General features: G+C 38.2%; 41 protein-coding genes. 22 read left to right on the top strand and 19 right to left on the bottom strand.

All coding sequences use genetic code 11. The features are described 5' to 3' along the window. Positions 1-211: 211 nt before the first annotated feature. From BI291_RS00415 to BI291_RS00440, 6 genes are all read left to right on the top strand, one after another. The gene (locus BI291_RS00415) at positions 212-1,933 is read left to right on the top strand and encodes a lysophospholipid acyltransferase family protein (RefSeq protein ID WP_074495300.1); all 1,722 of its coding nucleotides are present in this window, start codon (positions 212-214) and stop codon (positions 1,931-1,933) included. 60 nt (positions 1,934-1,993) lie between these two features. Further along, positions 1,994-2,509 (top strand): phosphatase PAP2 family protein, encoded by a 516-nt coding sequence (locus BI291_RS00420; RefSeq protein WP_074495301.1) that lies wholly within the window; start codon positions 1,994-1,996, stop codon positions 2,507-2,509. After that, entirely contained in the window at positions 2,509-3,531 is a 1,023-nt protein-coding gene (locus BI291_RS00425; RefSeq protein ID WP_074495303.1) for an MJ1255/VC2487 family glycosyltransferase, read from the top strand. Before BI291_RS00420 ends, BI291_RS00425 begins: the two co-directional genes overlap by 1 nt. Positions 3,532-3,698: 167 nt before the next feature. Continuing rightward, entirely contained in the window at positions 3,699-4,058 is a 360-nt protein-coding gene (locus tag BI291_RS00430; protein ID WP_074495305.1) for a GntR family transcriptional regulator, read from the top strand. After that, positions 4,055-4,912 (top strand): ABC transporter ATP-binding protein, encoded by an 858-nt coding sequence (locus BI291_RS00435; protein ID WP_074495308.1) that lies wholly within the window; start codon positions 4,055-4,057, stop codon positions 4,910-4,912. The genes BI291_RS00430 and BI291_RS00435 overlap by 4 nt, the downstream gene beginning before the upstream one ends. Continuing rightward, positions 4,912-5,802 carry a hypothetical protein gene (locus BI291_RS00440; RefSeq protein WP_074495310.1) on the top strand — a complete coding sequence of 297 codons (891 nt, stop codon included), beginning with the start codon at positions 4,912-4,914 and terminating at the stop codon, positions 5,800-5,802. Before BI291_RS00435 ends, BI291_RS00440 begins: the two co-directional genes overlap by 1 nt. Before the next feature lie 82 nt (positions 5,803-5,884). Here BI291_RS00440 and BI291_RS00445 read toward each other — a convergent pair whose 3' ends face one another. The 6 genes from BI291_RS00445 to BI291_RS00470 all read right to left on the bottom strand — a co-directional run bounded on the left by BI291_RS00445 (position 5,885) and on the right by BI291_RS00470 (position 10,016). Then, positions 5,885-6,175, bottom strand: coding sequence for a hypothetical protein (locus tag BI291_RS00445; RefSeq protein ID WP_139302518.1), 291 nt, complete (start codon positions 6,173-6,175; stop codon positions 5,885-5,887). A gap of 342 nt (positions 6,176-6,517) precedes the next feature. Next, positions 6,518-7,249 (bottom strand): MauE/DoxX family redox-associated membrane protein, encoded by a 732-nt coding sequence (locus BI291_RS00450; RefSeq protein WP_074495315.1) that lies wholly within the window; start codon positions 7,247-7,249, stop codon positions 6,518-6,520. A 225-nt stretch (positions 7,250-7,474) separates the two neighbouring features. Next, the gene (locus BI291_RS00455) at positions 7,475-7,657 is read right to left on the bottom strand and encodes a hypothetical protein (protein ID WP_322111097.1); all 183 of its coding nucleotides are present in this window, start codon (positions 7,655-7,657) and stop codon (positions 7,475-7,477) included. A gap of 17 nt (positions 7,658-7,674) precedes the next feature. Next, positions 7,675-7,917 carry a hypothetical protein gene (locus tag BI291_RS00460; RefSeq protein ID WP_074495320.1) on the bottom strand — a complete coding sequence of 81 codons (243 nt, stop codon included), beginning with the start codon at positions 7,915-7,917 and terminating at the stop codon, positions 7,675-7,677. An 11-nt stretch (positions 7,918-7,928) separates the two neighbouring features. After that, the gene (locus BI291_RS00465) at positions 7,929-8,903 is read right to left on the bottom strand and encodes a methylenetetrahydrofolate reductase (protein WP_083601793.1); all 975 of its coding nucleotides are present in this window, start codon (positions 8,901-8,903) and stop codon (positions 7,929-7,931) included. Positions 8,904-9,041: 138 nt separating this feature from the next. Next, entirely contained in the window at positions 9,042-10,016 is a 975-nt protein-coding gene (locus BI291_RS00470; protein WP_074495326.1) for a tRNA-dihydrouridine synthase, read from the bottom strand. A 157-nt stretch (positions 10,017-10,173) separates the two neighbouring features. Between BI291_RS00470 and BI291_RS00475 the strand changes: the two genes are divergently transcribed. Next, positions 10,174-10,623 (top strand): hypothetical protein, encoded by a 450-nt coding sequence (locus BI291_RS00475; RefSeq protein ID WP_074495329.1) that lies wholly within the window; start codon positions 10,174-10,176, stop codon positions 10,621-10,623. Between the two features lie 232 nt (positions 10,624-10,855). On the opposite strand, the gene BI291_RS00480 is transcribed toward BI291_RS00475, so the two are convergent. Then, positions 10,856-11,422, bottom strand: a complete 567-nt coding sequence (locus BI291_RS00480; RefSeq protein ID WP_074495332.1) for a GNAT family N-acetyltransferase — start codon at positions 11,420-11,422, stop codon at positions 10,856-10,858. 77 nt (positions 11,423-11,499) lie between these two features. Between BI291_RS00480 and BI291_RS00485 the strand changes: the two genes are divergently transcribed. Both BI291_RS00485 and BI291_RS00490 read left to right on the top strand, forming a co-directional pair. After that, positions 11,500-12,165, top strand: a complete 666-nt coding sequence (locus tag BI291_RS00485) for an SDR family oxidoreductase (RefSeq protein ID WP_074495334.1) — start codon at positions 11,500-11,502, stop codon at positions 12,163-12,165. Continuing rightward, positions 12,165-12,521 (top strand): MGMT family protein, encoded by a 357-nt coding sequence (locus BI291_RS00490; protein ID WP_074495336.1) that lies wholly within the window; start codon positions 12,165-12,167, stop codon positions 12,519-12,521. The genes BI291_RS00485 and BI291_RS00490 overlap by 1 nt, the downstream gene beginning before the upstream one ends. Positions 12,522-12,524: 3 nt before the next feature. On the opposite strand, the gene BI291_RS00495 is transcribed toward BI291_RS00490, so the two are convergent. Next, positions 12,525-13,313 carry an SDR family oxidoreductase gene (locus BI291_RS00495; protein WP_074495339.1) on the bottom strand — a complete coding sequence of 263 codons (789 nt, stop codon included), beginning with the start codon at positions 13,311-13,313 and terminating at the stop codon, positions 12,525-12,527. 102 nt (positions 13,314-13,415) lie between these two features. On the opposite strand from BI291_RS00495, the gene BI291_RS00500 reads away from it, so the two are divergent. After that, positions 13,416-14,201 (top strand): alpha/beta fold hydrolase, encoded by a 786-nt coding sequence (locus BI291_RS00500; RefSeq protein WP_074495341.1) that lies wholly within the window; start codon positions 13,416-13,418, stop codon positions 14,199-14,201. A gap of 39 nt (positions 14,202-14,240) precedes the next feature. Here the strand turns inward: BI291_RS00500 and BI291_RS00505 are convergent, their stop codons facing one another. Both BI291_RS00505 and tpx read right to left on the bottom strand, forming a co-directional pair. Next, positions 14,241-14,696 carry an Hsp20 family protein gene (locus tag BI291_RS00505; protein ID WP_074495344.1) on the bottom strand — a complete coding sequence of 152 codons (456 nt, stop codon included), beginning with the start codon at positions 14,694-14,696 and terminating at the stop codon, positions 14,241-14,243. Between the two features lie 246 nt (positions 14,697-14,942). Next, positions 14,943-15,563, bottom strand: coding sequence for a thiol peroxidase (gene tpx, locus BI291_RS00510; protein ID WP_074495347.1), 621 nt, complete (start codon positions 15,561-15,563; stop codon positions 14,943-14,945). Between the two features lie 173 nt (positions 15,564-15,736). Between tpx and BI291_RS00515 the strand changes: the two genes are divergently transcribed. Continuing rightward, positions 15,737-16,831 (top strand): response regulator, encoded by a 1,095-nt coding sequence (locus tag BI291_RS00515; protein ID WP_074495349.1) that lies wholly within the window; start codon positions 15,737-15,739, stop codon positions 16,829-16,831. Positions 16,832-16,835: 4 nt separating this feature from the next. After that, positions 16,836-17,801, top strand: coding sequence for a diguanylate cyclase (locus tag BI291_RS00520; RefSeq protein ID WP_074495352.1), 966 nt, complete (start codon positions 16,836-16,838; stop codon positions 17,799-17,801). A gap of 451 nt (positions 17,802-18,252) precedes the next feature. Here the strand turns inward: BI291_RS00520 and BI291_RS00525 are convergent, their stop codons facing one another. Next, complete coding sequence (locus tag BI291_RS00525) at positions 18,253-20,067, bottom strand: M2 family metallopeptidase (protein WP_074495355.1); 1,815 nt, start codon at positions 20,065-20,067, stop codon at positions 18,253-18,255. A 655-nt stretch (positions 20,068-20,722) separates the two neighbouring features. Here BI291_RS00525 and BI291_RS00530 point away from each other — a divergent pair. The 4 genes from BI291_RS00530 (at position 20,723) to BI291_RS00545 (ending at position 24,884) form a co-directional block, all read left to right on the top strand. Beyond that, positions 20,723-21,352: a TetR/AcrR family transcriptional regulator gene (locus tag BI291_RS00530; protein ID WP_074495356.1), complete on the top strand. Its 630-nt coding sequence runs from the start codon at positions 20,723-20,725 to the stop codon at positions 21,350-21,352. Between the two features lie 93 nt (positions 21,353-21,445). Next, positions 21,446-22,456, top strand: coding sequence for a beta-N-acetylhexosaminidase (gene nagZ, locus BI291_RS00535; RefSeq protein WP_254849494.1), 1,011 nt, complete (start codon positions 21,446-21,448; stop codon positions 22,454-22,456). A gap of 198 nt (positions 22,457-22,654) precedes the next feature. Further along, the gene (locus BI291_RS00540) at positions 22,655-24,502 is read left to right on the top strand and encodes a protein kinase (RefSeq protein WP_074495360.1); all 1,848 of its coding nucleotides are present in this window, start codon (positions 22,655-22,657) and stop codon (positions 24,500-24,502) included. A 1-nt stretch (position 24,503) separates the two neighbouring features. Beyond that, positions 24,504-24,884, top strand: a complete 381-nt coding sequence (locus tag BI291_RS00545) for a VOC family protein (RefSeq protein ID WP_074495365.1) — start codon at positions 24,504-24,506, stop codon at positions 24,882-24,884. A 40-nt stretch (positions 24,885-24,924) separates the two neighbouring features. Here the strand turns inward: BI291_RS00545 and BI291_RS00550 are convergent, their stop codons facing one another. From BI291_RS00550 to BI291_RS00575, 6 genes are all read right to left on the bottom strand, one after another. Then, complete coding sequence (locus BI291_RS00550; protein WP_139302519.1) at positions 24,925-25,689, bottom strand: hypothetical protein; 765 nt, start codon at positions 25,687-25,689, stop codon at positions 24,925-24,927. 27 nt (positions 25,690-25,716) lie between these two features. After that, positions 25,717-27,288, bottom strand: a complete 1,572-nt coding sequence (locus tag BI291_RS00555) for a hypothetical protein (protein WP_074495368.1) — start codon at positions 27,286-27,288, stop codon at positions 25,717-25,719. A gap of 12 nt (positions 27,289-27,300) precedes the next feature. Continuing rightward, positions 27,301-29,964, bottom strand: a complete 2,664-nt coding sequence (locus tag BI291_RS00560; RefSeq protein WP_074495369.1) for a hypothetical protein — start codon at positions 29,962-29,964, stop codon at positions 27,301-27,303. 238 nt (positions 29,965-30,202) lie between these two features. Further along, positions 30,203-32,245: a lipopolysaccharide assembly protein LapB gene (locus tag BI291_RS00565; RefSeq protein ID WP_074495375.1), complete on the bottom strand. Its 2,043-nt coding sequence runs from the start codon at positions 32,243-32,245 to the stop codon at positions 30,203-30,205. A gap of 127 nt (positions 32,246-32,372) precedes the next feature. Next, positions 32,373-33,419, bottom strand: a complete 1,047-nt coding sequence (locus tag BI291_RS00570) for a hypothetical protein (RefSeq protein ID WP_074495378.1) — start codon at positions 33,417-33,419, stop codon at positions 32,373-32,375. 3 nt (positions 33,420-33,422) lie between these two features. Beyond that, entirely contained in the window at positions 33,423-34,772 is a 1,350-nt protein-coding gene (locus BI291_RS00575; protein WP_074495381.1) for an anti-phage deoxyguanosine triphosphatase, read from the bottom strand. A 394-nt stretch (positions 34,773-35,166) separates the two neighbouring features. On the opposite strand from BI291_RS00575, the gene BI291_RS00580 reads away from it, so the two are divergent. Then, the gene (locus BI291_RS00580) at positions 35,167-35,904 is read left to right on the top strand and encodes an ABC transporter substrate-binding protein (protein ID WP_074495383.1); all 738 of its coding nucleotides are present in this window, start codon (positions 35,167-35,169) and stop codon (positions 35,902-35,904) included. 63 nt (positions 35,905-35,967) lie between these two features. Here BI291_RS00580 and cmoB read toward each other — a convergent pair whose 3' ends face one another. Continuing rightward, positions 35,968-36,933, bottom strand: coding sequence for a tRNA 5-methoxyuridine(34)/uridine 5-oxyacetic acid(34) synthase CmoB (cmoB, locus tag BI291_RS00585; RefSeq protein ID WP_074495385.1), 966 nt, complete (start codon positions 36,931-36,933; stop codon positions 35,968-35,970). 9 nt (positions 36,934-36,942) lie between these two features. Then, positions 36,943-37,677: a carboxy-S-adenosyl-L-methionine synthase CmoA gene (cmoA, locus tag BI291_RS00590; protein ID WP_074495388.1), complete on the bottom strand. Its 735-nt coding sequence runs from the start codon at positions 37,675-37,677 to the stop codon at positions 36,943-36,945. 143 nt (positions 37,678-37,820) lie between these two features. On the opposite strand from cmoA, the gene BI291_RS00595 reads away from it, so the two are divergent. The 5 genes from BI291_RS00595 to ruvB all read left to right on the top strand — a co-directional run bounded on the left by BI291_RS00595 (position 37,821) and on the right by ruvB (position 44,916). Continuing rightward, entirely contained in the window at positions 37,821-40,667 is a 2,847-nt protein-coding gene (locus BI291_RS00595) for a transporter substrate-binding domain-containing protein (RefSeq protein WP_074495390.1), read from the top strand. 103 nt (positions 40,668-40,770) lie between these two features. Beyond that, complete coding sequence (gene aspS, locus BI291_RS00600) at positions 40,771-42,552, top strand: aspartate--tRNA ligase (RefSeq protein WP_074495393.1); 1,782 nt, start codon at positions 40,771-40,773, stop codon at positions 42,550-42,552. A 112-nt stretch (positions 42,553-42,664) separates the two neighbouring features. Then, the gene (gene ruvC, locus BI291_RS00605; protein ID WP_074495394.1) at positions 42,665-43,192 is read left to right on the top strand and encodes a crossover junction endodeoxyribonuclease RuvC; all 528 of its coding nucleotides are present in this window, start codon (positions 42,665-42,667) and stop codon (positions 43,190-43,192) included. A gap of 87 nt (positions 43,193-43,279) precedes the next feature. Continuing rightward, a complete protein-coding gene (gene ruvA, locus BI291_RS00610; RefSeq protein ID WP_074495395.1) occupies positions 43,280-43,897 on the top strand; it encodes a Holliday junction branch migration protein RuvA in 618 nt (205 codons plus the stop codon). An 11-nt stretch (positions 43,898-43,908) separates the two neighbouring features. Further along, positions 43,909-44,916, top strand: coding sequence for a Holliday junction branch migration DNA helicase RuvB (ruvB, locus tag BI291_RS00615; protein ID WP_074495407.1), 1,008 nt, complete (start codon positions 43,909-43,911; stop codon positions 44,914-44,916). Positions 44,917-45,143 lie beyond the last annotated feature (227 nt).

The raw sequence follows: 45,143 nt of genomic DNA on the forward strand, positions 1-45,143 counted from the left end.
TAACCATAGAATGACTATGCAATAATCCAAGTGCCGCGATCAGAAGGCGTTTAATTTGAACAAAACTTAAACAGCAAAGATCAACACGCTCTAACTAACGCGTAATGCCATAAAAGCGTCATAAACAAGTAACAAAGGTGTCATTTTTCTTAACTATGTTAAGAACATTCCAATAAAGGTTGGAATGTGACACTTTTTGGAGCTTTAAAAGATGATCCGTGTTGATGATGTTGTCGAACAAAACTTACCTAAAATACAACAAACCCCTTGGTTAGCAAAGCCAGTCAAAGCGATTTTAAAAAGCTTATTACACGAAAACAAATTTCAAGATTTTGAACAGAAGTACCCGCATATTTCAGGGTTTGATTTTGTCGAACAAGGATTATCACATTTAGGTGTCAGTTATTCAGTGCGAGATAACGAGCGTGAGAATATTCCAAGAGATGGTCGCGTGGTCATCATTGCCAATCATCCTATTGGTTCTATTGATGGATTAACCTTAATAAAACTCGTTGCTGATATTCGTCGTGATGTAAAAGTTGTGGTGAATAACATGTTAATGGCGCTTACACCATTACAGTCTTTGTTATTGCCCGTTAATAATATGGGAGGGCAAACGCCAAAACAAAACTTACAAGCCATTCAACAACACTTAGCCAATGACGGCGCGATTATCGTTTTTCCTGCGGGTGAGGTTTCACGTTTAAGCCCAAGTGGCGTGAAAGATGGTAAATGGCATAGTGGCTTCCTACGTTTTGCTCAGCAAGCTAAATCTCCCATCGTACCAGTATATATAGATGCGAAAAATTCAGCGAAGTTTTACGGTTTATCAATGATGTATAAACCAGCATCTACGTTGTTGCTCGTAAACGAAATGTTTAACAAGCAGCAAGGTAACGTTGCGATGCGTATTGGGCAACAAATTCCTTACGAAAGCTATCAATCAATAGCTGTAGACATAAAAACCAAAACCAAGCTGTTTAAACAGCACCTTTATCGCTTAAAGAAAAGTCGAGCAGGTATTTTTAAAACACAATCTGCTATCGCTCCACACGAAGATAGAAAAGCGCTCAAGCATGCAATAAAAGCTTGTGAATACCTCGGTCAAACGCAAGATGGAAAGTGCATTTATCTCCATCGCTACCAAGAGAATGATCCTATTATGCGGGAAATAGGTGTATTACGTGAACAGGCATTCCGTGCAGTGGGTGAAGGGTCTAATCTACGTCGTGATATTGATCATTTTGACAAGCACTATCTGCATTTAATTTTATGGGATGATGACGAATTGGAAATTGTTGGGGCATACCGGTTTGCAGATACAAACGACGTGATATCAACGCAAGGCTTAACGGGTTTATATAGCCACTCTTTGTTTGATTTTTGTGAAGAGATGACACCTTACCTTGCACAAGGTTTAGAGCTTGGGCGGAGTTTTGTGCAGCCTAAATACTGGGGAAAACGCAGTTTAGATTATCTTTGGTTTGGTATTGGCGCGTTTATAAATAAATATCCTAAATATCGCTATTTATTTGGCCCAGTCACAATCAGCAATAGTATGCCGCAAGCAGCTAAAGAGCTCATGGTATATTTTTACCGTCTATACTTTGGTAGCGAGCAAAATATCGCAACGTCGCGATCACCTTTTACCCTTCAACAATCCGCTATTGAACAATTAACACAGCAATTTACCGGACAAGATTATAAAGCGGATTTTACACGCTTAAAACATCTACTGGCGAATATGGGCACTGCGATCCCTACATTATACAAACAATATAGTGAACTTACTGAACGTGGTGGTGTGCAATTTCTTGATTTTGGTGTTGATGCTGAATTTGCCGACTGCATTGACGGTTTAGTGATGCTAGATTTAGCTAAGTTAAAAACTAAGAAACGAGAACGCTACCTTGGAAAAAAGCTAAAACAATAATTATATTAACGTGCAATTTTGTCATCTTTCGGTCATATATTCACGATAAGGTAGAGCATTATGACAGTACTTGAAGCGCTATATCAGGTAGATTTACGGGTACTTCTATGGTGCAGGAAATCGCGTTATTACCCGCAATTTATCGCCTTTGTTCGGAGCCTGTCAAAAACAGGTGATGGCTATATGCAAGGCTTATTTCCCTTGGTTTACTGGGGATATAACCCTGATTCCGGACAAACATTTCTTTTACTTGCATGCCTTACTTTTGCTTTTGAACGACCTATATATTTTTTACTAAAAAACATACTTAAAAGACGAAGACCACCAGAGGTGGTGCCTGACTTTTTTTCTCTGGTAAAAGCCGCGGACCAATTTAGTTTTCCGTCTGGACACACTATGGCAGCCTTTGCGTTAGCAGGACTTGCAACTATTCACATTGGCAGTGCTGCTTTTCCACTTTATCTTTGGGCTACTTGCATTGGTATATCTCGTGTAGTGCTAGGAGTACACTTTCCTTCTGATATCATTGCTGGAGCATTACTTGGTAGCCTAATTGTGATAGGAGTTGTGCTTTAATGAAAATCCTTTACGGTATTCAAGCGACAGGCAATGGCCATATTTCACGGTCTCGTGTGATGGCTAAGTACTTTAACGAACGTAATATAGATGTGACGTATTTATTATCAGGGCGTGAGAAAGAAAAACTATTTGATATGGAAGTGTTTGGTGACTTTCTTTATCGGAGGGGCCTGACATTCGTTACCCATCAAGGAAAAATAGATCATTGGCGAACGATAAAAACCAATAATATTATTGAATTTGTTAATGATATTCGCACACTTGATGTAAAGCAGTACGATTTAGTGATCACTGATTTTGAACCTATCACCGCCTGGGCTGCTAAATTATCTGGTGTAAAATCATTAGCGATTGGCCATCAATATGCCTTTGGTGAAAACACTCCGATTACGGGTGGTAATGTATTAGCAAGTGGTATTTTAAAGTACTTTGCACCAGCAAAACAGTCGATAGGGCTACATTGGGCTCGTTACAATAATAACGTATTGCCGCCTATTATTGATGTTAGGTTAACACGTTCGGCACAAAAAGGGCCGGTATTAGTGTATTTACCGTTTGAAGATCAACAAACGGTTCTGAAAATGTTAAACAGCGTTACAGCGTACCAGTTCGTTCAATACTCTCAAGAGTTAACAGATGGTGAACAAGCAAATGTGCAAACGCGAACAACGAGTTATCAAGGGTTCAAAGAAGATTTAAAGCGTGCAAGTGCAGTCATTTGTAATAGCGGCTTTGAATTAAATAGCGAATGTATTCATTTAGGCATTCCTATTCTTACTAAACCCATCGCTGGACAAATGGAGCAAGAATCGAATGCGCTGGCATTAGAACAGCTTGGTTATGGTAAAGCGGTTAGTGCGCTTTCGAGTACAGTCGTTGAACAGTGGTTGGTGAATTTACCAACACAAACACGAACTATTTTTCCAGATGTTGCTCAATTAATTGTCAATTGGTTATCGCAAGACAATGCGAACCACACTATTGATGACTTTACTGCTCAAGTATGGAAGCAGCATTAAGCGTTAATACACTAACGTGCATTACTGTCTTCGGTAGACTCTTTCACTTTATCTTCGTTGAATGAAACATTTATTTACAGCTTATTTGAGCGTAAAATTTGTGTTTTGGTGTACTGGTGATGTATAACACTAATTATTCGCTAATCACTATTCATGGATAAAACACGATGACAACTCAATGGCAGGCTGATAAGCCTATCTATTTGCAGTTATATCAGCAAGTAGTTGGACGAATTCTTGATGGATATATTCAAGAAGGGGAAGCACTTCCTTCTGTGAGAAAGGTAGCTGCACAGTATCAAGTTAATCCAATGACCATTTCAAAGGCATATCAAATGTTGCAGGATGAAAACATTGTTGAGAAACAACGAGGTAAAGGGCTTTATGTTAAAGCTGGCGCTCAAGAAACCATGCTTGTACGGGAACGTGAAGTGTTTTTACAAGAGCAATGGCCTGAGATATTACAACAAATAAAACGATTAAAACTTAAACCCGAATCATTGTTAACCACGGGGGACTCACTATGAGTGCGGTAGTGTCACTAAAACAAGTATCAAAGTGTTATAAAAAGACGAAAGTTGTTGATAATGTAGATTTAACTGTTGAAAAAGGACAGATCCTCGGTTTAGTTGGGCCTAATGGAGCAGGTAAAACTACCTGCTTACAAGCAATGTTGGGGCTAATTTCTTACCAAGGAGAAATTGACATTCTCGGTTTCGAACCCAGAAAGAACCGCGCGAAAATGCTAGAAAATGTCGCTTATATTGCTGATGTAGCAGTGCTGCCAAAATGGTTAACTGCAGCACAAGCAATTAAATATATGGCGGGGGTTCATCCAAGGTTTAATGCAGATAAAGCGCGTACTTTTTTATCTAAAACAAATATTAATGAGTCAAGCAAAGTAGGTACATTGTCTAAAGGCATGATAACGCAACTACATTTGGCATTGATTTTAGCGTTAGATGTATCGGTGCTTATCTTAGATGAGCCAACTCTCGGTCTAGACATTTTAACGAGACGCCAATTTTATAGTCACTTACTCGAAGACTTTTACTCCGAAGAGAAAGCGATTGTCGTGACAACACACCAAATAGAAGAAATTGAGCACATTTTAACGGATGTTGCTTTTATTCAAGATGGCAACATTATTATTGCAGAAAGTGTTGAACAGATTAAAGACAGGTTTAAGCTTGTTGCTGTTTCTGATGAATGCCAAGAGCTGGCATCTTCTATGTTGCCGTTATGTACGAATCGTTTAATGGGGATCACAACCATGTTATTTGATCAGCACTCACGGGAACAGCTGGAAGCAGTTGGAAAAGTATCATCGCCAAGCTTAGCGGATATTTTTGTAGGCGTAATGGCCAAGGAGGTGTACTAATGAACATGCACTCTTTACAAATGAATATACAAAAAGAATTATGGGAATATAAAAGAATATTTGTATGGTTGCCGGTAATTCTAGCTTCGCTAATAGTATTGATACCAGTGCTTAATTATATTCTCGGAGACGGCTTACCAATTAACTGGCAGCAACAGCTGAACAGAATTAGCCAACAGCAAGATAACATGTTGTTTTCGCAAATAGTGTTTGGTTTTATTTCTGCATTATTTGCTCCTTTTATGATTGTTGCGTTTATTGTGCAACTTTATTATTTCACCGCATGTTTTTTCGATGAAAGACGAGATTTATCTATCGTTTTTTGGCGTTCATTGCCAGTACCAGACAGCCAAACCGTCGGTGTTAAATTGCTTGTTGGTGCGATTATTTTACCTGCCATTTTTATGTTAGCAGCAACGATAGTGTTATTGTTATTTGTGTTAGTAGCATTGATTGTATGTACGGTCTTATCTGTTAGTCAAGATATTGATATATGGGGCTTATGGTTTTCAGGTGAATGGCTCAGTAATTTTCTTATTACTTGGAGCAGTTTGTTACCGCTTAGCCTGTGGTTGTTACCTGTTTATACTTGGTTAATGTTGACGTCTATATATGCTAAAAAAGCCCCCTTTTTATTGGCGATTTTACCCGTTACTATTTTAGTGATCGTTGAAGCAATTATTGTTGAATATTTCAATTTAGCTTCACCGTATTTTACTGTGATGCTTGTCAATTATTTTGACTTTTCTAACGCTATAACCGGTCAATATACATCCATCTCAGCTGTTCCGATTAACGCAATAATGAGTAAGGTAACTGTGGGAACATTTGTGTTAGGCGGAAGCTTTATTTATGCCACTTATTGGTTGAGGGTAAATAGAGGCCAATAAGTCACAAATATGTGTAAACCTCTTAGTAGTGACAACGTCGTAAAGTTTATTGTCACTACTAAATTTTTTATGAAAAAGGCACTTAAAAGTTACTGCAATTCGTGCCATTACCTTTGCGTGATGCCCCTAAAATTTTATTCTGCCTATCGATCATAAAAGTTAAAGAACAATAATTAGCTGCTTTATGTAATGCTGTTGCGCCATCATATTCAATGACTTTATTGCCATCTTCGAGTTTTAGGAATGTTTGAGGTGTGCCATATTCTTCAATTAATGTACCGAGTGATTCTCCGTGCCAATGTGACACATCTCCGTTTGATGCACATGAAGCAACGAATATCATGAAAAAACTACTTACTACTCTATTTTTCATTGTATTACTCTTGATATTAGCCACTAAAGGATTTGATTATAAAATAAACAAGTACGACTTGTAAATTATATGTATGAATATTTCATAGTGTGTATGGTTCGAAATGTTCACTTTACTGAACATAATTAAAATCGCGTTTAGCTGAATACAAAGGGCAGGTTTTTTGTCATTTATACGTCGTTATTGCTATTTCATGTGGAATAACCACCTATTAATCGCAATGCCTTGTCTAAATACCAATAAACTGCTGTAAAAATACATGCGAAAGTAGACTTTGTTTCTGAGGGAAGCACAGCGATTAATACATATTAACCGCTGTTTTCTGCGGGTGATGATTTTTTGTTATTTAACAAACATCCAGATACCAGCACTGATCATAAATAGGTTTTCAGTGAGAGAAATAAAACCTAGTGGTACGTTACTATCTCCACCGACACATGCGCATTTTAATTCACGTTTATCAATATACACTGCTTTTATAACTGAAATTGCACCAATACCACCAATCAATAATGAAAAAGGCGCAACGCTATAAGCGGGTAAACCAGCAATCATTCCAATACCAACATAGGCCTCTATAAAGGGATAAGCATAGGCATATCTCACTACTTTCATGCCAACAAGATCATAAGTAATAAATGAATTAGTAAAACTAAATAAATCTTGCAGTTTTTGTATTGCCAAAGCCGACATGGTTAATGCCACAAATAATTCAAGGGTGTATATTGATATCAAGCTAAATCCAGCTGAGAAACTAAACGCTAAACTTAATAATAAGGTGATGGAAAAAATCGCAATTACCGGTGTATAACTGGTACCCTGTTGATCTGCTTGTGCTTTATTAAAATAACTGCGCAATTCATCATATCCCCCTATGCGTGTATTTTGAATGAAAGTTTGTGGGGTGGTGTCTACGCTATGTTGCTTTTTAAATGAGTCTGTTTGTTCTCGAGACGTTAATAAATGGTCTGCAACGTTATATCCTTCTCGCTCTAATAAATCTTTTGATTTTAAACCAAATGGACATATGTGCTCTTCGGTAGCCATTCTAAAAAGTTGTGCAGACTTACTCACTATACGCTCCTTATTTACTAGCATGTAACAGAAATAAATAGACTTTGCTCTTGAGTATGGCTAATAATTACTATTCGTAAAGCCGTTGTACTGGAATAGCTTGTAAAAAGTGAAGATGATAATAGAGCATGTGGACGCTTGATAAAAGCTGACGTGGTCCTAATTCATAGGCATTCAGTGATAATATTACAGTTGAAGGTTTGCATGTCTGTTACGTTAATCGTGTTAATTGGTTAAAAAGTCGCGATAATTTTTAACACCAAAATATCGAATAGACTTTTTAACCTTTACTTGCTTCGCAATGAGTAAATCACCACAGTAAATTTTAACCACTTGCTTATCACCATTACTGTCTGTGTCGTATTGGTGTTGAGTATTAAGCCTGAGGTTATCAAACTCAGTTTTCATGATTAATTTCATGGTTGTTACAGTTTTTCTATTTCTTGACTAACTTGGTAGCCCTGATCAGTCACGATCTTTTCTAGAACTTGTACACGTTCTTCCAAGGATAACACTTGCTTTTTTAACGAAATATTTTGCTCATGCGCTTTATTATTACTATTTAGCGTACGTTCTTTAAAGGCTATATGCTTTTTATACATATCATACAGTACGCTAAAGCCCACAGATATAAGTACAATAAGCACAACCATTGTAGTACCTGTCATATTAACTCTCCTTAACTGATCAGCGATTGCAACTCTTGCTTCGCTAGATAGTTTTCCATGGTAGAACGTAATAATTTATATAACAATATTGAACCATCAATTTCTTCTTTTCGATTGGTTAAACTTTCAATATTCAGACCAAGTGGTAATTGATAAGGTAAAACGGCATCTAATATTTGGTGTAAACTATTAGTACAAATGCGAATAGACTCATATAGTGGTTTTTCGGCATTTAAAATACGTAGGCTGGTAGCTTCTGGAACGCTAACGCCTAACCAATCAATAAATTCTAAGGTTTTCTCACTGCCACAAGGTGAAAACGTTAAGATAATTCGTTGAGGTTTTAGGCCTAACTTTTTACATTCGATCGCGTAGCGAGTGAGCATATCAATGGTGGCTTGAGGATCATAGATCGCCTGTGATATAAAGAAATTACAGCCTTGTTTATGTTTTTCAATCAATCGTTCATGCTCATTGCCTTTACTCGCATGGCGTTCAGCAATTGTTACACCACCGATAAAAAAGTCATGTTGGTTTTCAACAAGCGTTTTATAAGCCGTTTGTAGCGGTAGTGATACTTGATTGTGGCTTGAAGGACTTCCTACTAGCACAACGTCTGTAATACCAAATCGTTGCCATGCTTCATCTGCCCAAGTATTAAAATCATCAGCATTTGATTGCACAACACTTTTATAAGTGATCACTGGTCGTGATGATTTTTGATTCAATAATGCAGAATAATGCCGTGGGTCATGTGTTGATTTAAATGGGAACGGCCTTGGTTTATTAGTGCGCGAATCTTCATTTTGAATATCGTAAACAATCAAGCCATCAAAGTCGATATCGCTAACTCGTTCAAGTAATTTTCCGGCTATTTCATCGACTTTTTCAACGGGCGTATCACTTTTAGGAGGGGTAGTACCAATAAAGTAAACGCCACGCCTGATATCGTTATACCTTGCTCTTAATTCTGAACCTTGTTCCACTGTTATATTCTTCTTAACCTAATTTGAGAGTAATCATACCGATTTTTTGGTTAAAAATCTTCGCTAACACTAGCTCGAATTGTGATAATTTATCGCAAATTTTTCGTATGGGTACGAGAAAAATTCATACCCGTGCAGTTATGGATATTTATTTTGGGCATCAAGTGAGGTGAGTGTGGAAATTTCTGCTAGTATTTCGTGCTTTTGTGTCAACGTTTTTATTCGTTGAAAAAGGCTTTCTGCTTGCGGGTATTGCAATTTCAAATAGCGGAGCCATTGTTTTAATCGACTCGAAAAATAAAAGCTTTTATCACCGCTTAACTCTAATTGGGCATAGTGTTGTAGTAAGCGACTCAGTGCTTGCCAAGACATTTTATCTTCTATGCCCTTTATTACATTCGCCAAATTAGGCATGGCAAGCGCACCTCGGCCTAGCATTAAATGTTGGGTTTTTGCTTCTACCATGCATTGTTGTGCTGAGTCTACATCCCATATTTCACCATTTGCGTAAATTGTCATATCGTGACTGTTGGTTAATTTACCAATATGTTGCCAATAAGCTGGTGGTCTGTAACCGTCTTTTTTGGTGCGTGCATGAATGGTTAATTCGTTTGCGCCAGCTTGGGCAACAGCTGAAACCACTTCTTCAAAAAGCATTGTGTCTTCGAAACCTAAACGAATTTTAGCTGATACGGTTTGAGAAGAGGGTACCGCACTTCTAACGGCAGAAACTATTTGATGAATGGTCTCCGGCGATTTTAATAACACTGCGCCGCCTTTACTTTTATTAACCGTTTTTGCAGGGCAACCGAAATTTAAATCAACACCTTGCGAACCAAGCTCAATAGCGCGTTTGGCATTTTCTGCCATCCACATGGCATGTTGACCTAGTAATTGAATGCGTACAGGTGTGCCATTAGAAGTTGTACCTTTATTACGTAATTCTGGCGACAGTTTGTGATAAATATGACGTGGTACTAACCCTTGTACTACTCTAACAAACTCAGTGATACATAGATCATAGGCATTAATGGAGGTAAGCAATTCTCGCATTAGCGCATCTGCAACACCTTCCATTGGCGCAAGTGTTATTTTTTTTACGTTATTATTCATAAATATATAGATACAACTTTGGCTAGACAAATCTTACTTTCTCGCCTAGCTTAAAAAAGCAATATTTGTTGAAATTAAATGAAATAGTTCAGGTCTTCTTAAATAGAGCTGATCGTAAGATATGGTATCTATTTTTATATAATAAAGGAAAGATAAGATGAGTATGTCAAAAAAATCTACAATAGCAGCAATGTTTACTGCTTTAGCGATGGCGAGCGTTTTTACGTTACCAGCTAAAGCGGAAAATAATATTAACCCATTTGAAATTGAAAATGTACAGTTTTCAGGAAGCAGCCATGTTGGACATGAAGGTGGTTCTTGCGGCGAAGGTGCCGATAAAAAAGACAAAAAAAGCTGCGGCGAAGGTATGAAGCATAAAGACAAGAAAAGCTGCGGCGAAGGTATGAAGCATAAAGACAAAAAAAGCTGTGGTGAAGGCATGAAGCACAAAGACAAAAAAAGCTGTGGTGAAGGCATGAAGCACAAAGATAAAAAAAGTTGCGGTGAAGGTGCAATGAAGAAAAAGCCACGTACCAGTTGTGGTGAAAATCATTGTGGTGAAGGTAGTAAAAAGAAAATGAAAAAAATGAAAAAAGATAACGGTTAATACAGAGCGTGTTGATCTTTTAAGTTTGTTTTTGCAGCAATTTGTTTGGTATTTATACAAGGCAGAGCTTGTGCCGTGTAGTTATTCTACTCAAATCAAGCGATAACATAGTAGAAATGTCAAATAGGTGCTGCCTGAAGGGTTTAACTAAACTCAAAAAGCAAAGATCAACACGCCCTAATACTCGCGCGCTTAAAAAGCCACTTGATAGTTTAACGTCAAGTGGCTTTTTTTAGTATTTATTCTTTTGTTCATTGGCTAGCAGAGCGTAAATAAACTCATCATGCCATTCATTATTGAGTAGAGTGTGAGCACGAAAGTGTGCCTCTTTCTGCATACCTAGTTTTTCCATGACTTTCCAGCTGCCAATATTCTTGGCATAACAATAAGCGATAACTTTATGAACGCCAATTTGTTGAAAGAGAAATTCAATCAGGCAACGACCAACCTCTGGAATAATACCTTTTCCTTGGTGTTTTCCTAATAGTAAATAACCTATTTCAGCACGCTGTTGCGCTAAGTCTTCAATACGAAAACCGATACTACCAACAGCAGATTTTGATGATTTTTCTGTAATTTTAAAGGTTAGCCAATGCTCTTCTTCATGTTGCCAAGGCTTGATCCTTTGTGAAAATTTTTCTGCTAATGCTTGTGGCTCAAGTATTGGCCCAATGTACTGCATTAATCTTGGATCAGTTTGTAACTGTTGAAACAGATTAAAATCATCTGAAGTCATTAAGGCTAAGTCAAAACGCGTTGTTTGAAGTGAAATGGACTGTTGGATCAGCTCAATGTTCATAAACTATCCTTGAATAATGTATAGCGTGTTGCCATATAGTACATAAGGTTTGATCAATAACAAACAGAGGAAGTGAAATGAAAAACACTGTAGTAATTACTGGCGCTAATCGTGGAATTGGACTTGCCATGGCGACGATCTTTGCAGATCAGGGTGATAACGTTATCGCATTATGTCGTCAAAGCTCAGAGGCGTTAGATGCGTTAAATGCAAAGGTAATCAATGGGGTTGATGTTGCCACCGAGCAAGGCTTAACTGTTATGGCTGAGGCATTATCTAACGAGAGGATTAACGTGTTGATTTGCAATGCGGGTATTCTAAGAGATGAACAATTAGGTCAATTAAACACAACCACAATAAAAGAACAGTTTGATGTTAACGCCTTAGCACCTTTATTGGTTGTTGAACGTTTACTGCCTCAGCTAGTTACCGGTAGTAAAATAGCGATGATCACTTCTAGAATGGGCTCTATCGCGGATAATGGTTCAGGTGGTCGATATGGTTATCGTATGTCAAAAGCAGCTTTAAATGCGGCTTCTATGTCGTTATCGAAAGATTTAGCATCTCACGATATTTCTGTTGGCGTATATCATCCAGGCTATGTTCAAACTGAAATGGTCAATATGGGTGGGGATATTAGTGCTAATGAAGCGGCTGGTCGTATTGTTAAGTTAATAGAGCAACAATCAATGGCTGAAACGGGTGTGTTTAAACATTCAAATGGCGACGTATTACCCTGGTAATGACCAACATAGGAAATTACCAACGAATTTGGCAAACGGTACAACAGATCCCTGTTGGTAAAGTAGCGACTTATGGTCAAATTGCTGATTTAGCTGGTTTGCCCGGCCGCGCTAGATTAGTGGGTAAATCACTTGGCTATGTACCTGATGGCGGCTGGCAAAATAAAGCTGTTCCTTGGTTTCGTGTGATTAACGCACAAGGGAAAATATCGTTACCGCTTGCCAGTGAAGGGTTTGAACGGCAAAAAGCGTTGCTACAAGAAGAACAAATTGTGGTAGTAGGGGCTAAGATCAGCCTGAAAGAGTTTCAATGGCAGCCTGATCTTAGCGAGTTATTATTTACCCTATCTTTTTAACGATTACAGACTGGATGTTCTGCCACCATCGACGGGTAAATTAATACCAGTGATGTAGCCCGCGCTAGGCGATGCTAAAAATGCAGCCGCAGCGGCAAACTCTTCTGGTTGTGCAAATCGTCTCATTGGTATGTGAGATTTTTCAATGTCGGTCGCTTGCTCAATACTAATGTTTTGCTTTGCTGCTTTACCTTCGATAATAGCGTCTAATCTTGCGGTGGCTGTTGCGCCTGGCAAAACGTTGTTTACCGTAATACCAAACGGGCCCAATTCATTGGCTAACGTTTTAGCCCAACTTGCTACTGCACCACGTATCGTATTGGAAACACCCAAATTTGGTAATGGTTGTTTCACTGACGTTGAAATAACGTTAATAATCCGTCCATATCCTGTATTTTTCATGTGTGGGATTACCGCTTGTACTAAGTGGTGGTTCGAGACTAAATGTAACTGAAAGGCATCGATGAACGCTTGCGCATCTGCTGTATTAGCAGGCCCTGGCGTTGGCCCGCCAGTATTATTAATGAGAATATCAATGCCACCATGCTTTTCGATATTTGCAGTAATCGCATTTTTCACTTGTTCAGGCTGGGAAAAATCAGCAACTAATACATGATGTTGTTGGCCTTGACTAGTGTCTAATAACGCCAAAACCTTATTGAGAGATTGTTCATTACGTGCAAATAAAGTGACGTTAGCACCCAGTGATGCTAATTCGATTGCACATGCTTTTCCAATACCTTGGCTGCTACCGCACACTAGGGCGCTTTTGTTGGTTAATGTTATATTCATGCTTCTCTTTATATCTTGCTTTTGACCTAGTTATTTAATCATATCTCTTGTTAAAATGTGCAACATTTTACGATGTTAATATGAAAAGGTTGTGTTTCAGATATGCAAGGTATCAAAGTATTAGGACAAGGCCCTGCCGTTATTTTATTGCATAGTTCACTCAGTAGTAGTAAGCAATGGTTGCCATTGTGTTTTCAATTACAAGACAGCTTTACATTAATTAATGTTGATTTACTTGGTTATGGTGATGCAGGTTTACCTGATGATCTATCGAGTTATACCTTTGAAGATGAGTTAACTCGCATTGAACAGTGCTTACTTCAAGAAAATATTCAAACGCCAATTCATCTTGTTGGTCATTCGTGTGGTGGAGCTGTTGCATTAGCTTGGGCAATGAAAAATCGTCAACGAGTAGCAAGTTTATCTTTATTTGAGCCGGTTGCCTTTCATTTGCTTGAACAGGCTCAAGCGCAATACTTTCAGCAAGTGAGTGAATTTTCACAGCAATTACGCCAATTAGAAAGTACAGAGGCAACAGCGGCATTTGTTAATTTTTGGAATGGTGAACAGTTTTTTCAACAGCTTCCTCAAAAAGTACAACAGCAAATGGCACTTGCTATGCCGAAGGTTCATGCAGACTTTCAAGGAATATTAGACCAAAGCTATCAGTTGATAGACCTCAGTCAGTTATTATGTCCTTGTTTATTAGTCATAGGTGAACAAACCAGACCGTTGAGTAAAGTATTGAGTCAGTTAATTGCTGAGCATCTTTTTAATGCTCACCTGCACTACGTTGAAGGGGGTCATATGGCGCCAGTTTCTCATCCGCAAGAGACGGTAACCTTGTTCAGCCAATTTTTAAATCAACAAAAAAAGCCCGGTGAATAACCGGGCAAAAAATAAGGGATAAAATCAGTTTAGCTTATGTTAATTCGAGTTATCATTTAATAAGCTTTTACCATTAATGGCGATTTTTCGTGGTTTTAAAGCTTCTGGAATTTCACGCTGTAAATCAACGTGCAGTAAACCATTTTCCATAAAGGCACCAACCACCTTAACATGGTCGCCTAATTGAAATTTTCGTTCAAAATTTCGTTCTGCAATGCCTTGATGTAAGAATTTTCTGTCGGTTTTATCTGTTTCACCTGCTTTAGTGCCAGTAATGACTAAATTGTTATGTTCAGACTGTATCGCTAGCTCTTCTTCAGCGAAACCTGCAACAGCCATGGTAATTCTGTATTGGTCTTCAGCAAGCAATTCAATGTTATAAGGGGGATAAGACGATTGTTTATCAGCACGAGATGCTTTGTCTAATAATCCAGCTAAGTGATCGAAACCGATAAATGAACGGTAAAGTGGGCTAAAATCTGTAGTTGTACGCATAATTCATATCCTCTGTTAAGCAATATGTTAATAAGTAAAGTTGTGCGTTGAATGTCGCTCGAGGTTCTCGCCGCGTATTTCATCGTACTCGCATAACTTTTATAAAGTGCCTTTCAATAGTGAACAGGCGGTTAATTGTAGTCCCTTTCAGCGACTACAATTAATAGATAGGGTTAATATGTTTTTATTCAAGGATAAAAATTAAATTTTTTGTATTTATCTGGTAATTCATTAAAAATAAAGGCTTTATTTTTTGTCGTCTGTTAATTTTACTGCTTCTAAAGCCGCAAGTGCTGCATCGTAATCAGGGTGTTGTGAAATATCAGCAACAAGCTCTTTGTAAGTGACTTTACCGGTAGCATCAATGACGAATATTGCGCGTGTTAATAACCCCATATCCTTGATCAGAAGGCCATATTTTTTACCAAAATCACGCCAAACACTGTCTGATAATACTTGTAGCTGTTCGATATTTTCATTTTTGCAAAAGCGCTTCTGTGCATAAGGTAAATCATTACTAATCGTCAGCAACGTTAAGTTGTCGCCTAATTTGGCAGCTTCTTCATTGAATCGCTTTGTTTGAACGGAACAAACGCCTGTATCTAAGCTAGGTACTACAGAGATTAACACTGGCATATTAGAAAAGTCACTGAGAGATACTGGTGAAAACATATCATCAACCACTTTAAACTGTGGAGCTTGCTCCCCAACAGCTACTTGGTTGCCCAATAATGTAATGTATTTATCACCCGCCTTAACAAGGTCATAAGATTCAGGTAGCGGGTTCGATACTGTTTCATTGGCTAAACTTGGCAGCGATAGGCTGATGAGAATCGCGAAAATACTTGAATAAGTTGTTTGTTTCATGTGATGTCATATATTTTTTAAGAGTTGAAGATAAAATAGTACCTCTGACAAAAATAAATTGCGAATAAATAGTGTTTTTATCGATTTATAACTATGGTTATATTTGAGAAGGCTTTAAAATAGCCGAAATTGTTTTTTTATTAATATTATCTTTGTGTTAGACGAGTTTTTCTATGCCAACACCTTTGTTGATTTGTGACGATTCAAATATGGCGCGAAAACAGGTCGCGAGATCTTTGCCTGATGGCTGGGATGTCGAGATCAGTTTCGCAACTAATGGCTTGGAGGCCATCGAGTTAATTAAAGCAGGCAAAGGAGATGTGCTATTTTTAGATTTAAATATGCCAGAAATGGACGGCTATCAAGTATTAGAGGCTATTGTACAACAAGACCTGCCAACAATGGTGATTGTGATATCTGGTGATATTCAACCTGAGGCGCACCAACGAGTCACTAGTTTAGGGGCGTTAGATTTTATACAAAAGCCTGTAAACAAAGAAAAATTAACGGACATATTAGCGGCTTTTGGTGTGTTTAATGCTGATGTTCAGCAAGGTGAGACAGATAGGCCATTATCATGTAAACCTAGTGAACCTTTGAATGTAACACCAGCGAGCGTAGCTACCCCACCTTCTGAAGTGGCTGACGTTGAATCGGTACCTCAATTACCTGCGTTAGAAGGTGATATTCGCGATTGTTATCAAGAAATTGCCAATGTAGCGATGGGACAAGCCGGTGATTTATTAGCACGCTTACTTGATGTATTCGTGGTATTGCCAATTCCGAATGTTAATTTAATTGAGGTGAGTGAGTTGTCAATGGCGTTATCAGCCATTGAAGCCCATGAAAGTACGTCAGGAATTTGCCAAGGCTTTATTGGCGCAGGTATCTCTGGTGAAGCGTTACTTATTTTAAATGATTCTAGCTTTAAAGATGTAGCGGATTTAATGAATTATCAATATGAAGTTGACGATACAACCGAGCTTGAATTGCTAATGGATTTGGCAAATGTGCTGATTGGCGCTTGTTTGAAAGGAGTTTCGGAACAGTTAGATATGCCTTTTAGTCAGGGGCACCCGGTTGTGTTGGGTCAACATCGTAAAATATCGGAATTAATTGCGACTAATTCGACAAAGTGGCGAAGAACGTTAGCAATAGAAATAAGCTATGGAATTGAAAACTATCCAATAAAATGTGATCTTTTGTTACTGTTTACTGAAGACTCTATGAACACCTTAAATAATAAAATTGCTTACCTGTTGGATTAAAAACATGTCGTTAGAAACTGAGCAAATAAATGAATTACACTGGTTAATGGAAATGTTGCACACCATAGATGTAGGTTTGGTTGTGCTTGATCGAAAATACCAGATACAAATTTGGAATGGTTTTATGGAAAATCATAGCGGATTATTACCAAGAGAAGTGAAAGGTAAAACGCTTTTTTCCTTATTTGAAGAAATTCCAGAAGAGTGGTTTGTGCGCAAATCAGAATCAGTATTTATGCTTAAAAATAAAGCGTTTACCATTTGGGAACAGCGTCCTTATTTATTTAAATTTCAAAACTATCGCCCCATTACCGGTACCGCTGATTATATGTACCAAAACACCACGTTTATTCCCTTAATGTCGTCAACGGGCGAAGTTACGCATTTATGTTTAATTGTTTATGATGTCACTGATAATGCTGTACATAAACAAGATCTTGAGCAAGCGAATGCTGAGTTAGCCATTTTAAGTCAAACCGACGGTTTAACAAAATTGTTTAATCGTACGCATTGGGAACGATGTTTAGAAGCTGAATATAAACGTTGGACGCGAAGTCAGCACGCGAGCAGTTTAGTGATGATTGATATTGATCGTTTTAAAGATGTTAACGACAATTATGGGCACGTGGTAGGTGATGAAGTGATCCGTCACTTGTCTAGTGTGATCCGTAAGCACGTACGAGAAACCGATGTTTCTGGTCGTTATGGCGGTGAAGAATTCGCTATTTTACTTTCAGATACCGCTATAGAAAATGCGCAAACTTTTGCGGAACGTTTACGTGCAGAAATTGAAAGCGCGCTAGTGCAACATAATGATATTGATGTTAAATACACCATTAGCTTAGGTCTGGCAGAAGTCGAGCCTAGTATTAAAAATTATGAGGCCTGGATAGAATGCGCTGATGCGGCATTATATCGTGCAAAAGAATCGGGTAGAAATAAGGTCGTATTACATCCGAAACAGACATAATAAACTAGAGCGTGTTGATCTTTGCTGTTTAAGTTTTAATTAAAGGGGTCAGGTACATTAAATTAAACATAAGTAAAGTTTCAGGTCACCCCTTTTAATAATAACCAACTAGTAGAGTCTGTGGTTCAAAAAGCTATACAAAAAGGCGCCATATATTAGGGTCTGTTGAACTTTCGAGATTAAATGTTGTTCGAACTAAACGCTTTTTGTTCAAGGCGTGAGCAATGTCACATGGTTATTCCATGTAAATTTCGAACAACGATGAAGAAATAGCGTTTAGCTGAACCCAAAGGGCAGCGTTTTTTGTCATTTATACGTCGTTATTGCTTTTTCATGTGGAATAACCACACATTAATCGCAATGCCTTGTCTAAATACCAATAAACTGCTGCAAAAATAAACACTAAAGATCAACAGACCCTAGGCGCCTTCCTAGAAACTAATGTTATCGGTTATATACCGCAGCTTTTACCTTGGTTTTTCTTCTTCAACCATTTATGTAATGGCGCAAAGTAATCTAAGATTGCTGTAGCATCCATTTGTTCGCTACCGGTTAGCACCTTATAAGCTTGCTGCCATGGTTTACTTTGTCCCATTTCTAACACTTCATTCAGTGCCTTTCCAGCCTCTTTATTATTATAAATAGAGCATCGATGAATGGGATCTGTGTTACCCGCAATTTCACATAACGCTTTATGAAATTCAAATTGCTGGATATGTGCTAAGAAATAGCGAGAATATGGCACACCACCTGGCACATGATATTTTGCACCTGGATCAAACGCGTTATCTGGACGGGCTACAGGAGCCGCAATACCTTGATATTTTTCACGAAGTTCCCACCATGCCGTATTGTAATTTTCAGGCGTAATTTCACCCGAGTATACTTTCCAACGCCATTGATCAACTAATAAGCCAAAAGGAATAAACGCCACTTTATCAAGTGCCATTTTCATTAATAATCCAATGTCTTTTGATTCATCTGGAATTGAATCAATTAGGCCAATTTCTTTAAGGTATTTAGGCGTAACAGAGAGTGCGATAGTATCGCCAATTGCTTCATGAAAGCCATCATTCGCACTTCCTTGATATAGCGTAGGTTGGTTTTTGTAGGCGCGTTGATAAAAGTTATGTCCTAATTCATGATGAATTACGTTAAATTCTTCCCCGGTTTTTTGAATACACATTTTAATACGAATATCATCTTTAGCATCTAAATTCCATGCTGATGCATGACATACTACGTCACGATCTTTTGGTTTAGTAAATAAAGAACGCTCCCAAAATGTTTCGGGTAGTGGTTCAAAGCCTAGAGAGGTAAAAAAATGCTCGGCGCCTTTTACCATTTTAATTTCATCATATTGGTGCGCGGCAAGCTGTTTAGTAACATCATAACCAGGGTCGGTATTTTCAGGTGCGACTACATCATAAATATTGCCCCAGGTTTGCGCCCACATATTGCCAAGCAAATGTGCCGGTATCGGCTGGTCGCTCGGTACCTTATCTTCACCGTATTGCTCAGCTAGCTTATCTTTAACGTAGCAGTGTAAGTCTTCATATAATGGCTTCACCTGTAACCATAAACGATCTAGCTCTTTGGCGAATTCATCGGCTGGCATATCATAATTTGATCGCCACATTGTACCTAAATCGCGGTAACCTAAACCTTTAGCACCTTCATTAGCTAGTGCTGATTGTTCGGTAAATAAGGGCTTCATTTCTGGGCTGACTTCTCGCCAACCTTGCCACATTTCTAATAGTTCGTCATAGTCTCTTGAGGTTGCCATTGTCGATGTCATGTCACCTAGACTTAGCGTTTCACCAGAGTTGGTAGTATAGCTACCTCGTCCATACATGCTATTAAGTTGTGAACCTAGCGTCGCGAGTCTAGCTGATTTTTCAGCATTTTGCGGTGCAGGCATGACTAAGCTTTGTTTTAGAATATTCAGCTTTCTACGTTGATCTTCTGTTACATCAACATTATCAAATTTTGCCGCTTCCATAGCAAAACGTACACCGGCTTCTGTTGATTTCTGATCTGCATTTGCTGCAAGTGCATTTGTATCGTGAGTAATAAAATTAGCATTTATCCATGCCGCTCGAGCGCCGGCTAAATTCAATGCTATCAACTCTTGTTCTACATTATTGAGGAATTGCTCTGCATCTTGTTGAGTAAGTGAAGTTGTTGTTGCGGGTGTCGTGTTACAGCCAACAATGGTTGCTGCGATACATAGGGCTATGAAAGATTTTTTTAATTGTTTTTTCATGATGCTATTTGTAAACCTATTGTAAATTTAATGTCAGTATAAAAGAATATATTGATGTTTAATAGTTCATTAAAAAAGTAATAGTGATAATCCAAAAGTGCAATGTTCTCTGCTTATTTTTATAAAAATGCAGGTAGATAGAAAAACTTAATACATTGACAAAAAAAGCCCGACTGAATGCCGGGCTATTAAAATTCATGAAACTTAGAACACTCTTACGGCCAACACATTCCCAGTATTGAACAATACATTCACAAGAGTTGATTAAATAATAACCTAAATATAAGTTAGGATCTTTAGCTATTTTAAAAAAAATTGTAATTGCTTATTTATTAAGTAAATTTGATGTATTTCCTGCGTATAAATTAGGAAAAATTACAGATTATAAATTGAGATATTTGTCATACTGTTTGTTTTTATACAGTCATTGAAGAGCACAATAACCTACGCGATATTTACTCACTTTTAAAAGGATTAGCTTTATAAAAACGTATCATTGGAGGTTTTATTGTCAGTATAAAAACGGTTAATTTTGAACTCCACTGTTTTAGTGTTTCAGGTATCAATATTCATAGCTTGAACTTTCGTTTATTGCGTTATTTAAAACGCTTGTTTAAACTGTGGGGTAATTGTGCAGTAAAATGTGGTGATTCCCATGGATACTAAAAATAAAATACTTGATGCCGCTGAAACATTATTTGCTGATAAGGGCTTTAATGGCACTTCGTTACGCGAGATCACAAGTTTAGCTGATGTAAATCTAGCTGCGGTTAACTATCACTTTGGGTCAAAAAAAGAATTAATTAAAGCAGTTATGTCTCGTTACATGAATGAATTAGCGCCGCGTTTAGAAGACTCCTTAGTCTTGGTTTGTCAACAAGAGCAGCAGCCTTCGTTACTTGAAGTATTCTCTGCGTTTATCGAGCCATTATTATCGTTAAATGTTTTTCGTGACAATGGCACAAGCAATTTCTTACAGCTTTTAGGGCGAGGTTATACTGATAGCCAAGGTTTTTTACGTTGGTTTTTAACCACTCAATACCCAGGTGTGATCACAAATTTTGTTGAAGCAGTTCAGCGAGCCTTTCCAGAATTAACCGCAGAAGATATTTTTTGGCGATTACATTTTACCATGGGGACTGTTGTATTCACCATGTCCTCAAGTGATGCATTAATTGATATCGCTGAAAATGATTTTGATCAGTCATTAGATATTGGTGATGTTATACGTAAAGTTATTCCGTTTGTGTCTGCCGGTGTTGGCGCACCACTACAAGCCAGCTAGGGCGTTACCGAGTAATTTAACTTTTGCAATGTCACAATATTAGGTACAGTAAGCCGATTATTGTTTAGATATTTTACAGTTATGGGTCCAATCATGATGGACGTGCATGGCACGTCGTTAACAGAGCAAGACAAAGAGCTTGTTCAACACCCGCTTGTTGGTGGATTAATTCTCTTTTCTCGAAATTTTGAGTCTGTTCAACAAATACGTGAATTAATTTCTCACATCAGACATACAGCCAATAAACCTTTATTGATCGGTGTAGATCATGAAGGAGGGCGTGTGCAACGATTTAGAGAGGGGTTTTCACAAATTCCTGCCATGGGGCGCTTTATTGAACACGCGAATAATAATATAGCACAAGCCCAGCAATATGCGGCCAACGCAGGTGCTTTAATGGCTATGGAAGTACAAGGTGTTGGTATTGATATCAGTTTTTCGCCTGTCCTAGATATTAACGGGGTGAGTGACGTTATTGGTCAGCGTGCCTTTTCACAAAACATTGAACAAATTGCACCGTTAGCTAAAGCTTTTATTCAGGGGATGAAGTCTGCTGGCATGAAATGTACGGCAAAGCATTTTCCAGGTCATGGAAGTGTAAAAGCAGATTCACATATTGCTATGCCGATTGATACGCGTTCGTTTGCCGATATCTCTCATCATGATTTACAGCCGTTTCGCCAGTTAATTAATGAGAACATGATAGATGCGGTAATGCCTGCACATGTTATTTTTCCAGATGTTGATGATAAATCGGTGGGCTTTTCAACCAAATGGCTTAAGCAAGTATTACGTAAATCGTTAGGTTTTTATGGGGCCATATTCAGTGATGACCTGTCGATGCATGGTGCGTCTTCCATTGGTGGGTATATAGAACGAGCAGAAGCGGCACAAGAAGCCGGATGCGATATGCTGTTATTATGTAATAATCGAGAAGCATGTATTGATGTGATTGATAATGCAAATATTTCGATTCACCAAGAAAGTAAATTGCGATTAAGTGCAATGCTAGCAACAAAGCCAATGAATTGGCAACAAATGCAAGCAAGCCAAGTGTGGCAACAGTTAACCCAATGGAATAACCTATTTCTAGAAAATACCTAAGTTTCTAAAAAAAAGCCTTGGCTAATAGCCAAGGCAGGAACAATGCAAACTAACGTGTTTGTTTACTAGAGAGAGCACTTAACAGCGAGCGTCGCTGATTAAGTAACGCTATATTATCGTGAGTTTATGACAGAAAAATGACGAACTTGCATGGGTGCGAATATTAAATCGTGATCGTTAAAACTAAGCGAGTATTTTGTGGCTGAGAAGAAATTACAACATTTTTATATTGCTGAAGAACAGTCAATCTACTTACTTAGCCATAAAGACGCGACCAAGCTAAAACAGTGGGTCGAACTTTGTGAGCGGCAACTTTTATTGTTGGGCTATGAAGATATTGAGTTAATTGGTAAAGGCGCTTATGGCTTTGTATTTGGTGGTAGAAATGAAGCAGGCGTTGAACAAGTTTTTAAATTTTCTCGGATTAATCTTCCGCAACATGTACAAGACAGGCTAGCCGAGGAAGCTGAAATACAGCGTGAATTGACACACGAGCGTATTCCTCAAATAATTGAGTATTATAAAATTAAGCGGCAATCTATTGTGCATATGGAACGGGCTCCAGGCATTGATTTAGAACGTTTTTCGCATCAAGTTGGGCCGTTAGCGCCTGAATTAATTGTTAATATCGCATTGCAATTGGCAGATATTTTATTGTATTTACGAACCGTAAAATACCATAGTAAGGGGAAGCCGTACGTTCATGGGGATATTAAACCGTCTAACCTTGTGTACCATCAAGAAAAGAACAAATTATACTTGGTAGACTGGGGTTCTGCAGTCTCTGCTCAACTTGATATTAACGGCCAAACCACCGCAAATAATATCATGGATCTAATGAGTAGTGATTTGCAAAATTCTAATGCTCGGCTTGGTGATGTCTATTTTATCGGTCCGGAGCAAATTAATGGTGAAATGTCTTCTCCACGCTTTGATGAACAGGGCATGGCAGCAACATTATACGCGCTAGCATCTGGTCAATCATGTCGTTATGGGCATGAAGTGATAAAGCCAACTTCTCTTGGTTTACCAAAAATGTTGGCGAACGTGATTGAAGCGATGTTAAGCGATGATAGAAAAACACGTGAGCAAGCCGGAGATTACTTTTTTAAACATCTGTCATTATTACGCAATACTGTGTTAGCCGAAACCCCAACTTGGCCAGAGATAAGGCCACTTATTCCGGTGTGGTGCAAACCCCGCACACGAGAAATTGATACCGTAGTTTATGGATCTCGTAAATCATTTTTACGTGAAGAAAGCGATGAAGCGTCTTTAGCAAATATCAATGATGCGCAGTTAGAAAAATATTATAAAAATTATTTAATGGGCATGGGCGATACCGAAAAAGCGTTTATTGCTGCGGTGAGCCGCTTAGGTAACTTTCCAGTGGTGGGTGGATTAGCGATCCGCTGGGAAAAAGAAGGGGTTTATATTGATTCAAATTTAACGTTGTTTGATCAAGCGTTAAAAACATCGTTCCAAAGTGCAGTGAATAATATGATTTATTTAGCGCAAGGCATCTTTCGTACTGGTGTATTTAAAAGTTGTTTGTTCAATGCTCGTAATACCTTACATGTTGAACGGGATACTGTTGAACAGCCTTTTATTGCACAACCAGAGCAAGTGATACCGTTTGATATTAGTGATGTTCCTGATCAAGATGATGAATCAAAACTGCATTCGTATTTTGAAGACGGTAAAGATCCAGATGAATATCTATATTTGCCCGACGAAATGATGGAAGTCTTGTCGCAATTGAACTTAATTCACCATACGGGGTGTATTATTTTTGAAGTACTTGAAACACATTTAAAAATTCATAGCTATTTAATGTTATTAAATCATGAGCAAGAAGCAGAATTTTCAAGTTTATTAGCTAAACTTTTGGTATTACTTCCTACAATAACGGGACTGGGAATTTCTGGTTTTATGAAACTTCCTTATAAAGACACACGGTTTTTTGAGCATATTAATCGGTTGCCGGAGAAATATTATCCGATAAACCCTAAATCACGTGAACAGCAAATAACAGAAGGTAAATAATATGAAAGAAGCAATTGGTGAAATGGCATGGCTAGATTTATCGGTGCAAAACGCTACTGAGGTGAAAGATTTTTATCAGAACGTGATTGGTTGGCAAACCAGCGAGGTGTCAATGGGCGACTATCAAGATTATGCCATGCTTACACTTGGCAGTGGTGATGCTGTCGCAGGTATTTGTCATGCTAAAGGTTGTAATATTGATTTACCAGCTGCTTGGTTACCTTATTTTTTAGTGGAGGATATCGAGCAAGCTGTTACTGCTACGAAAGAAAAAGGCGGAGAATTGATCACTGACATTAAATCGATGGGACAAGATAAATACGCCGTGATAAAAGATCCTGCTGGCGCAGTTTGTGCGATTTACCAAAAAGCGACATCGTGAACTCGGCAAAGTAATGAACTCGTTATGTCTGAACGACTGTTTATTTTTTGCCAGCTAGAGCATTGATAAGGCATTGTTTTATTTGATTGAAGGTGATGTGATCATGATGCGTTATCGCCATGTTATTGTTAAGTGCTTTTAATTGTTCTTCTAGGTGAATTAATGCCTGCGTTACAAAGGTTTGATAGTTTGTTGTGATAGGTTGTAACGTTTGTTGCATATATTCATTGGCAGAATGATCAAATAACAGCACAACAATCGTATTGGTATGCTGTGCTGTCGCCTTGTTGCTGAACGTTAACAAGGTCGAGATTTCGTTCGTTAACTGGTTGATATAAAACCGTCTTTTTTTCAATAAACGCTTAAGTGATAAAGGAGCATTATTTTTTGCACTTGTATCGTTATTGCTTTGTGTTACCAGCATTATTTGTTCATTGAGAAAACAGTCTACATAACAGTGAGATTTTGCTGAAATGTATCGTTGAATATTTAGTACCGTTAAGTGTTTTTTTATCTGATGAATTAACCTCAATTTATCGTAATCAATAATGGGATCAATAGGGAAATTTATCCAAGTATCGTCCTCTCGTTGAATATAGCGCTTGGTCATTGTAATTGAAGCGTTGTCTTGTTGTATATGCTCTTCGACAGGCTCATTCATTTGGTTTAATAGTGACAACTGAAGAAGCAATTTTCGACGAAAGTTATCGTTATTTTTTACGACTTTTTGAAAAGGTGTTGCCAGTGATAACATGCTCACTGGCAATTGAGTTCGATAAAAAAGAGTGAGGAGCAGATTTCTCATCAACAATCTTTTAAAAGCTAGTCATGGTTAGCGACTAAACTGACGGTTATAATTATGTCGATGCTGTTGATAAGCTAACATTTGTTTTTCCAGCTTTTCGATCACACCACTATCACAACGATGTTTCTCCATAGCTTCACTAAGCCCCATGGTGACTTCAAACAAATTAATTCTAGGGTACTTGTTTATTGCGCCTGATAACATATCGGCTATTTGCACTTGTGCTTGCGTATCTTTATTGATATCAGCGAAGTTAACATGTGGATAAAGTCGACGCGGTATATAAATCGTATCAGATTTACTTGGTAGCCTTTCGGTACGAATTAATGTGCCAAAACCATTACGATACTCTTTTTGTCTTTCTGTTGTTAAAGTAATTACTGCTGGATTTTTACCTAAACAGGTAGGGTAGTAATGTTGATAGTAAGTTGCATAGGTGCCGAGTAGTCGGCCAACAAAATGGTAAGCTTTCCATGAATTCGTTAAATCTTGGTTCAGTTGCTCTTCACTGCCGTACAGATCACCAAACATTCGCGCCATTTCCGCGTTTGCTTCACCCATCCAGCCGAGTCGGTATGGAGCGCTAGATTGGTATTCAATGTCCATCGCTAAGGTAAAATCGTTGTCATATACAGCGGTTAAATAACTGCAACCGCTATAGCCGCTAAATGGGCTATCAGAACGACACTTACGTAGTTTTTCCACTGCTTGCTCAAAGCGTTTTTGCTTTTCTGCTTTTGCCGCTGTTAATGCTATTTGTTGCTGACGTTTAGCTTCTTCTCTCGCTCGTTTTTCAGCGACTAGTTGTTTTTGGTAAACAATATTGACCTGTTCATTCACTGATTGGGTGATTTTCTGTAATGAAACAATCGAACTTGCTGGGTTTCGACTGTAATGTTTGGCGCAAGATTTAGATTTTTGTAGCAGCTTTGTCGATTGGTCTTTTAATGCTGATACCCACGGAGTCATTTTATCTGCGCCTTTGAGGCTAGCTAATGACCCTTTTGCTATTAATTGGCTAAACTGTTGGGTGTCATTACCTAAAGCACAACTTTTTAAACAGCTGTCTTTAAATAAAGAATTATGGCAAACATTACCTAACGCTGATAGCGATGGCACCAATGAATTAAGTACTTGTGCATATTGGCTTGGGGCACTGACCGTATTGACCTTTGGCTTGCCTGGCGCTGGTAACTTACCTTCATGCAAACTTTTTAACAACAGTGCAAAAGGTTTAAATTCGGCAGGGAAGTTATTGCGCCATTGTTGGTTACAGCTAATAGTGTCACGAGCTAACTGTTTAACACTGTTCTTGATTGAAGGCTTGTTTGCCTGCCTATTTATTTGAGCCGAAAGTGTTTGAACTCTTCTGTATAAACCACCACAAGTGGATTTACATTGAAAAGCTTGTGCTGGGTTTTTAAACCGTGAGGTACATATTTGTTCAAGTTTTCCTGCTAGTATTTGTGCATTACCAACATCTAACTGATTACTAGCGGTTAACACGGGGAATTGATCCGCACTCGTCGTATTTACGAACAGTAAAATATTAGCGACAAGCAAGCCTTGGATAATCTTGTATGTGCATGTTTTAAACATTGTTAACATCCTTTATGAGCAACTTTTTGTTGCAGTTTGTCTTGCTTGGCTTTGTTGACGACTATTGGGATACCCTGATTTTTTGATCATATTAGCTATTGTGTTGCCGTATGATGTTGCATAACACCCGCAGTTTACGCCGCTAAATGCTCCTGATTTTTGCATAGACGTACATTGATTAAGTTGTAGGTCAGCAATAGCTTTCTCATCGGCACATTGACGGAAAGGTTCACTCTTTGCGAATTTATACTCCGTTATATTAGGTGTTTTTTCTCTCTGTTTTTCGTATGCGTTTGCGGCACATTCACAATTGTATGTATTAGCCGTACCATTTTGCATACAGCGACCTAAATAATCTAATCGGTATGCATTACTTGAAACGGCGCGTGGTTTTATCACGTTTTGCTGTTCTGCAGATTTAGCAGGCTTACCTGAAAGACGTAATGCTAATTGACGTTCTTTTTCAGCTTGTGCCCGTTTAGCTAATAGTGATTGCATCGCAGCTTTATTGTCAAAGTCAATATTCGTCAATGTGTTAAATGCCTGCTTAGTTAATGCGATAAAGTGCTCGTTAATCGTGTTATCACTTAATTTGTGGTTGTTGCGTTCATTTTTTAGCATATGCATAACGCGTTGCATGCCATATAGGTCTAGATAATCAAAACCTAAAAACTGTATATAATCATTGTAAATGGCACCTTGGGTGCTAAGCGTTAGATTGCCTTGTTTTATCACTTTTTCAACAACGCTTTTTCCCATTGTTTTCGCAGTATCTAAATCCTCAAAGTTAGTTTTTGCTATGACTGGAAATAAATCTGCGCATCTGTTTATTGCAACGGTTGCTTTCAATAATGTTTGGTAGCTTGTGTTAGCTGGCGCGTCAAACAATTCACTTGCTAAAGAAGCGCCTTGCTCACAACTTACGATATTTTTAAGTAAAATTGCTTGGTAAAATTTAGGTTTTCCTGTTCTTTGATCGTTACCTGTAATTCCTACTTGTTGTATAAAGCCGTATATATTGCCAGGTGGTTGATGAATATTACTTTCAATTAACTTATCAGGAAATTTCCCCATCATTTCTTGTTGTAATTTACTGCTTTTTTCTGCAGCACTTAACACTTTTAACGCCCCATTTATTTCTTGTTGGTGCTGCTTTATCCATGGTGATAATGTTTGCTCGACAAACGTTAAATATTTCGTTTGTTTTTCGTTGCTTTTAGCTACTTGATTGAATTTATTCTGCTTGTTTTTGGCGTATGCTGACCAGTTAGGTAACCATTGCTCTGCTGTCATTACTCTGTCTGGTGGGCAATCTCGGCAAGTAGCACGACCACTTAACGGTGCTTGGGATACGTTGTTTTGCTGCCATTCATTGAATTGATTAGCAGAAGTAAATGTTGATACGTTGCGAGTAACATTGTTGTGTAATTCGTTAAAACACAAACGATGTAAATACGCAGGTTTTAACTGATAATTAAGAGCGAATGACTTTTGGTTGTTGGGAATCAGCCAAGGTGAGTCTTGGTTAAATTGTGTTAAATAGTTTGTATCACATGACTGCGTTAATGCTGCAACCAGTTCAGCTTGGCTGCCATATTCACTAAATTGCAGTGCTTTTTTCTTCCAGGTGTTTGAATCAACTTTACTTTTTAATTTTTCCAGTTTTTCCATCGAGGCTTTAATTTGGTCAAGTTTAAAACCGTTTTTGTTGACACTTGATTGAATTTTTTTAAATTCATCTGTATTAGTAAAAAGGTTTTGTGCCTCAGAAAATGTAAGGTTTTCAATCGCATTAACTGCAACCACTTGCTTAACTTTATCACTAATGGTGATTTCTTCTTCTACGAGTAGTTCATCTAAGTTTAAACTTGGTGTTTCTTTAACTGGCCACTTACCCGCTTTTATTTCTTGTCCAGCAGCTATTAATGTGGTGACAATTTGGGGAGTGGTTTTTGACTTATCTAAATAAGCGTTGAAATAGTGAATACAACCGCCTGTTTGCCCAGTTAGTTTCTGCTCCAAGCCCATTGTTAATGCACGCAAACTACCTTTTGCTGAAATCTGTTTTATACCTGTTGCAGTCTTGGCTTTTTGCTGCGCGGCAGGAATATTGTCAAAATTTCTTGAGAGTTGTTTAGATGTATTTTCACATTGTGACTTACATAACTTTACTACACCGGCGCTATTCATATATGACTGACAATATGCAGATAAATGACTGTATAACGCTTTTACTTTATTAGGCGCGAGATTACCTGATTGGTCATGAATGGTAAGATCTACATTGGGTAGAGGAGCTGTTTTAGCCGCTTGTTGACTGCTGGCTGATGTTTGTTCAGCGTTAACAATCAAATTAAGGTTACTATCAACCATCATTAAGCTCATATAAACACCGGAGTGTGCTGAAGAGTTTTTGGAGCTATCGTTTGCAAAAGCGTCGCGACATGCTTTTACTCCTTGTTTAATTGTAGATTCATTTCCGTTTAAGCTAGCCATATTTTTAATTGTTAACGCTTGGCTCGCACATGTTTTTTGACAGCTTCCTTGGCAAATATTACTTGCTTGTTCTAAAGCATTTATTACGTCTTGCCGGCTTTTTGGAATGTTTATTGCGTTTGCTGTAATGCTTATTAATAAGGCTGAAATTAACCAACCCATAATGAGAAAACGTATCATGTTTATCGTCCTTTAAACTGTTATATGTTTTGATTATTACAGGTAAAAATATAATTGGAATAAGCACTCTAGCTTAACTGCCGTTAACTACAGTTAAATGACGTTAGTGATTTTTTAGCAATAGAGAAGGTAAAGCAATGCAAATTTTGAGCGTTAAAAAATTTTCAACTGCATTAAACGTTTTTTATAAAATAGATCTATGGACAATACTTTAGTATTACTCATAGATCTGTAGTGATTAACTAGCGAGCGGGGCTAAAATTGGATCTTTAACAAAACCAGGACACATGCCCACTATTTGTTTGTAGATTGGTCGTGCAGGTTCAAACTCTCCGAGCATGACATAAGCGAGCATTAAGCGAACTAATGCGTTTGGTATTGTTGCCTTGCTTGCTACTTCATTAAGTTCATTTAACAATTGTTGTTTCGTTGGCTGCTCGATACTTTGTTCATCAATATAGGCATCAGCAACTTTGATATACACGAGTTGTACTTCGGTATTACCTGGGGCTTTGCCTGCAATACGTAACCGTTCAGCAATTTGTAACGCTTTAGCAAAACTTTCATGTGCCACTTGTTTATTGCCATCAGCCTGATAAGCAAGTGCTTTGGTGATCCAAGGATCAAAATGACCGTCTACTTTTTCTGTTGTTAAAAGTGCCATGCCGCGTTCGGCATATTCAACCGCTTTGTTCGTTTCACCTAAAAACTGAAATAAAGACGCAAGTTGGTGTTCAATTATCCAGCTAGGATCTCGTTCGAGTTTGTTAACTTTTAGAAAAGCTTGTTTTGCTTGCTCCATGTCTCCTTGGCAAAAGTGCATGGTTCCTAAGTTATTTAAATTATTGAAATTTTCATCTTTTTCTACGCTTTTTTGAAGCGTTGTTATCGCTTCAATGGGTTTACCTATACGATATAATAAATGTGACTTTAAAAAATATGCTCGCCAGCTTTCAGGCTCTTGAGCAATAGCGTTATCAATAATGTTTATCGCATCAGAATATAACGCAGGTTGCTTTTGCTGTGCCGCTTGCTTTTGAACGACTTTAAATTGACCATACAAAGCATCAGTATAGCCAGGATTCATTGCTAAAATATCTTGGTAATAAGCCATTGAGTCTTCAAGCTTCCCTTTGGCGCGTGTGAAATTTGCCATTCCTTGCAAAGACTCTTCTACAGGTGCTATTTTCAATGCTTGTGTGCAAGTATCTTCGGTTTCACCAATCATTTTAACATCACTAGATAAGCTAGCTTTACGTAATAGGGTAGTGCAAAGTGCACCTTGCGCGCGCGCAAAGTTAGCGTCAATACGAATTGCTCGTTGTAAGCGTGCTTCTGCACGAGATAAGTTAGCTAAAGTATTTTCTTGATTTAAGTATTGCATGGCGAGCATGAATTGCTCTACAGCTTCATTTTGTAAGGTGAGTCCATCTATGCTCAGCACACTGCCTGTTTGTATAAAAGTGGTGAACGTTTGTGCTATTCGATTAGTCAATAGGCCAAGTTGTTTATTTAAAGAGACAGTTAACAGCGCATCGTTGTACAGCATAATACGTTGATGTTGATCTAATAGATAAACTGTTAGATGACTGAAGCGTTCAAGATTGGTGATTTTCCATGTAATGACATAGTCAGCCTCTACTGATTTACTCCAATCTAGTTGATCTAGTTGCATCACAGATTTTGGCCAATGCTTTACGAGTTTTACGGTTGGCGATAATTGCTGAGAAAGCCTATTTGTTATAGCTTTATTGATAGTATCATCTGAATTTATGATACCAAGTTTTACTATTTCGATACTCGCAGGCGGGCGAACTTTGTTACTATTTTCTGTGTTGGTTGGGGGAAAGAAAAATTGATAGCTTGTGATCAATATGGCGAGTAAAAAAACAAAAATAAAGGCAGGACTTTGCCATCTCTTTTTATTTTCAATGATGTCATCATGCACTTTATCCGTTGAACTTTGTTTTGAATCAACAGGTTGAGGCGTTGTTTTTATAACAGGAGCTTCCGTATCTTCACTGGTTAAATACAATTGGTAAGCTGGTACACAAAGGGCTTCGGCAATACGTTCTAATGATATAGGCTCTACGGGAAGTTGCCGAAATGCTCTATTAACCATGTCTTTCGGTGGGGTTGCTAGGCCTTCTTGTTCGGCAATTTTTTTAGCTAAAGCGGTTTGTGTTTTTAGCCCTACCGCTAGCATGGCTGCATCGAGCTTTTGTCGTGATGCTTTAATGCCACGCTTACGTGATTGGTTATTGTCTTTTTTTATTACCATCGACGTTCAGTTAGTATGCTTTTTAATTATCATGCACAGTGGTTAAAATTAAGTCAATGATAATATGTGGTTAAGTTGTTCTTTATTCATCTAAAGGCACGTCGATTTATTCGCGATTCTTTTCTGTTTAAAGAGGTACAATTTTATTTATGTCGGGGGTACGAATAAACTGTGCAAAACTTTCAGCAAGTTGCTCCGATTGCGTCAAAACGGTTTGCCAATACGCAACTCTTTCTTGCGGTTCCATGGTGGTAAAGTCTTTACGATCCGGAATCTTTTTAAAAGGTAAGCTGTTGATAAATTTAGTTGAAGGACAAAGCATGACAACATTTTCATAATGTTTTATGGAGACTTGACGTTTTGAGGTTTTATCGAACCAACCTGGCTTAGGTTGATTATTAAAATGAGGATATAAAATTAACCCTTTATTGTCGGGTAAGTTAACGTCAAAGTGGTAATCTATGAGTCCGCCATCACGATACATACCTGTAGGGGCTTGCTCGATAAACTTTACTCCCTGCATCACCAATGGGATAGAGCCAGACGCCAGTAAAGCTTGCTTATAATTCACCGAGTTTAAACTGATATATTGATTATTGAAGCGGTATTGATCTGAAACTTTTAACGGGCTATTAGGCGCATGGAAGACAAAACGTTGATATTGCTTTGCGAGTAAACCACGATTAACGCGGTTTAGTAATATGCTGCCAATTAAGCCTAATATTTGCGGGATTTTGTGATCGTAGCTAGTTAATCCTCGACATTTAGCCACGATAAAATGTGGTTTAAATACAGGGTGATTAAGTGATTCTTCGATACCTTGTTCAGAAAAAACTGCATCGAGTAACGCTTTTGCTTTATCTGTCACCTCAACTGCATCAGCGTTTTTAGAATAAACCGTTTCACTATAAATTTCTGCTAATGCTGTTATAGCAGTTACCGGATCATGTTGACTTAATGCAGCAAAGCGGAAAGCGCCAGCAGATGAGCCAACTAAATTGATTGTTTGTGTTGTGTTTTTAAAAAATTCACCAAAGATAAATTTATCTAATCCAAATAACGTAAACCACTTAGGGCCACCACTTGCCCCGTACATTGCACTGAATAACCCTGGTGTAAAACCATTTTCATTTATTTGTTTTAAGGCATTTTTGCCAGCGTAAATCGTTAACATGCTTTAATTATTTGACCATGAAAGGGGGGTGTGATCTTGAGGAATAAACAATGATTGATAAAGCTTGGTGGCAAAATCATCAGTCATACTAGCAACGTAATCAGCAATCACGCGATGTGGATTTTCTTCCTCACGTAATGCTTTTAGGTATTGTACTTTAGCTTGATTAGGCAGTAAACGCTCAGGATCAGAAGACAATGCTTCAAATAATTCCATGACAATTTGTTGTCCGCGATACTCAACTTGCTGTATTGCAGGTTGCTTAATAACAAATTGATAAACGAACCCTTTAAAAATGTCTAAAACTTGTTCCGCTATTTTCGGATGTTTAGCGTTGTAACGTAACAATGGCTCAGTAAATGTAGTGCTTTGATCTGTATTTAAATCAACGAGTTCTATCGCAGTAATTAAGTAATTTACTAATGAGCCAATGGCTTCTTTTTGTAAGTGATGCTGCGTACTAAAAAGTTGTTCGGTTAATTGAAGGCTGATTTGTTGCAACCATTGATCATCTAATTGTTGTAGTTTTTGAACGACATGTTTCTCAAAATCATTTTCTTGCACGACACCTGTGGCTATTGCATCTTCTAAATCGTGTATTCCGTAGGCGATATCATCGGCAAGTTCCATCATTGAACAATCTAACGATTTATAATGTGTTTTGAGGTGTTTATTTGCCGATGGCGCAGCACATGATTGAAATAATTCTCTGTCTTGTGACGATAGTGGTGCTAATAACCAATTGATAGAAGATGTGTCATCGTTATATAGCCCTTTCGGCGGATGCCAGTCGCTTGCTTTTAACTGACGAAATCGTTGCGGTGCCTCAGGTGATTTTTTTGCGGTTAAGAGATCTAACGTTTGTGGATATTTAACCAATCCTAATAAGGTTCGCCGAGCTAAATTCATACCATAACCTTCACTGAATGGCTCTAAACGTGAAACAATACGAAAGGTTTGACCGTTACCTTCAAATCCGCCATGGTCTCGCATCATAAAGTGTAAGGCAACTTCACCGCCGTGACCGAAAGGTGGGTGACCAATATCATGTGCTAAGCACAATGCTTCAATTAAACTGTCTTCCTGCGGGAATAGCTGTTCAGCTAATGCTGGATACTTTGCCCGTAACTGTGCACTGATACCCGAGCCTATTTGTGCGGCTTCTAAAGAGTGAGTAAGACGAGTTCGATAAAAGTCACTTTGGCCACTGCCAATGACTTGAGTTTTGCATTGTAAGCGACGAAAAGCAGCAGAATGTAAAATACGTGCACGATCACGTTGAAATGGGCTTCGGTGATCGTGACGGCGTTTAACTACGGAAGAAAATTGTCGTTCTGACCAGATATCATTCATACATAGCCTTTGTCTAATTGTTTGATAAAACTCTGAAAATTAGCTTATTATACCAATTCGCATAAATATTCGGTCATTCAGCGAGAATTAAACGCTCTGAACTGACTTAATCTTTATGCGAATTGGTATTATGTACATGTAACTTGAGCGTTGGCAACGTTTTGTTATCGTTAAAAGGCTTTAAGTCTTTCATTTACTTGTAAAACACATTTTAGTTTATACTACGGGTGTTATTTATTGTTGATAATGACGGAGTAATTTGTTCAATTAAACGAGTTTCATGTCGATATAGCGATACATTGGTACAACATTGTCGAAATTTTTCTGTCATATTTACGCGGTAATGTAAACTCAATTTTTGATGATAGTATGTGGTTTTTATTTGGGAGTTGGAATGCGAATTAAACATTGGGTAAGTGTTGCTGTATTATCCTTTAGCTTTTTATGTTCTATGGGTGTTTCCGCTAAAAAAGTGTCAGTTATTGCAAGCTTACCTAAACCACCTTTTATTATTGAAGAAAATGGTAAAGGCCTACAATTAGAATTGATGCGAGAGGCTTTAGCGCATTACAATATTGATGTTGAGTTTTATCATGCCCCAGGTGGACGAAATATTACTGCTTTTCAACGTCTTAATGCCGATGTGATTTTAAACGTTCGGCCTGATTATCAATACCCAGCATTATATTTATCTAAGCCTTATGTTAATTACCAAAATGTAGCGATTAGCTTAGCTGAAAATAACTTTATGTTTAATAGCGTGGAAGGGTTAACAAATAAAGTGGTTGTTGCGTTTCAAAATGCTAAAAGATATTTAGATCAAGATTATAATTCAGCCATTGATTATGTTATTGATTACAGAGAAATACCTGACCAAAAAAAGCAAGTTGAAATGCTATTTTTACGACGCGCTGAAGTGATCATCATAGACATTGCTATTTTTAATTATTATCTAAAACACTTCAGTAATGACCTGTTAGTTAAACCGCATAAAGTACATTACCTTTTTGAAAAAAGTACTTTTTCAGCTGCTTTTAAGTCTGAAAAATTACGCGATGATTTTGATAAAAGTATTGATACGATGCGAAAAAATGGCAGATATCAAAAAATAATTAACCAATATATTCAATAAAATAAATGGAATGTTGCAATTGTTATCGTATTTCAATGTATCCACTAACACTGATTAATTTGTTTATTTATTAGCAATGAAAATCGCGCGTTTGGGAGCAGGGTAACCTTCGATGGTTTTGCTATTATCGTTAGGGTCAAGAAAGTCTTGTAACGATTCTGTATCAATCCAATCGGTTTTACGTTGTTCTTCTACGGTAGTAATATCGGCATTTACCACTCTAACGTTACTAAAACCACATCGCTCTAACCACGCACACATTGCTTTTGCACTGGGTAAAAACCAGACATTGCGCATTTTCGCGTAACGTTCTCCGGGTACTAGTACGGTATTTTCATCACCATCAACAATTAAGGTTTCTAACACTAATTCACCGCCTTTTACCAATTGTGCTTTTAATTGATATAAAAAATCGATAGGTGAACGTCTATGATATAAAACACCCATTGCAAATACCGTATCAAAGGCTGCTAATTCAGGTAAATCTTCAACGCCTAGGGGTAAAAGGTTCACCGAAGTATCTTTAGCAAAATGCTGAATAGCTTGAAACTGCATGAAAAACAGTTGTGTTGGATCAATGCCAACGACAAATTTTGCACCTGATCCTTTCATTCTCCACAAGTGGTAACCACTGCCACAGCCGATATCAAGCACATATTTATCTTGTAAATTACTGATGTGAGGGTATAGGCGATCCCATTTAAAGTCGCTACGCCATTCAGTGTCAATATGCAAACCATGAAGATGATACGGACCTTTGCGCCACGGTTTTAATTTTTTTAATAAATTTTCTGCTCGTTTATATTCGCCTTCATTGATATCACTCTTTTCACCAATCTTTACTTGCGAACTAAAATCGATAATCGAAGGTGATGTGTTAGGAAGTGCTTCAAGTGTTTTTTGCCAATGAGAAAACTCACCATGCAATTGTTCTTTTTGCCAACGTGCAAGTTGCTGGGGCAGTGAAGTAAGCCAGGGCGCTAATTTATTAACGGCTATTTGTTGGTAAAAAGAGGCAAAATAATTCATAAACGTAACTTATTTAATCGCGAACAGTGAAAAGAAATTGTAGCACTGAAACCACGTGCTACTTTGTGAAAAGCCTGTGTTGGCAAGTCGAAGATGGTGATCTTCTAAAGAATCTGGCTTCATTACATTTTCAAGTGCAGTACGCTTTTGCGCAATTTCAAGATCGCTATACCCATTGGCGCGCTTAAAGTCATGGTGTAAGTCAATGAGCGTTTGGTTACAGGCATTGTCAGGATGAATAAATTTATCTGAGATAACTAATATGCCACCCGGGGTTAAACCATCAAAAATGGTTTGTATTAGTTGAGCTCGTTTGTCTGGATCAATAAATTGCAGGGTGAAATTAAGCACTACCATAGAAGCATTTTCAATGTGTATCGCAAGTACATCATCTTCGATAATTTCTACAGGAGTTTCCCCTTTAAAGGCAAGTACGTGTCTACGACACCTATCCACCATCGCAGCTGAATTATCTACGCCAATAATGCGACAGCCTTTAGTTTTTATTCCTTGGCGCATTGCTAAAGTGGCCGCACCTAAAGAGCAGCCAAGGTCGTAAATATTAGTGCTTTCAGTCACATATTGTTGGCTAAATTGGCCAATTGTATCAATAATAGTATGATATCCCGGTACGGAACGAGATATCATATCGGGGAATACTTCGACAACGTGCGCATCGAAAGCAAAATCTTTTACTTGGCGCTGCTTGTGAGAAAAAATAAGATCAGGTTTTGACGGTGTCATGTTACTTTTAAATGGTAATCTAAAAAACTGTGATTATTTTAACTTAAAAACGCAAATGAATGAACTTGAATACGATAAACTCTTTGGACATCTTCGAAGTTTTTCACACGAAAAAGCATTAGCTAATAGATAGGAGCTAAAATTTGTTGAGGTATTACACATTTTTATGCTGGCTTTTACTGGGTTTATTTATTGTTAAAAATGAAATTGTTTTTGCCGCTTCATTTAATGACCGTGTGATCACAATCGCGGTAAATAAAACCTCTTACCCGTATCACTTTCAAAATAATCAAGGTGAAGCGGCGGGCCTAACCGTTGACTTATGGCGTATGTGGGGCGAAAAGCAACAAGTTGATATTGTTTTTCGCCTAATGACTTGGTCAGAAACATTATCACAAGTTGATAACGGCTCTATTGATATTCATGGCGGGCTATCAAAAACACGACTTCGTGCAAAAGAGTATGATTTTACCAGTGATTTTTTTCAGCAAAAAAATTATATCTATATACATCGCGATTACCATGTTCGTGAAATTGATAGCTTAAAACCGTTTACTATTGGTGTGGTTCGTCATTCAAGCTATGTTGATTTTATCACTGAACAATACCCTGAATTAGTGCTGAAGTTTTACGATAACCGTTTTGATGTATTTAATGCTGCGTTAAAAGGTGAAATAGCGGCTTTTGCAAACATTGATAGAATTTCAAATAACTACCCTAAATATCGGGAATTGAGTCAACTATTTCCAGCTTATAAACGATTGTTGTTTCATCAAGGTGGTTATGCATCGGCAGTGAAAAAAGGTAATTCTCAATTACTTAACTTTATTGAACAGGGAATGAGGAAAATTTCCCGTGAAGAGCGTTCAGCCATTGAGAAGAAATGGCTGGGTATTGATAAAAAAACAAACAACATAGTGTTACTTTTTTCTCCTGAATTCGCACCTTTTATGACGGTTTCCTCTTCCGGAGAACCACAAGGGTTATTTATCGATATGTGGCGTTTATGGTCTGAATATACTGGCCAAATTATTGAGTTCGTTCCACAGTCATTTGAAAACGCCAGCGAAATGCTCACCAGTGGCGGGGCGGATATTCATATAGGTTTTCCAGATTTGAGCTTTACTCGTGGCAACTTAACCATGTACCCAGAACTACGTACCGCGATGCAAGTATACCAAGCTGATATCAAATGTTATGTGCATATTAACAATAAAAGGCCTGCCACTTCAGCTGATTTAGCAGGGAAAAAACTAGGTGTTTTTCAAATAATACCGAATGTAGAAAACATACGACTATTATTTCCAGAAAATGAACTGACCTTTTATCAAGACTTTAAAACCATGATTCAACAAGCTGAAAAGGGCGAAATTGATGGCATAATCGGCGTGAAAGACATTATGGAAGCCCGATTACAAGTAGCGAACGTACAGCATGACTTTTATGCATTACCAGACTCTTTATTAGGCGCCAATATTTATGCGGTTACATCGAAAAAGAATAATCGGTTAATAGAGATCATTAAAAATGGTTTTGAACTCATTCCAGAAGAAGAGTTAATTAAACTTGAACGCCGATGGTTAAACAAAGACAGCAAAGGCTACTTCAAGCTAAATAAACAACGAGCGCAATTAAGTAAAGAAGAAGACAGTTGGTTATCTCAGCAAAACAAAATACGTATGGGGATTAATAAAAACTGGGTGCCGGTTGAGTTTATAGATGAAAATGGCCAAGTTCAGGGGATTAATATTGATATTAACACCCTTGTTGAGCAACGAACAGGACTTAACTTTACCTATGAAGTTTTCGATAACTGGCAACAGATGCTTGAGGCGCTAAAACAACAAAAAATTGATATTGTCGCAAGTGCAACAGAAACTCCAGAACGTAGAAAACATATTATATTTACAGACTCCTACTGGGATATGCCTTGGGTGATCATTCATCAGAAGCAGCAAGGTGAAAGGCAACAAATAGAAGATTTCTATGGGCGAGAACTAGCCATTGTTAAAGGTTACCACCTTATTGAAAAAATTCGAAAGGAGCATCCTACTATCTCTTTACGATTGGTAGATAATCATGAAGAAGGACTACTTGCTGTGCAAAATGGCATTGTGGATGGCTTTGCAGAAAATATCGCATCGGCGTCTGAATTAATTCGAAGAGACAGTTTGGTCACCTTATCCATGTCTGTTCTTGAAGATTTAAACATCGATGAAAATAACTATGCGATCCGTAAAGATTGGCCAATCTTACGTAGTATTATCAATAAAGGTTTAGCAACTATAACGCCAGCTGAGAAAAAACAAATATATGAGCGCTGGTTTGAAATTAATATTGAAACCGGGCTTGATAAAAGTGTGGTATTACGAGTGTCGTTACAAATAGGTGCGATTATTGTGATCGTGATCATCGCCTTTATTTTATGGAATAGAAGACTCTATAGAGAAGTAAAAATACGTAAAGCCCTAGAGGAGAAAATGAAACATATGGCGACGCATGATGAGCTTACAGACTTGCCGAATCGCCTACTGTTAAAAGATCGAATAAACCATGGCATTAACTATCACCGTAGGCAAGATAGAACCATGGCAGTCTTATTTATTGACCTTGACGGCTTTAAAACAATCAATGATACCCATGGGCATGATGTTGGTGATGAGTTATTAATACTGGTTGCCGATAAACTATCGGGTTGCGTGCGTAAGTCAGATACTGTGGTTAGGTTCGGCGGAGATGAATTTGTCTTATTATTGACGGGTTTACACCATAAAAATGAAGCGGCTTTTATTGCTGAAAAAGTATTGAAGTCAGTGCAGCAACCCTTTGAGTTATCTGTTGGTGAAGTGCGAATTGGTTGTAGTATTGGTATTGCGATGTTTCCAACCGATGGTGAATCTGAAAGTGATTTACTCAAAGTCGCGGATACGTTGATGTACCGCGTAAAAGCTGCGGGTAAAAATCATTATATTTTTAACACGGATAATTAAGTGACATTCACGCGTAAATCTATATAATTGGCGGCAATTTTTTCCGTAAAAATGGTTATCGGTATTGCGGTAACTAAAGTTCAAAAATTCAGGATTTAACTATATGCGTACGCTGTATTGTGGTGAGGTAAATGAATCTCATATTGGTCAAGAAGTTACTCTTTGTGGGTGGGTAAATCGTCGTCGTGACTTAGGTGCGGTGATCTTTTTAGACTTACGAGATCGCGAAGGTATCGTGCAAGTTGTTTATGATCCTGACTTGCAGGAAGTGCTTGAGAAAGCAAATACCTTACGAAATGAATTCTGTATTCAAGTGAAAGGTAAAGTACGCGCACGTCCTGAAGGACAAATTAATAAAGATATGGCGACCGGTGCCATCGAAGTACTAGGCCTAGACGTCAATATTCTTAACCGTTCAGCGCCATTACCACTTGACTCTAATCAAGAAAACTCTGAAGAAAATCGTCTTAAATATCGTTATTTAGATTTACGCCGTCCAGAAATGACAGAACGTTTACGTTTTAGAGCAAAAGTGACTGCAGCGGTACGTCAATCTCTAGAGTCTCAAGGCTTCATGGATATTGAAACGCCTATTTTAACTGCGGCTACGCCAGAAGGAGCGCGTGACTATTTAGTACCAAGTCGCACACATAAAGGCAGTTTTTTTGCATTACCTCAATCACCACAATTGTTTAAGCAATTGCTGATGATGTCGGGAATGGAACGTTATTATCAAATCGTAAAGTGTTTCCGTGATGAAGACTTACGTGCAGATCGCCAACCAGAATTTACGCAAATTGATATTGAAACATCGTTTATGACTGCCGACCAAGTGATGGAAGTTACTGAACGCATGATTCGTGAGTTGTTTTTACAATTGCTTGATGTCGATCTTGGTGAATTCCCACGTATGCCATACAGCGAAGCAATGCAACGTTTTGGTTCAGATAAACCAGATTTACGTAATCCACTCGAAATCGTTGACGTAGCAGACATTTTAAAAGAGGTAGAATTTAAAGTGTTTTCTGGCCCAGCGAATGATGACAAAGGTCGTGTTGCGGTTATACGCGTACCTGAGGGCGCAAGTAAGTTTTCTCGTAAAAATATTGATGAACTGACTAAGTTTGTCGGTATTTACGGCGCTAAAGGCATGCCTTGGTTAAAAGTTAATGATAAAGCTGCTGGCCTTGAAGGTTTGCAGTCACCAATTCTTAAGTTTCTATCTGAAGACGCCGTAACTGCATTGCTCGAACGAGCAAACGCAGAAACTGGCGATATTATTTTCTTCGGTTCAGATAGCTACAATGTGGTTACTGAGTCATTAGGCGCACTACGTTTGAAACTTGGTGAAGAACTTGGTTTAACTACAGACGAGTGGAAACCATTATGGGTTGTTGACTTCCCTATGTTTGAAGAAGCCGACGGCAATTTACATGCTTTGCATCATCCATTTACAGCACCTACTAATTTAACACCTGAAGAATTAGAAGCTAACCCAATTGGTGCGCTTTCAAATGCCTACGATATGGTGTTAAATGGCTGTGAGCTTGGTGGTGGTTCGGTGCGTATACATGATCAAAAAATGCAAGCAGCCGTATTTCGTATTCTTGGTATTAGTGATGACGAAGCAAAAGAAAAATTTGGATTCTTACTTGAAGCCCTACAATATGGTGCGCCACCTCACGCTGGTTTAGCGTTTGGTTTAGATCGTTTAGTGATGTTAATGACAGGGGCAAGTTCGATTCGTGATGTAATGGCATTTCCAAAAACGACAACTGCAGCATGTCCTTTAACTAATGCTCCGGGTCAAGCAAATCCAGAACAATTGAAAGAATTAGGCATTCAAACGGTTGTTCAAGTGGCTGACGAAACAGCTGGCGAATAGCTTAATTATTAAGTATTAAATGACGAAAGCAAATGATGCAGTTAAAGTCATACTTTAACTGCATTTTTTATGTAAATCGTGCTTACTATAAGCAAACGGGTTAGGAATAACATTGGCGATTATATTAGGAATTGATCCTGGTTCACGCTTTACGGGATACGGTGTGATCGAACAGCAAGGTCGTACAATAACTTATCTTGGAAGCGGCTGTATTAAAGCCATTGCTGCTGGCGATGACTTAGGTGATCGTTTACAAACGATTTATGCGGGGGTTAGCGAAATAATATTACAATTTCAACCCACGATGTTTGCGATAGAGCAAGTGTTTATGGCTAAAAACCCAGATTCGGCGTTAAAACTTGGCCAAGCAAGAGGCGCTGCAATTGTGGCAGCAACAAGTGCAGAGCTAAAAATTGCCGAATATTCTGCAAGGCAAATTAAACAATCCGTCGTTGGCACTGGCGGTGCAGATAAAATGCAAGTTCAGCATATGGTTAAGTCGATTCTAAAGCTGCCCGCTACACCACAAGCCGATGCAGCAGATGCGTTAGCGGTTGCGCTATGCCATGCCCACAGTCATGACTCAATAAGCAAATTGTCTGGCCAGGCGACTAAAATGGTACGTAGAAGATTAAGATAACACTTTACTGTATAAATATATAGTGATAAGGTTTGCGACTAAGATTTATGAATTTAAATAGAACATTAGTTAAATAGGATTGCTGTAGTGATAGGGCGTTTGCGTGGAACATTAATTGAAAAAATTCCTCCTGAAATATTGATTGAATGTGCAGGAGTAGGTTATGAGGTTACCATGCCGATGACCAGCATTTATGCCTTGCCAGAGCATGAGCAGCAAGCGACAATTTTTACGCATTTCGTTGTCCGCGAAGATGCGCAATTACTCTATGGTTTTGCGAATAAAACTGAACGTAAGCTTTTTAGATTACTCATTAAAATTAATGGTGTTGGCCCTAAATTAGCTTTGGCAATTTTATCAGGTATGTCTGCTGAGCAATTTGTTAGTTGTGTCGCCCATGATGATCTATCGACCATTGTTAAAATACCTGGTGTTGGTAAAAAAACTGCAGAGCGCTTGCTGATAGAAATGCGTGACAAATTAAAAGATTGGCATACTGATACAGACACTACTAGCTTCTCATTAACCGCAGATAATATTTCAACTAGAGCTTCAGATGCACCTGATACTAAAGGCGATGCAATCAATGCGTTAGTTTCACTTGGTTATACAAGTGCGCAAGCGAGTAAAGCGGTAAAAGCAGTTCATCAGCAGGGTATGGATAGCGAAGCCATCATACGTGATGCATTAAAATCAATGTTATAAAGAGAAGCAGCATGATAGAAGCAGATCGCTTGATACAACCGGTGGCAACGAAAGAAGATGAAGGCATTGACCGAGCCATACGTCCGAAATTACTTAATGATTATACGGGGCAAGCGCATGTAAAAGCGCAGATGGAAATTTTCATTCAGGCTGCTAGAAACCGTGAAGAAGCACTTGATCACCTGCTCATTTTTGGCCCGCCAGGTTTAGGTAAAACAACGCTTGCCAATATTGTAGCAAATGAAATGGGTGTGAATATTCGCACCACGTCAGGTCCTGTGTTAGAAAAAGCAGGCGACTTAGCTGCGTTGCTTACTAATTTAGAAGAAAACGATGTATTATTTATTGATGAAATACATCGGTTAAGCCCTGTGGTTGAAGAAGTATTGTACCCCGCCATGGAAGATTACCAACTAGATATTATGATTGGTGAGGGGCCTGCGGCGAGATCTATCAAACTTGATTTACCGCCTTTTACGTTAATTGGTGCAACTACCAGAGCAGGTGCCTTAACTTCACCATTAAGAGACAGGTTCGGTATTGTTCAACGGTTAGAGTTTTATAATAATCAAGATTTAACAGATATTGTTAATCGTTCTGCACATTTCTTAAATTTAAACATTGATAACGAAGGAGCGTTTGAAGTAGCGAAGCGCTCGCGTGGCACACCGCGAATTGCTAATAGATTACTACGCCGAGTTCGTGATTACGCCGATGTTAAAACACAAGGCCAAGTTGATCAAGGTATAGCACATCAAGCCCTTACTATGCTTGAAGTAGATAATGAAGGCTTCGATATAATGGATCGTAAATTATTAGAAGCAATTATTGATAAGTTTAATGGTGGCCCTGTTGGTTTAGATAACGTTGCTGCAGCCATAGGTGAAGAACGCGAAACAATTGAAGATGTACTTGAACCTTTTTTAATTCAGCAAGGCTTTCTGCAACGTACCCCGCGTGGGCGTATTGTTACCGACAAAGCATACCAACATTTTTCTATAGCTCCTAAAGCACCATAATTTAAACGAGTCTCAGTGTATTTAACCTGGCTTGGGATAAGAAGTTAGCTAATCAACTGAAACGGTAAGCTTTTTATATATCACACAGTTCTAGCACGGAGTTTTTTCTTAGTACAAGGCAAATTTGTGCGGTAATAATACCAATTCGCATAAATATTCGGTCATTCAGCGAGAATTAAACGCTTTAGAGGCACGGCGTTGATTGCAGAGAATGGTTATTCAGGAGA

The sequence above is a fragment of the Thalassotalea sp. PP2-459 genome, assembly GCF_001913705.1.
GTDB classification, from domain to species: domain Bacteria; phylum Pseudomonadota; class Gammaproteobacteria; order Enterobacterales; family Alteromonadaceae; genus Thalassotalea_C; species Thalassotalea_C hakodatensis.

Coding starts and splice junctions, on each gene's coding strand:
- tpx (WP_074495347.1), bottom strand. CDS start 15,563: ATGAAACAAACAACTTATTCAAGTATTTTCGCGATTCTCATCAGCCTA.
- BI291_RS00440 (WP_074495310.1), top strand. CDS start 4,912: ATGAACATGCACTCTTTACAAATGAATATACAAAAAGAATTATGGGAA.
- BI291_RS00490 (WP_074495336.1), top strand. CDS start 12,165: ATGACCAACATAGGAAATTACCAACGAATTTGGCAAACGGTACAACAG.
- BI291_RS00505 (WP_074495344.1), bottom strand. CDS start 14,696: ATGCGTACAACTACAGATTTTAGCCCACTTTACCGTTCATTTATCGGT.
- BI291_RS00520 (WP_074495352.1), top strand. CDS start 16,836: ATGTCGTTAGAAACTGAGCAAATAAATGAATTACACTGGTTAATGGAA.
- BI291_RS00500 (WP_074495341.1), top strand. CDS start 13,416: ATGCAAGGTATCAAAGTATTAGGACAAGGCCCTGCCGTTATTTTATTG.
- BI291_RS00575 (WP_074495381.1), bottom strand. CDS start 34,772: ATGAATGATATCTGGTCAGAACGACAATTTTCTTCCGTAGTTAAACGC.
- nagZ (WP_254849494.1), top strand. CDS start 21,446: ATGATGGACGTGCATGGCACGTCGTTAACAGAGCAAGACAAAGAGCTT.
- BI291_RS00560 (WP_074495369.1), bottom strand. CDS start 29,964: ATGATACGTTTTCTCATTATGGGTTGGTTAATTTCAGCCTTATTAATA.
- BI291_RS00565 (WP_074495375.1), bottom strand. CDS start 32,245: ATGGTAATAAAAAAAGACAATAACCAATCACGTAAGCGTGGCATTAAA.
- ruvB (WP_074495407.1), top strand. CDS start 43,909: ATGATAGAAGCAGATCGCTTGATACAACCGGTGGCAACGAAAGAAGAT.
- BI291_RS00515 (WP_074495349.1), top strand. CDS start 15,737: ATGCCAACACCTTTGTTGATTTGTGACGATTCAAATATGGCGCGAAAA.
- BI291_RS00475 (WP_074495329.1), top strand. CDS start 10,174: ATGAGTATGTCAAAAAAATCTACAATAGCAGCAATGTTTACTGCTTTA.
- BI291_RS00425 (WP_074495303.1), top strand. CDS start 2,509: ATGAAAATCCTTTACGGTATTCAAGCGACAGGCAATGGCCATATTTCA.
- cmoB (WP_074495385.1), bottom strand. CDS start 36,933: ATGAATTATTTTGCCTCTTTTTACCAACAAATAGCCGTTAATAAATTA.
- BI291_RS00555 (WP_074495368.1), bottom strand. CDS start 27,288: ATGTTTAAAACATGCACATACAAGATTATCCAAGGCTTGCTTGTCGCT.
- BI291_RS00545 (WP_074495365.1), top strand. CDS start 24,504: ATGAAAGAAGCAATTGGTGAAATGGCATGGCTAGATTTATCGGTGCAA.
- BI291_RS00445 (WP_139302518.1), bottom strand. CDS start 6,175: ATGAAAAATAGAGTAGTAAGTAGTTTTTTCATGATATTCGTTGCTTCA.
- BI291_RS00495 (WP_074495339.1), bottom strand. CDS start 13,313: ATGAATATAACATTAACCAACAAAAGCGCCCTAGTGTGCGGTAGCAGC.
- BI291_RS00530 (WP_074495356.1), top strand. CDS start 20,723: ATGGATACTAAAAATAAAATACTTGATGCCGCTGAAACATTATTTGCT.
- BI291_RS00480 (WP_074495332.1), bottom strand. CDS start 11,422: ATGAACATTGAGCTGATCCAACAGTCCATTTCACTTCAAACAACGCGT.
- BI291_RS00420 (WP_074495301.1), top strand. CDS start 1,994: ATGACAGTACTTGAAGCGCTATATCAGGTAGATTTACGGGTACTTCTA.
- cmoA (WP_074495388.1), bottom strand. CDS start 37,677: ATGACACCGTCAAAACCTGATCTTATTTTTTCTCACAAGCAGCGCCAA.
- BI291_RS00485 (WP_074495334.1), top strand. CDS start 11,500: ATGAAAAACACTGTAGTAATTACTGGCGCTAATCGTGGAATTGGACTT.
- BI291_RS00470 (WP_074495326.1), bottom strand. CDS start 10,016: ATGAATAATAACGTAAAAAAAATAACACTTGCGCCAATGGAAGGTGTT.
- BI291_RS00550 (WP_139302519.1), bottom strand. CDS start 25,689: ATGAGAAATCTGCTCCTCACTCTTTTTTATCGAACTCAATTGCCAGTG.
- BI291_RS00570 (WP_074495378.1), bottom strand. CDS start 33,419: ATGTTAACGATTTACGCTGGCAAAAATGCCTTAAAACAAATAAATGAA.
- BI291_RS00430 (WP_074495305.1), top strand. CDS start 3,699: ATGACAACTCAATGGCAGGCTGATAAGCCTATCTATTTGCAGTTATAT.
- BI291_RS00435 (WP_074495308.1), top strand. CDS start 4,055: ATGAGTGCGGTAGTGTCACTAAAACAAGTATCAAAGTGTTATAAAAAG.
- BI291_RS00455 (WP_322111097.1), bottom strand. CDS start 7,657: ATGAAAACTGAGTTTGATAACCTCAGGCTTAATACTCAACACCAATAC.
- aspS (WP_074495393.1), top strand. CDS start 40,771: ATGCGTACGCTGTATTGTGGTGAGGTAAATGAATCTCATATTGGTCAA.
- BI291_RS00460 (WP_074495320.1), bottom strand. CDS start 7,917: ATGACAGGTACTACAATGGTTGTGCTTATTGTACTTATATCTGTGGGC.
- BI291_RS00525 (WP_074495355.1), bottom strand. CDS start 20,067: ATGAAAAAACAATTAAAAAAATCTTTCATAGCCCTATGTATCGCAGCA.
- BI291_RS00580 (WP_074495383.1), top strand. CDS start 35,167: ATGCGAATTAAACATTGGGTAAGTGTTGCTGTATTATCCTTTAGCTTT.
- BI291_RS00415 (WP_074495300.1), top strand. CDS start 212: ATGATCCGTGTTGATGATGTTGTCGAACAAAACTTACCTAAAATACAA.